General features: G+C 73.4%; 46 protein-coding genes (1 of these 46 running past the window's edge). 29 read left to right on the top strand and 17 right to left on the bottom strand.

Annotated elements, in window-relative coordinates; genetic code table 11:
* Positions 1-847: the 5' portion of a saccharopine dehydrogenase family protein gene (locus tag ACIPXM_RS14830; protein WP_401655550.1), read on the bottom strand. The gene continues 203 nt to the left of window position 1, outside the view; 847 of the gene's 1,050 nt are visible here — the first part of the coding sequence; it begins with the start codon at positions 845-847; its stop codon lies off the left edge, out of view.
* A gap of 244 nt (positions 848-1,091) precedes the next feature.
* Here ACIPXM_RS14830 and ACIPXM_RS14825 point away from each other — a divergent pair, with 244 nt between their 5' ends.
* Positions 1,092-2,120 carry a helix-turn-helix domain-containing protein gene (locus ACIPXM_RS14825; RefSeq protein ID WP_401655277.1) on the top strand — a complete coding sequence of 343 codons (1,029 nt, stop codon included), beginning with the start codon at positions 1,092-1,094 and terminating at the stop codon, positions 2,118-2,120.
* 11 nt (positions 2,121-2,131) lie between these two features.
* Here the strand turns inward: ACIPXM_RS14825 and ACIPXM_RS14820 are convergent, their stop codons facing one another.
* On the bottom strand, positions 2,132-2,497 hold the full coding sequence (locus ACIPXM_RS14820; protein WP_401655276.1) for a darcynin family protein: 366 nt from the start codon (positions 2,495-2,497) through the stop codon (positions 2,132-2,134).
* Positions 2,487-3,443, bottom strand: coding sequence for an NAD(P)H-binding protein (locus tag ACIPXM_RS14815; protein ID WP_401655275.1), 957 nt, complete (start codon positions 3,441-3,443; stop codon positions 2,487-2,489). Before ACIPXM_RS14815 ends, ACIPXM_RS14820 begins: the two co-directional genes overlap by 11 nt.
* A gap of 203 nt (positions 3,444-3,646) precedes the next feature.
* Between ACIPXM_RS14815 and ACIPXM_RS14810 the strand changes: the two genes are divergently transcribed.
* Both ACIPXM_RS14810 and ACIPXM_RS14805 read left to right on the top strand, forming a co-directional pair.
* Complete coding sequence (locus tag ACIPXM_RS14810; RefSeq protein ID WP_401655274.1) at positions 3,647-4,768, top strand: LysR family transcriptional regulator; 1,122 nt, start codon at positions 3,647-3,649, stop codon at positions 4,766-4,768.
* A gap of 320 nt (positions 4,769-5,088) precedes the next feature.
* On the top strand, positions 5,089-6,873 hold the full coding sequence (locus tag ACIPXM_RS14805) for an FAD-dependent oxidoreductase (RefSeq protein WP_401655273.1): 1,785 nt from the start codon (positions 5,089-5,091) through the stop codon (positions 6,871-6,873).
* A gap of 135 nt (positions 6,874-7,008) precedes the next feature.
* On the opposite strand, the gene ACIPXM_RS14800 is transcribed toward ACIPXM_RS14805, so the two are convergent.
* Together ACIPXM_RS14800 and ACIPXM_RS14795 are read right to left on the bottom strand one after the other, a co-directional pair.
* The gene (locus ACIPXM_RS14800) at positions 7,009-7,566 is read right to left on the bottom strand and encodes a GNAT family N-acetyltransferase (RefSeq protein ID WP_401655272.1); all 558 of its coding nucleotides are present in this window, start codon (positions 7,564-7,566) and stop codon (positions 7,009-7,011) included.
* Positions 7,567-7,615: 49 nt separating this feature from the next.
* On the bottom strand, positions 7,616-8,515 hold the full coding sequence (locus ACIPXM_RS14795) for an NAD(P)-dependent oxidoreductase (RefSeq protein WP_401655271.1): 900 nt from the start codon (positions 8,513-8,515) through the stop codon (positions 7,616-7,618).
* 154 nt (positions 8,516-8,669) lie between these two features.
* Here ACIPXM_RS14795 and ACIPXM_RS14790 point away from each other — a divergent pair, with 154 nt between their 5' ends.
* From ACIPXM_RS14790 to ACIPXM_RS14755, 8 genes are all read left to right on the top strand, one after another.
* The gene (locus ACIPXM_RS14790) at positions 8,670-9,056 is read left to right on the top strand and encodes a winged helix-turn-helix transcriptional regulator (RefSeq protein ID WP_401655270.1); all 387 of its coding nucleotides are present in this window, start codon (positions 8,670-8,672) and stop codon (positions 9,054-9,056) included.
* A gap of 232 nt (positions 9,057-9,288) precedes the next feature.
* Positions 9,289-9,843, top strand: a complete 555-nt coding sequence (locus tag ACIPXM_RS14785; RefSeq protein ID WP_401655269.1) for a hypothetical protein — start codon at positions 9,289-9,291, stop codon at positions 9,841-9,843.
* Between the two features lie 3 nt (positions 9,844-9,846).
* Entirely contained in the window at positions 9,847-14,652 is a 4,806-nt protein-coding gene (locus tag ACIPXM_RS14780) for a hypothetical protein (RefSeq protein ID WP_401655268.1), read from the top strand.
* Positions 14,653-14,892: 240 nt separating this feature from the next.
* On the top strand, positions 14,893-15,906 hold the full coding sequence (locus ACIPXM_RS14775) for a protein-glutamine glutaminase family protein (RefSeq protein WP_401655267.1): 1,014 nt from the start codon (positions 14,893-14,895) through the stop codon (positions 15,904-15,906).
* Between the two features lie 262 nt (positions 15,907-16,168).
* Positions 16,169-16,618: a hypothetical protein gene (locus tag ACIPXM_RS14770; RefSeq protein ID WP_401655266.1), complete on the top strand. Its 450-nt coding sequence runs from the start codon at positions 16,169-16,171 to the stop codon at positions 16,616-16,618.
* Positions 16,608-17,255, top strand: a complete 648-nt coding sequence (locus ACIPXM_RS14765) for a hypothetical protein (protein WP_401655265.1) — start codon at positions 16,608-16,610, stop codon at positions 17,253-17,255. The genes ACIPXM_RS14770 and ACIPXM_RS14765 overlap by 11 nt, the downstream gene beginning before the upstream one ends.
* Positions 17,256-17,257: 2 nt before the next feature.
* Positions 17,258-22,219 (top strand): putative T7SS-secreted protein, encoded by a 4,962-nt coding sequence (locus ACIPXM_RS14760; protein ID WP_401655264.1) that lies wholly within the window; start codon positions 17,258-17,260, stop codon positions 22,217-22,219.
* 154 nt (positions 22,220-22,373) lie between these two features.
* Positions 22,374-23,144 carry a hypothetical protein gene (locus ACIPXM_RS14755; protein ID WP_401655263.1) on the top strand — a complete coding sequence of 257 codons (771 nt, stop codon included), beginning with the start codon at positions 22,374-22,376 and terminating at the stop codon, positions 23,142-23,144.
* Between the two features lie 141 nt (positions 23,145-23,285).
* Here the strand turns inward: ACIPXM_RS14755 and ACIPXM_RS14750 are convergent, their stop codons facing one another.
* Positions 23,286-24,842, bottom strand: coding sequence for a hypothetical protein (locus ACIPXM_RS14750; protein ID WP_401655262.1), 1,557 nt, complete (start codon positions 24,840-24,842; stop codon positions 23,286-23,288).
* 274 nt (positions 24,843-25,116) lie between these two features.
* Complete coding sequence (locus ACIPXM_RS14745) at positions 25,117-25,653, bottom strand: DUF6193 family natural product biosynthesis protein (RefSeq protein WP_401655261.1); 537 nt, start codon at positions 25,651-25,653, stop codon at positions 25,117-25,119.
* A 537-nt stretch (positions 25,654-26,190) separates the two neighbouring features.
* On the opposite strand from ACIPXM_RS14745, the gene ACIPXM_RS14740 reads away from it, so the two are divergent.
* A complete protein-coding gene (locus ACIPXM_RS14740) occupies positions 26,191-28,065 on the top strand; it encodes a hypothetical protein (RefSeq protein ID WP_401655259.1) in 1,875 nt (624 codons plus the stop codon).
* A gap of 206 nt (positions 28,066-28,271) precedes the next feature.
* Positions 28,272-29,678, top strand: a complete 1,407-nt coding sequence (locus ACIPXM_RS14735; protein WP_401655258.1) for a mycothione reductase — start codon at positions 28,272-28,274, stop codon at positions 29,676-29,678.
* A 128-nt stretch (positions 29,679-29,806) separates the two neighbouring features.
* Here ACIPXM_RS14735 and ACIPXM_RS14730 read toward each other — a convergent pair whose 3' ends face one another.
* A complete protein-coding gene (locus ACIPXM_RS14730) occupies positions 29,807-31,705 on the bottom strand; it encodes an AMP-dependent synthetase/ligase (protein ID WP_401655257.1) in 1,899 nt (632 codons plus the stop codon).
* A 270-nt stretch (positions 31,706-31,975) separates the two neighbouring features.
* On the opposite strand from ACIPXM_RS14730, the gene ACIPXM_RS14725 reads away from it, so the two are divergent.
* Both ACIPXM_RS14725 and ACIPXM_RS14720 read left to right on the top strand, forming a co-directional pair.
* The gene (locus ACIPXM_RS14725) at positions 31,976-32,182 is read left to right on the top strand and encodes a cold-shock protein (protein ID WP_401655256.1); all 207 of its coding nucleotides are present in this window, start codon (positions 31,976-31,978) and stop codon (positions 32,180-32,182) included.
* Between the two features lie 210 nt (positions 32,183-32,392).
* Positions 32,393-34,321 carry a hypothetical protein gene (locus ACIPXM_RS14720; protein ID WP_401655254.1) on the top strand — a complete coding sequence of 643 codons (1,929 nt, stop codon included), beginning with the start codon at positions 32,393-32,395 and terminating at the stop codon, positions 34,319-34,321.
* Between the two features lie 46 nt (positions 34,322-34,367).
* Here the strand turns inward: ACIPXM_RS14720 and ACIPXM_RS14715 are convergent, their stop codons facing one another.
* The 5 genes from ACIPXM_RS14715 to ACIPXM_RS14695 form a co-directional block, all read right to left on the bottom strand.
* Positions 34,368-36,287, bottom strand: coding sequence for a methyltransferase (locus tag ACIPXM_RS14715; RefSeq protein WP_401655253.1), 1,920 nt, complete (start codon positions 36,285-36,287; stop codon positions 34,368-34,370).
* 181 nt (positions 36,288-36,468) lie between these two features.
* Entirely contained in the window at positions 36,469-37,635 is a 1,167-nt protein-coding gene (locus ACIPXM_RS14710) for a 4-hydroxybenzoate 3-monooxygenase (RefSeq protein ID WP_401655549.1), read from the bottom strand.
* Between the two features lie 266 nt (positions 37,636-37,901).
* Positions 37,902-38,315, bottom strand: a complete 414-nt coding sequence (locus ACIPXM_RS14705; protein ID WP_401655251.1) for a VOC family protein — start codon at positions 38,313-38,315, stop codon at positions 37,902-37,904.
* Between the two features lie 100 nt (positions 38,316-38,415).
* Positions 38,416-39,669, bottom strand: a complete 1,254-nt coding sequence (locus ACIPXM_RS14700; RefSeq protein ID WP_401655250.1) for an aromatic amino acid transaminase — start codon at positions 39,667-39,669, stop codon at positions 38,416-38,418.
* Positions 39,662-40,669 (bottom strand): DMT family transporter, encoded by a 1,008-nt coding sequence (locus tag ACIPXM_RS14695; RefSeq protein ID WP_401655249.1) that lies wholly within the window; start codon positions 40,667-40,669, stop codon positions 39,662-39,664. Before ACIPXM_RS14695 ends, ACIPXM_RS14700 begins: the two co-directional genes overlap by 8 nt.
* 283 nt (positions 40,670-40,952) lie before the next feature.
* Between ACIPXM_RS14695 and ACIPXM_RS14690 the strand changes: the two genes are divergently transcribed.
* The 4 genes from ACIPXM_RS14690 to ACIPXM_RS14675 all read left to right on the top strand — a co-directional run bounded on the left by ACIPXM_RS14690 (position 40,953) and on the right by ACIPXM_RS14675 (position 45,726).
* Positions 40,953-41,444, top strand: coding sequence for an Lrp/AsnC family transcriptional regulator (locus ACIPXM_RS14690; protein WP_401655248.1), 492 nt, complete (start codon positions 40,953-40,955; stop codon positions 41,442-41,444).
* Between the two features lie 182 nt (positions 41,445-41,626).
* Positions 41,627-43,069 (top strand): DNRLRE domain-containing protein, encoded by a 1,443-nt coding sequence (locus ACIPXM_RS14685; protein WP_401655247.1) that lies wholly within the window; start codon positions 41,627-41,629, stop codon positions 43,067-43,069.
* 108 nt (positions 43,070-43,177) lie between these two features.
* Positions 43,178-44,683: an MFS transporter gene (locus tag ACIPXM_RS14680; RefSeq protein ID WP_401655246.1), complete on the top strand. Its 1,506-nt coding sequence runs from the start codon at positions 43,178-43,180 to the stop codon at positions 44,681-44,683.
* 5 nt (positions 44,684-44,688) lie between these two features.
* Complete coding sequence (locus tag ACIPXM_RS14675) at positions 44,689-45,726, top strand: hypothetical protein (protein WP_401655245.1); 1,038 nt, start codon at positions 44,689-44,691, stop codon at positions 45,724-45,726.
* A 36-nt stretch (positions 45,727-45,762) separates the two neighbouring features.
* Here ACIPXM_RS14675 and ACIPXM_RS14670 read toward each other — a convergent pair whose 3' ends face one another.
* Both ACIPXM_RS14670 and ACIPXM_RS14665 read right to left on the bottom strand, forming a co-directional pair.
* Positions 45,763-46,119: a PRC-barrel domain-containing protein gene (locus ACIPXM_RS14670; protein WP_401655244.1), complete on the bottom strand. Its 357-nt coding sequence runs from the start codon at positions 46,117-46,119 to the stop codon at positions 45,763-45,765.
* Positions 46,120-46,171: 52 nt separating this feature from the next.
* A complete protein-coding gene (locus ACIPXM_RS14665; protein WP_401655243.1) occupies positions 46,172-46,396 on the bottom strand; it encodes a DUF6458 family protein in 225 nt (74 codons plus the stop codon).
* A gap of 403 nt (positions 46,397-46,799) precedes the next feature.
* On the opposite strand from ACIPXM_RS14665, the gene ACIPXM_RS14660 reads away from it, so the two are divergent.
* The 3 genes from ACIPXM_RS14660 (at position 46,800) to ACIPXM_RS14650 (ending at position 50,859) form a co-directional block, all read left to right on the top strand.
* Positions 46,800-47,987: an aromatic acid exporter family protein gene (locus tag ACIPXM_RS14660; protein ID WP_401655241.1), complete on the top strand. Its 1,188-nt coding sequence runs from the start codon at positions 46,800-46,802 to the stop codon at positions 47,985-47,987.
* A gap of 114 nt (positions 47,988-48,101) precedes the next feature.
* Complete coding sequence (locus ACIPXM_RS14655) at positions 48,102-49,595, top strand: MFS transporter (RefSeq protein WP_401655240.1); 1,494 nt, start codon at positions 48,102-48,104, stop codon at positions 49,593-49,595.
* A 277-nt stretch (positions 49,596-49,872) separates the two neighbouring features.
* On the top strand, positions 49,873-50,859 hold the full coding sequence (locus tag ACIPXM_RS14650) for a deaminase domain-containing protein (RefSeq protein ID WP_401655239.1): 987 nt from the start codon (positions 49,873-49,875) through the stop codon (positions 50,857-50,859).
* Positions 50,860-51,039: 180 nt separating this feature from the next.
* Here the strand turns inward: ACIPXM_RS14650 and ACIPXM_RS14645 are convergent, their stop codons facing one another.
* Entirely contained in the window at positions 51,040-51,663 is a 624-nt protein-coding gene (locus tag ACIPXM_RS14645) for a TetR/AcrR family transcriptional regulator C-terminal domain-containing protein (RefSeq protein ID WP_401655238.1), read from the bottom strand.
* Positions 51,664-51,725: 62 nt separating this feature from the next.
* Here ACIPXM_RS14645 and ACIPXM_RS14640 point away from each other — a divergent pair, with 62 nt between their 5' ends.
* Positions 51,726-53,276 (top strand): FAD-dependent monooxygenase, encoded by a 1,551-nt coding sequence (locus ACIPXM_RS14640; protein ID WP_401655237.1) that lies wholly within the window; start codon positions 51,726-51,728, stop codon positions 53,274-53,276.
* A 311-nt stretch (positions 53,277-53,587) separates the two neighbouring features.
* Here ACIPXM_RS14640 and ACIPXM_RS14635 read toward each other — a convergent pair whose 3' ends face one another.
* Positions 53,588-54,457, bottom strand: a complete 870-nt coding sequence (locus ACIPXM_RS14635) for an SDR family NAD(P)-dependent oxidoreductase (protein WP_401655236.1) — start codon at positions 54,455-54,457, stop codon at positions 53,588-53,590.
* Positions 54,458-54,606: 149 nt separating this feature from the next.
* On the opposite strand from ACIPXM_RS14635, the gene ACIPXM_RS14630 reads away from it, so the two are divergent.
* The 6 genes from ACIPXM_RS14630 to ACIPXM_RS14605 form a co-directional block, all read left to right on the top strand.
* Entirely contained in the window at positions 54,607-55,314 is a 708-nt protein-coding gene (locus ACIPXM_RS14630) for a TetR family transcriptional regulator (RefSeq protein ID WP_401655235.1), read from the top strand.
* 19 nt (positions 55,315-55,333) lie between these two features.
* Positions 55,334-55,600 (top strand): hypothetical protein, encoded by a 267-nt coding sequence (locus ACIPXM_RS14625; protein WP_401655234.1) that lies wholly within the window; start codon positions 55,334-55,336, stop codon positions 55,598-55,600.
* 146 nt (positions 55,601-55,746) lie between these two features.
* Positions 55,747-56,412: a hypothetical protein gene (locus ACIPXM_RS14620; RefSeq protein WP_401655233.1), complete on the top strand. Its 666-nt coding sequence runs from the start codon at positions 55,747-55,749 to the stop codon at positions 56,410-56,412.
* A 170-nt stretch (positions 56,413-56,582) separates the two neighbouring features.
* Positions 56,583-56,909: a helix-turn-helix domain-containing protein gene (locus ACIPXM_RS14615; RefSeq protein WP_401655232.1), complete on the top strand. Its 327-nt coding sequence runs from the start codon at positions 56,583-56,585 to the stop codon at positions 56,907-56,909.
* Between the two features lie 2 nt (positions 56,910-56,911).
* Positions 56,912-57,295: a hypothetical protein gene (locus ACIPXM_RS14610; protein ID WP_401655231.1), complete on the top strand. Its 384-nt coding sequence runs from the start codon at positions 56,912-56,914 to the stop codon at positions 57,293-57,295.
* Positions 57,292-57,671: hypothetical protein (locus tag ACIPXM_RS14605; RefSeq protein WP_401655230.1), on the top strand; the 380-nt coding region annotated here is incomplete at its 3' end. The genes ACIPXM_RS14610 and ACIPXM_RS14605, both read left to right, overlap by 4 nt.

Here is a 57,671-nt window from a genome sequence, read left to right as displayed (position 1 = left end):
GGGCCGTGGCACGGCGCTCCTCGCCGCCGGAGCGGACGACCACATCGACCACGAAGGTCTGGTCCGACCGGCCGTGGGTGGCATCGGTGCTCCCGGCGGCGGTCGGCGCGGGCGTGTCCGGAGAGACGACGTCACGGGCCGCCCCACTGGTCATGTACGTGGTCACATCGGGGATCGCCAGATGCTGCGGGACCGTCACCACGTCGGCCATCGTGAACTCCCCGATCACCGGCCTGCGCCCCAGCGGCTCCGGGAACGCCCACTCCAGGGTGGGCGCCGCGTCGGTACGGCGCTCCCACCGGCCGCCGCGGAAGCGCAGCCGGTGGTCGCCGCGCCGCTCGCGCGAGACCGCGCCGGAGAGCCGGGTGCCGGCGGTGGGGTGCCAGTGGCTGAGCCCGTACGCGATGTGGGCCTCGTCCGCCCCGGTCCAGTCGCTCATCGCCGCCGTGACCAGGAGATCGCCCAGGCCGCCGAAGAAGGCCATGGCCGGGACGACGAGTGCCCCCGCGTCCCGGGCCCGCTCCGCGAAGTGCGCGAAGGTGTCGAGGTTGGCCTCGATCTCGGCGGCCACGTCCAGGTAGGGGATCCCGGCGCGGAGCGCCGCCTCGATCAACGGACCGGTGGTCGCCGCGAACGGACCGGCGCAGTTGATCACCGCCGCCGTGCCCGCCAGCGCGCGGTCGAGCGAGTTCGGGTCGTCGACGGAGGCGGTACGGGCCGCCAGGCCGGTGGCACCGGCCAACTCGGCCAGCGCGCTCGCGTCGCGGCCGGACAGGACGGGCCGGAAGCCGCGCGCGACCAGCTCCGCGACCACGAACCGCCCGGTGTGCCCGTACGCCCCGAACACCGCCACCTCCACCGCGACCGGCGCCGCCGATTCCGCCGATTCCGCTGCTGTCGCTGTCGCTGTCGCTGTCGCCGTCGCCGTCGTCCGTCCCGGTCCCATCGACCCGTCCACCGCCATGAGAAACGCTCCCGTGCCCTCGTACGCCCACGTCAGGCGCCCTGTGCGGCCCGACACGGACCATCCTGGCCGGGAACGCCACCCCCGCACGAGAGTCGGAAACGACATGCGGCGTACAGTTTCGGACATGCCCTCTGCCGTGCCCTCTGCTGTGCCGTCCGTCGCGCCGTCCGTCGCGCTCGCCGTCACCGACGGCATGCTCCACTACGAGCTGTCGGTCGCCGTCGAGCTCTTCGGCTCGGACCTGACCCACCTCGTCGACCCCTGGTACGACTTCGCGCTCTGCGGACCGGGACCCGTCCGCGTCGGCCGGTTCCGGCTCGACCCCGACCACGGGCTCGACCACCTCGCCCGGGCCGACACCGTGATCGTGCCCGGCTGGGCCGACACCGACCGGGAACCGCCCGCCGAACTGGTGGAGGCGGTGCGCGCGGCCCACGCGGCGGGCGCCCGGGTGGCCTCGCTGTGCACCGGCGCGTTCGTCCTCGGCGCCGCTGGTCTGCTCGACGGGCGGCGGGCGACCACCCACTGGGCGCACACCCGGGAACTGGCCCGCCGCAATCCCGAGGCCACCGTGGACCCGGACGTCCTCTATGTCGACAACGGGGACGTCCTCACCTCGGCGGGCAAGGCCGCCGCCATGGACCTGTGCCTGCACCTCGTGCGGCTCGACCACGGCTCGGCCGTCGCCAACAAGATCGCCCGCCGCCTGGTGATCCCACCCCACCGGGACGGCGGCCAGGCCCAGTTCATCGCCACCCCGCTGCCCGCCCCGGGCGACCACCCCCTCGCCGCGCTCTTCCCCTGGGCGCTCCAGCGCCTCGACCGGCCGCTGAGCGTCGAGGACCTGGCCCGCCGGGCCGGGATGAGTTCACGCCATCTCGCCCGCCACTTCAAGCACCTCACCGGCACCACGCCGCTCCAGTGGCTGCACACCCAGCGCATCCGCCGCGCCCAGGAACTCCTGGAGACCACGGACGCGACGGTCGACACCATCGCAGAGGCGGCAGGCATGGGCACCGCCACCACCCTGCGCCGTCACTTCCACCGCTCGGTCGGCGTCCCGCCGGACACCTACCGGCGCACCTTCCGCCCGGAGAGCCGGGTGGAGAGCCGCGTGGAGAGTCGCGTCGAGAGCCGCGTGGAGACCGCTTAGGGACGCGGACGTCAGGTGGCGAGCGTCGCCACCGGGTCCACCCCGTACGTATGGGCGTAGCCGTTCTCCGTGCCCACCAGGAGGTCGACGACGGTGAAGTAGCGGTCCCAGAAGGGGGTTTCACGCAGCGCGTCGATCAACAGGCGGTAGGCCGCGTGGTCGTCGGCCTCCCAGACCCACACGTCGGTGACGCGCGCGGAGTAGAACTCCGTGTCGTAGAAGCGGGACCTGACCCCTCGGGTGCGGGCCTCGATCACCGGGACGATCTCGGTGGTGAAGGCGTGGATGCGTGCGGCCACGGTCATCGCCAGCCACTCGGGCGAGGTCTTGACCAGCATGAACGCGGTGACGGGCGGCTCGGTCGGGTCAGCGGACATCGGTGGCCTCCGGGGCGGGGTGCAGGACGGCGGGCGCGAGGGTCGTGGTGCACCACCGTGCGAAGGTCGTGCCCGGGACCGGGACGGATGACGGGACCGGGGCCGTGGGCGGCGGGCAATGGGTCGTCCCGGGCGCCACCGCGTCGAGCCCGTGGTCCTTGGCGTGCTTCATCTCGACCATGGCCGCCACGAACGCCGGGTCCAGGCCGTACCCGAGCAGTTCGGCCCGCAGCTCGTCGAGCGACTGGCGCCGGTAGCGCACCGGGCGGCCGCACCGCTCGGTCATGACCCGGGCCAGGTCCTCCGGCGACAGCTCCTCGGGGCCGACCACCGGCACGCTGCCGACCCCGCCCCAGGAGCGGTCCAGGAGCAGCCGGGCCGCCGTCGCGGCGATGTCGGCGACGGCCACCCGGGGTACCCGCAGGTCCGGGGCGGCCGTGTCGGTGAAGACGCCGTGCTCGCGGATTGCGTCGGCCTCGTCCAGGAGGTTCTCGTAGAAGGAGGGGCAGGCCAGGGCGCGGTAGGCGACCCCGGATCCGGCGATCAGGTCGTCCACGGCGAGCGTGGCCGTGACCAGACCGGCGCGCGCGGCGTACGGGGTGCCGCGGCCGAGCGCCGAGACGCCGACGACATGCCCGACGCCGTGCGCGGCGAACGCCCGTACGGCCGGCCGGGTGAAGCCGCGGTAGGCGGCGACCGGCGGCATCGAGCCGTCCGGCGGCACCAGCCAGAACACGGCGTCGGCCCCGGCGAACGCCCGGTCGACGGTCGCCGGGTCACCGTGCGAACCGGTGACCACCTCGACCCGTTCGCGTACGTCGTCCGGGAGCCGGTCCGGATCGCGGACGACGACGCGCAGCGACTCGCCGTGCGCGGGTGCCGCTTCGATGAGGAGGGGAAGCAGGGAGCGCCCGATGTTCCCGGTGGGCGCGGTGATGACGATCATGAAAACCTCGCGGTCCGTTCCACTCTGGTGTTCCGCTCTCGTCCGGTCCGATTCCGTCTGTTCCGGACGCCTCAGGTCCCGCCCGGTGCTGTCCGTGGCGGGCGATTGCGCACCTCCATCGTGCGAACCCCAACCCCTTTGCCACAATGGGAACTTCGGCAACTGATCCTTGCCCGGATCGGAATGACGCTGATGAGGAGCCCATGAACAGCCCCAGCCCCGGCCCGAGCCTCAGCCCCAACCCGAGCCTCAGCCCCAACCCGAGCCTCAGCCCCGCCCCGAACCCGGAACACCACGCCCGTCCCGACTCCGGTCTCGACGCCAACCTCGCCGTCGCCCTCGACGCCCTCCTCGCCGAACAGAGCGTCACCAAGGCAGCCGAGCGGCTGCGCACCTCACCGGCCGCGATGAGCCGTACCCTGGCGCGGCTGCGCCGGGTGCTCCAGGATCCGTTGCTGGTACGGGCCGGGCAGGCGATGGTCCCGACGCCCCGCGCCGAGGCGCTGCGTGACGAGGCCGCCGCGGTGGTGCGCGGGCTCGCGGCGCTGCTCACGCCGAGCGGCGGCACCGATCTCGCCGCGCTGCGGCGCACCTTCACCGTGCAGGCCACCGACCTGGTCGGCGCGGCGCTCGCGCCCGGGCTGCTCGGTCTCGCCCGGCGGCAGGCGCCGGGCGTCACCCTGCGGGTGCTGGGGGAGGAGTGGGAGGCGGGCCCGGCGCTGCGCGAGGGCCGGATCGATCTGGAGGTCGGGGCGGTCGACCACGTCGACCCGGAGACGCGGGTGGAGGAGCTGGTCACGCTACGGATGGCGGCCGCGGTCCGGTCCGGACACCCGCTCACCGAGGGGCCGTTGACCGCCGCCCGGCTCGCCGCCGCCGACCATGTGGCGGTCAGCCGCCGGGGCCGCTTCACCGGCCCGCTCGACGCCGCCCTCGCGGAGCGGGGGCTCAGCCGTCGCGTCGGCGCGGTCCTGCCGGGGCACCTGGCGGCCATGGCGCTCGCCGCGGTCGGCGACGTCGTCTGCCTGGTGCCCACCGCCCGGCCGGGCGAACCCGCCTCCCCGCTCGACGAGGCCGCGCGCGCCCTGGGCCTGCGCCTGCTCGACGTACCCGTGCCGCTGCCCCCGCTGACGATCGCGATGGCCTGGCATCCCCGGCACACCGCCGACGGGGCGCACCGGTGGCTGCGCGCGGCGGTACGGCGGGTGCTCCGCCCCGACGGGTCGGCCGACCCGGCCGGTCTGGGAGGGCCGGACGGACTGGGAGGGCCGGACGGACTGGGAGGGCCGGACGGTCCGGCCGGCGCCTCGGGGCGTCAGAGCTAGCGCGCGCCACCCGCGCCCCCTCCGCGTCACCCGCGCCCCCGCCCTCTCCGTACCGGCCACCCCGCCGCCCTCACGGAACCAGCCACTCCGACGGGCGCCATTCGCGCCCCCGGCCCTGCCCGGTCCGGGCGGCTCCGCCCGGCCGCCTCGCTGCCCGGTCGACCGCGCTCACCCCGCACGCCCACCACCGCGTCGCCGCCGTTCGGGGTCCGGATCACGCCATCCCCGTACGGTGCCCCGCACTCGCCTTCCAGGGGTCGGGGTCCACCCCTATGCTCCTGCGTCGGAGATCGGGTTACCGCCGGTAAAGGGGTTGAGGCATGGACCGTACGGGCAGCTCACGGCGCACCTTCGTGGCGGGCGCCGCCGCCGCGACCGGGGCGGCCGCGGTAGGGGCGGTCGGGCTCGCCGCCGCACCGGCCGAAGCGGCCGAACCGCGGCAGGCGCCGTCCGTGGCCGTGCTCGGCGGCGGGGTCGCGGGCCTCACCGCCGCGCATGAACTGGCCGAACGCGGCTTCCGCGTCACCGTCTACGAGCGCCGGGCGCTCGGCGGCAAGGCCCGCTCGATGGACGTGCCGGACAGCGCGCGCGGCGGCAGAAGAGCCCTCCCGGCCGAGCACGGCTTCCGCTTCATCCCGGGCATCTACCACAACCTCCCCGACACCATGCGGCGCATCCCGTTCCCCGGGAACCCCGACGGCGTCTGGGGCAATCTGGTCGCCCCCGCCGAGATGTCCTTCGCCCGCACCGGCCGCGAGGACCTGCGCATCCCGCTGCCGTGGCCGGGGCACCGCCCGGCCGAGCTCACCCTGGACGAGATCCGCGCCGCCCTCGCCGGGCTGCTCGACACCGCCCGCTCCATCCCGCTCCACGAGGCCGCGTACTTCGTCGACCGCTTCCTCGTCTTCCTGACCAGCTGCGACGAGCGGCGCAACGACACCTGGGAGCGGACGCCCTGGTGGGAGTTCCTGCGGGCCGCGCGGATGAGCTACGACTACCAGCGCATCCTCGCCGTCGGCCTGACCCGCAACATCGTCGCCACCAAGGCCGAGGAGGCCAGCACCCGCACGGTCGCCACCCTGCTTGAGGCGTTCGCCTTCAACGCCCTGGGCCGGGGCGCCGACGGGCCCCTTGACCGGATCCTCAACCTGCCCACCAACGAGGCGTGGATCGACCCCTGGGTCACCCATCTCGCCTCCCTCGGCGTCGAGTTCAAGGTGGGCTGGACCGTGCGCGAGGTGACGTACGACGCCGGGGCCGGGCGGATCGGCGCGGTCGCCGTCGAGGACCCGCAGGGCGTACGGCGTACCGTGACCGCCGACCACTACGTCTCCGCGATGCCGGTCGAGCACGCCCGGCGCACCTGGACGGCCGCCCTGCGCGCCGCGGACCCGCAACTGGCGCGCTGCGACGCGCTGGAGACCGACTGGATGACGGGCATCCAGTTCTACCTCACCGAACGCGCCCCGCTGCTCGCCGGACACGCCAACTGCATCGACTCGCCCTGGTCCCTGACGGCCATTCAGCAGGCCCGGCACTGGCCGGCCCGCGACTTCGCCGCCGACTACGGGGACGGCGCCGTCGTCGACTGCCTGTCGGTGGACATCTCGGAGTGGGACAGGCCCGGGATCCTGTACGGGAAGACCGCCAAGCAGTGCACCCGTACCGAGGTCGCCCGCGAGGTGTGGGCGCAGCTGAAGGCGGCGTTCAACGACACCGGGCGGACCGTCCTGAAGGACGGCGCGCTGCACTCCTGGTTCCTCGACCCGGGCGTCGACGGCCTCGGCACGCCGAACCCCACCAACGAGGACCAGCTCCTCGTCCACCCGGTCGGCACCTTCCACAACCGGCCGAAGGCCGCCACCAGGATCCCGAACTTCTTCCTCGCGGGCGACTACGTGGCCGTCGACATCGACCTCGCCACCATGGAGGGCGCCAACGCCTCCGCCCGGCAGGCCGTCAACGCCCTGCTCGACCGCACCGGTTCCACCGCCGCCCGCTGCACGGTCCAGCCGCTCTTCCGGCCGCCGGAGCTGGAGGGCCTCAAGCGCCACGACCGGCTGCGCTACCGCCTGGGCCTGCCCAACGCCCTCGACCTCGGCTGAGGTGCTGGGGAGGGCGGAGGCGGTGCTGCGCACCCGGTGGACGCTGCCCTGCCCCGCGAGAAACGCCCCGCACCGCCGGGACCAAGGTCCCTGATGGACGCTGTCCGGCCGGTTCCCGTCTCCGGGCGCGTGGGCTCAGCCGCAGGACCCGCCCGGCGTCGGTGCGTGAGCGGCCGCCCGGTACAGCACGCACCGGCGCAGTGGCCCTTCGGGCACGGTCGGGTCCTCGAAGTCGTCGGCCGGATCCCGGGTCATGCCGATCCGGCGCATCACCGCCTGGGAGCGGACGTTGTCGACGGTCGTCGACGCGACGACCTCCGAGAGGCCGAGGGTCTCGAAGCCGAACGCCAGGCAGGCCAGGGCTGCTTCGGTGGCATAACCGTGGCCCCACGCCGCACGCCTCAACCGCCACCCGATGTCCACCCCCGAGAACGGCATCCCCTCGTCCACCCGGTCCAGGCCGGCCCGGCCGAGGAACTCACCGGTCTCCCGCGCTTCGAGCGCCCACCACCCGAAGCCGCGCTCGTCGAACGCGGCCCGCATGAGTGCCACCGTGGCATCGCTCTGCTCCCGCGTGAGCAATTCTCCCAGGTGTTCCCGGACTTCGGGGTCGGCGTTCATCGCCGCCCACGGTTCGAGGTCGGACTCCTGCCAGCGGCGCAGCAGGAGACGGTCGGTACGCAGTTCTGACATGCCGGCCAGCCAACGCCCTCACCGGCGGAGTTGTCGATCGCATTTCCGCTCAGGGCCGCACCAGCAGGTCGATCACCCCCGTCAGGTCCTCGTCCGGGCTGCCGCCCTCGGTAAGGCGGCGTCGCATCAACGCGAAGTAGGGCGTGAGCAGTTCAGGGCTGACGCCCTGCCCCTCGGCGGTGCTCAGGAAGGTCGGCGTGCCAGCCACCTGCATGGCGAGGGGTGACACCGTGCCCCGGGTGTAGTCGCCGTCGCGCAGCTGTGCGGCGGTCTGGTGGACCGAAGGGGCCATCGCCGTCAGCCAGTCGGCGAGCAGCGGGGCGAACGCCGTGGGGTCGATGTCCTCCTGGCGGATCAGCGCGAAGGCGTGCGCCGCCCCGGCAAACATCCCGTACATCGCGCTCAGCAGGGCCACGTCGTGCAGCGCCGCGAAACCGGGGTCCGCTCCGACGTACGTCGTGCCGACCGGGACGGCCAGAACCGCTTGGTGCCGCTCGAACAGCGCGCGCGAGCCGCTGTAGAAGACGTAACCCCCGGCCTCCGGCACCCCGACCATGGGCGGGACCGCCATGATCCCGCCGTCCAGGTAGCGGGCACCGCGCTCGCGGGCCCATTCGGCCCGGGCCCGGGCCTCCGCAGGGGTGCTCGTGGTCAGGTTCACCAGGTCCTTGCCTGTGAGGTCGGCGTCGGCGAGTGCCTCGGCCACCGAGGCGTCGTCCAGGAGGCAGAGGACGACCAGGGAGTTCGCCGCGACCGCCGCCGCGGCGGAGTCCGCGACCCGCGCCCCCTCGGCGGTGAGCGCCGTGGCGCGGGCCGGAGTGCGGTTCCAGACGGTGAGCGGATGGCCGGCGGCGAGCCAGGCACGGGCAAGGGCGGTACCCATCGAGCCGAGGCCCAGGAGGCTGACGGAGGTCTTCTCGGGGGTGTGTCCCCCAGGGGTCGTTGTCATGTCGACCAGGCTCTCCGCAGGCTCCGTGATGATCAAGTACGCACTTCGGAGTAGGCGGTTACCCTGGGGTGAGTGAGCAGGTCAGCGGGGGTGCACGGGTGCACCCACCGGCCTGCGGGACGGCGGGCGGGACCGCCGGGAGGGAGCGGGGAACATGGCGACGGTCAACCGGCCCGGCACGCCGGACGGACACGTCTGCGGGATCGACACCGCGATGGAGGTGATCGGCGGGAAATGGAAGGTGCTGATCCTCTGGGCGCTCCACGAGCACCCGTGCCGCCGCTTCGGCGAGCTGCGCCGACTGCTGCCCGGCATCACCGAGAAGGTCCTCGCCTCGCACCTGCGCGAGATGGAGGCGGACGGCGTCGTCGACCGTGTCTCGTACGACGAGGTGCCGCCGCGCGTCGAGTACGCGCTGACGCCGGACGGCGCTCGCCTCAACGCCGCCCTCGCGCCGCTGGCCGCGTGGGGCCGGGAGCGCGCCGGGGCCCGTGACGCGGGGGCGGCGCCGGACGTGGCGGAAGCGGTGGGCGGCCGGTAGGCGGTGGCCGGTACGGCCCTGTGGCGGAGGCCATCGGTCCACGTCCCCGTGATCGACCGAGGCCGAAATCCCCCTGGAACAAGGGTGCTTGGGGACGTAACCTCGGGAGCCCCTGTCGTCCCACCGAACCCGTCGAAGCGGCCGAGCCGCGTCCGGATCCGGCAGGGGTGCGGACAGGGGGGCGGACAGGGGTACGGGCAGGGGCAGGGCGACACGGCGGTGCGGAGGTCTCGTGCGGATCACCCTTGAGGTCAGCGGCCCGGACGGCCGGGACACGGGTGCGGAAACCCTCGACCTGCGCGAGTGGCTGCGCGGTGAGCCCGCGCTCCGCGACCGGGTGGGCCGCGCTCCGACGCCGGTCCCCGAACCGGGTGCCATGGGCGGGCTCGGCGAACTCGTCGCGCTGCTCCTGGAACCCGGCGGCCTCACGGTGACCCTGGCGGCCGGTGTGGTGGCCTGGCTGCAGACCCGGCGCGGCAGCCAGACCGTGACCATCACCCGCCCCGACGGCACTCAGGTCGTCGTGACCTCGGACGGGGTACGGGGTCTCACCCCCGAGAGCAGCGGCGACGTCGCGGAGCGGGTCGCCCGGGCACTGGAGGCGGGCCCCGCACGGCCGGCTCCGGGACCGGCTCCGGCACCGGAACCGGGGCCTGTACCAGGACCGGCGCCTGCACCGGAGCTCCCCGGCGACCCGGGCGATGCCGGTCCCACCGACCCCACCGATCGCACAGGGCCCACCGATTCCGCCGGACCCGCGGCGCCGACCGCGCCGGACGGCCGCTGAACCATGGCCGGGGCGTGGGGGGATCTCGCCGGGGCCGACTGTCACGCCGTCGTCGTCGGCACCGGGCGGCAAGGGGGCGCGGACGGCTGCGGATCCGGGGCCGGGGCCGGTTCCGGGGCCGGACCCGCTGCGCGGCTCGCCGACCTGCCGAGCGCCGCCCGCTCCGCCCGCGAGCTCGCGCGGGTGCTGCGCGACCACTGCGGCATGGCCGGGCGGGTGACCGAGCTCATCGACCCCGAGGGACCGACACAGGTGCTCGCCGCCGTGCGGGCCGCGGTCGACCGGGCCCAGGGCGGCGCCGTCCTGTTCTGCTTCGTGGGGCACGGGCTGCTCGGCCCCGGCCGACAGCTGTATCTGGCCACCGCCGCCACGGCGACCGCCGACGACACCGTCACCGCCGTCCCGTACGCCGAGATCCGCCATCTGCTCGGTGACGCGGCGGCCCGCACCGTCGTCGTCCTCGACTGCTGCTTCTCCGGCCGGGCCCAGGCCGCCCGGAGCGAGATCCCGCGCGATCCGTACGCCTCCGCCCGCCCCGACGGCAGTTTCCTGCTCGCCTCCGCCACCCACTACGCGGCCTCGTTCGCCCCAGTCGGACAGGAACACACCCTCTTCTCGGGCGAGTTGATCCGCGTACTGACCGCGGGCGATCCGGGCGGGCCGCGCTGGCTCACCCTGCTCGACCTCTACCGGATCCTCGACCGGCGCTTCCAGGGCGGCCCCGCCCGCCCCTTCGCCGACGGCGTCGGCCGGGCCGCCGACCTCGTCGTCACCCGCAACCCCGGATACGCGGACCCCGCACCCGACGACCCCGCCCCACCGGACGACCCCGACGCACCCGCCGCGCCCGTCGACACCGGGCCCTGCCCGTACCCCGGAATGCGTCCCTTCCTGCCCGAGCAGCGCCATCTCTTCTTCGGACGGGAGGAGTTGACCCGCAGCCTGCTCGACCGGGTGTGGTCCGAGCGGGGGAGCGGGCCCGTCGTCCTGGTGGGCGCGTCCGGCGCGGGCAAGTCGTCGCTGCTGCGGGCCGGGCTCGTGGCGGGTCTCGAAGAGCGGGATACGGGGCGGGTGTTGCTGGTGCCGGGGCCGGGCGCGCGGCCCTTCCGTGCTCTGGTGGAGCAGTGGGCGGCGGCGGTCCACCGGCCGTTCGCCGAGGTCGAACGGGAGCTGGGCGCAGGCCGGTTCGACGGCGAAGGACGGCCGGACGTCCTCATCGTCGACCAACTGGAGGAGATCTTCACCGCCTGCACGGACACCGAGGAGCGCGAGCTGTTCGTCCGCGCGCTCGCGGGCGCCGACCCGGCCACCGGCCCCCGTATCGTGCTCGGCCTGCGCGCCGACTTCTACGGCCCGTGCCTGCGGGAGCCCCGCCTCGCCCGGATCGTACGGACCGGCCAGTTCACCGTGACGGCCATGACCGACGACGAACTGCGCACCGCGATCGAGCGCCCCGCCGCACACGCCGGGCTGCGCCTCGAAACGGGACTCGCCGAGCACATGCTGCGCGAACTGCGGCAGGAGACGGCGGGCGAGGGCGGCGCGGCGGCCCTGCCGTTCCTGGCGCACGTCCTCCAGCAGACCTGGACCCGGCGGCGCGGCACCCTGCTCACCTTCACCGGGTACGAGGCGTCCGGCGGCATCCGGCGCTCGGTGGCCCGGGTCGCCGACGCACTCCACGACGCCCTCGAACCCGCCGGGCGGGACCGCCTGCGCGCTCTTCTGCTGCGCATGGTGACGCTCGTCGACGCCGACGGAAGCGCGGCCCGCCGCCGACTACCCGTCCCCGCCCTGATTCCGCCCTCGGCCCAGGCCCAGGCCCAGGCCCCGACCCTGTCCCCGGACCTGCGCGCAGCCGCAACCCCCGCCCCGGACGCCGCCCCGTCCCCATCCCCGTCCCCGGCCCCGACCTCCCCCCACCTCACCGACCGTGACCTGCTCGAACTCCTCGTCGCCGCACGTCTCGTCGTGCTCGACCGGGGCGAGGCCCAGCTCTGCCACGACTCGCTCCTCCACGGCTGGCCACGGCTGCGTGACTGGATCCGGGAGGACCGGCTCCGCCTGCTGCTCCAACGCCGGGTCGGCGACGCCGCCGACACGTGGCACGAGGCGGGCCGCCCCGACAGCGGCCTCTATCGCGGTGACCAACTCGCCGCCGCCCGGGCCCTGCTGGCCGGTGAGGCCATCGGCGGCGGCGCGGGACTGCGTACCGTCGAGCAGGACTTCCTGCGGGCCAGCGGGCGGGCCGAGACCGCAGCACGCCGCGTCCGTACGGTCGTCACCGCCCTGGTCGCCGTGCTCGCGGTCCTCGCCGGGACCTTCGCCGTGGCCGCACGCTCCTCCCAACGGGACGCCGAGGCCCGGGAGACCGTCCTCATCGCCAACCGGCTGGCCGCCCAGGCCGACACGATGCGCCCGCACGACCCGCAGACCGCGCTGCGGCTCAGCCTCGCCGCGTACCGCACCGCGCAGACCGGCGAGACGCGCTCCAGCCTGTACGCCGCGTACACCACGCGGGCCCAGGTCGACCTGCCGGGCGACGTACGGCGCGCGGTCGTCGCCCTCGCGTACCGGGCCGACGGCAAGGTCCTGGCCACCAGCCAGGCCGGTGGCCGGATCCAGCTCTGGGACGTCACACGGCCGAACGTCCCCCGCTCCGGCGCGGTCCTGTCGGACGTGCGTGACTCCGCGCCGATCGCCTTCCACCCCCGCGACCCGCTGCTCGCCACCCTCACCCAGGGCGAACTCGCCCTCTGGAACACCGCCGACCCCGCGAAGCCGCGCCGCGTCGGACGGCTGACGCTGTCCCGTGGTGCCGCGCGGGCGCTCGCCTTCTCGCCCGACGGCCGCACGCTGGCCGGCGGCAGCGCGGACGGGCGGCTCCGGCTCTGGGACGTGTCCGACCCGACGGCCCCGCGCGAACTCGTCGACCGGCAGGTCGCCGCAACCGATCTCGTCGCGGTCTCCTTCAGCCACGACGGACGCTTCCTGGCGACCGGCAACGGCATCTCGGGCAGCGGTGATGGAGACAACGGCGGTGGAGGCGACGGCAGTTCGGCGGACCGCCCCGCCAGGGCCGCGTCCGCCCGTGGCGGCACCCCCGCGCAGGTGCGGATCTGGGACGTCCGTACCCTCACCGCGCCCGCCCTCCGGAGCACCGCCACCGCCACCTCCGTCATGGCGGTCGCCTTCCACCCCGCCCGCCCGCTGCTGGTCGCGACCGGCGGCGGGAACGCGATGGCCTGGTGGCGGGTCGGGGCCGACGGACGCCTCGACCGGATCAAGGGCTCGGACACGTTCGACGACACCTGGTCGTACGGCGACGGGCTGCCGTCGCTCAGCTTCCGCCCCGACGGCGAGCTGCTCGCCGCCGCCGACTCCAGCGCGAGCGGAGGCGGTGGCCGTACTCGCGCGGTCGGCGGCGGCGCGGATCCGGAACTCCTCGCCTCCACCGCCGAACGCGGCCTTGTGCCCGGCGGTGAACCGGTGCGGGCGGTGGCCTACAGCCCCGACGGCGGGTACCTCGCGGTGGGCGACGTCGGCGGGAACGTGCGGCTGTGGCCCGGCGAGGCACCCGCGCTCGGGCTGCCCGGCACCGTGGAGTCCCCGCCGCCCGGCACCCGCGCGGTCAGCCGCGACGGCCGGTACGTCGTCACCGGCGAGGACCGGCCCGACAGCGGCGCCACCGGCCGGGTGTCCCGGGTGTGGGACCTGAAGCCCGCCGACACCGGCAAGGGCACCGCGCCCCGGCTGCGGTTCACCGCCCCGGCCGGCTGGGAGGCGAAGGCGTTCCTGCCCGGCCGGGACCGGCCCCTGCTGCTCGGCCACCGGTGGCGGGGCGGCCAGGACCACGCCTTCCGGATGTGGGACCTCGGCGGCGCGGGACCCCCGGTCCCCGGCCCCGAGATACCGGTGCGGGGACAGGACGTGGAGACCGCCTTCTCCCCCGACGGCACGCTCCTCGCCGTCGCGGCCTCGCCCGGCGACCGCGCGGAGCTCTGGGACGTACGGGACCCCCGCAGGCCGCTGCGGCGCGGCACCGTCACGGCGGCGCCCGCCGCGCTGTCCGCCACGATGCTCTTCGTGGGCCCGCGCGTCCTGGCGACCACGGAGGCCCTCGACCCCGACGGCGCCCACGACGACCTGCGGCTCTGGGACCTGACCGATCCCGCGCGGCCGGTACGGCTCGACCGGCCGCTGCGGGACGCCGCGGCCGGATCGGCGGCCTACCTGCCCGCGAGCGGCAGCCTCATCACCGACCACGTCGGCGACCGGGCGGACGTCTGGGACCTCACCGACCCGCGCCGCCCCAGGATCGCCCGTACCCTCGCCGCCGCTCCCGGCGGCTACACCCCGGTCACCGACGGCCACGGCGGCACCCTTCTCGCCACCGCGCTCGCGGACGGCACCGTACGGCTCCTCGACCCGCGCACCGGGAAGCCGGTGCACACCATGCGCTTCGACCGCCGGATCACGAGCGTCGAGTCCCACGGAGGCGGCGCCGGGGAGCGGGCCCGGGTGCTCACCGCAAGCCCCTTGCGCATGTGGGACGTCGCTCAGGACGGCCGGTGGGTGACGCCCGCGGTGGTGACCCTGACGACGGCCAAGAGGGTGACCCTGCCCGCGAACAGCCCGTTCCTCCTGATGGAGCCGGACAGAGACAACGCCCGCGGCACGTCGTACACCTACCTCCTGGACCGCGACACCGACGCGGTCCACCGGCGGATGTGCGCGACCCACCCGCTCGCCGTGGACCCCGACCAATGGCGGTCGCTCTTCCCCGATCTGGCCCCCCGGCCCTCGTGCTGACGCCCGCCCGCTCCCTCCCCGGGACTGCCCCCCCCGCACTGCCCCCGGGTCTGCCCTTCCGGGCGGCGACGGCCGGTCCGGCCGCCCGTCAGGATGCCGGGCGGAACGCGAAGGCCACCGTCGTACGGCGGGTTCGGGGGAAGGGAGTGAGTGATGCGCCGTTCGGCTCGTGACTCCGCACAGACACAGGACGAGGCCCGTACGCGGGACCGCGCCGTCCCGGGACCCGTCGCGGGATCCATGACGGGACCCATCACGGGATCCGGGGCGGAGCCCACCGGTCTGCTTGCCTTGCAGCGGAGCGCGGGGAACGCCGCCGTCACCGCCGTGATCCAGCGCATGGAGGCGGCGGGCGACAAGCGCAAGCGGGAGAATTCCCCGGGCAGGGAGGGCGAGGAGAAGCGGCTTGCCGCGACGTCGTCGTCCAGCGAATCGGAGGAGTCCGCATCGGAGGAGTCCGCATCGTCGGATTCCGAATCGGAGGAGTCCGAGGCCGAGGAGTACTCCTCGGAGGAGGAACTCGTGGAGCCGTTCCCGCCGGAGAACGTGGGGTGGCTGCGGGAACAGCAGTCCAAAACGGTCAGGCTCCTTGAGAGGATGGACGAGCAGGGTGCCGACGAAAGCGTCGTCGAGCTCGCCGAGAGCAAGCACAGGATCCTCACCCTCCTGGTCGGTCTCGCCCCGATGCGGTCGGCGGAATCGCTGCGCGAGGCCATCCGGCTGGTCGGCGCGGAACCGGACGGCAAGGTCAAGACCTCCTATCTGGCCCGGCTCAAGGACCAGCTCGACTATCTCGCCGAGGCGTTCCCCGACGCGGGCCCGCCGACCACCGAGACCGTCGAGGCCCTGTGGCCGCGGCTCCAGCAGGCGTTCGCCAATGTGACCGGCGAGGTCGGCCAGGACGGCTGCGAGTACCGCGCGCACGCCATCTGCCTCGCCATCGCCGATGCCGACCCGACGCTCGCCAGCCACCACCTCGCCAAGCAGTGGGCCACCCCGCCCGGCGGACGGCTGCACGCGGAGCACCAGTGGAACCACCATGTGGCGGCCTCGGTCACCACCACCGACGGCGTCCTGGTCATCGACCCGATCTTCTCCCGTACGGGTCCCCTCACCCTGAGCCGATGGGCCGAGCTGGTGCAGGTGGACCCGGACGAGAGCGTGCACCAGGTGGGCTGGGGATTCCTCGGCAAGCCGAACGAGGACGGCAGCCCTGAGATGGGCAGCGCGCTGGAGTACGTGCCCCGCGACTGACCCCGCGACCTGCCCCGCATCCGGTCCCGCGACCGGCCCCGAGATCGACTCCGCCTCCGGCCCGCATCCGGCCCCGACTAATGCCCCCTCCGTCGGGTGCGGAACTGCCGTCCCGCTGTGCGCGTCCTGCCGTGTGTAGTAAACAAGCCACAGCAACAAGCCCCGAGCTGTAGCGGGTCGGCCCACGGCACGGCACGGCGCGGGCGCGCGTACATGTACGCGTACGGGAACGGGAGGGGCCGTGGGAGGACCGGGCACCGCGTTGGCCGAGCGCATCGCCGAACGCAGGCGGGGCGGGGACGACCCCCGCGAACTCGTCGGTGAGATGCGGCGTTCGGTGCTCCTCGTGCCGATCGCCGACGGCGGTCTGTGGTCCGTGCGGGCGGGCGGTGTCCGCTGGATCTGCGGGTTCACCGACCGGGCCGCGCTCGCCCGCTTCGCGCTCCGCCACGGGCCGGGCGACCACCCCTGGGACTTCGCGGCGCTGCTCGGCGCGCGGATCGTCGACGAGATCGTGCCGTCGCTGGGGGAGCCCGCCGGGCTCGCCGTCGACATCGCCACCGAGGACGGCTCGATGTTCTTCCCACCGGTCGTCGGCATCGTGCCGGACGAGGCCGCCGTGGACCGAGTGGAGGAGCACCCCGGGGGACCGACGAACCGACGAACCGATGAACCGGTGGACCGAGGGACGGAGCGCCCCGATGGGCGATGACGGCGCGGAACTCCATTTCGACAAAGCCTCCGTCGAGAAGTTCACCAAGGGCGTGGGCGCCACCATCGACGCGCTCGGTGATCTCGGCGGCTCCACCGGATCGGTGATGGGCAAGGGCTTCTCCGAACTCGCGATGACCGGGATGGAGGCCGGACACCACGGGCTCTCGGTGGACTTCGAGGACTTCTGCGAGCGCTGGGAATGGGGCGTGCGGGCTCTCGTACGGGACGCCAGCCAGCTCGCCAACCGGCTCGGGCTCGCCGCCGGCACCCAGTGGGAGCACGACCAGTACATCGAGGGCACGCTCAAGGTCGGCGCCAACTCCCTGATGGGCGGCAACCCGCACGCGAGCGAGGACGAGATCGCCCGGCAGGACTGGGGCGACATCTTCACCCCCGACGCCCTCGACCCGGACTGGAGCCCCCAGTCGTTCGAGAAGGCCGGTCAGGACATGGGCCAGACCTGGAAGGACACCGGCCGCACCCTGCTCACCGAGGGCAACGGCGGCCGCCAGTCGCGGATCCTCAACGAACTCCTGGGCGTCGACCAGGACACCTTCGACCGTGCCGTCGACGACACCTTCGGCCCGTCGCCGCAGGAGCGGGCGGCACGACAGGACCGCCCCGAGGGGAACTGATCGTGGGAATCGGCGACTTCATCAGCGACATCACGCCCGACGTCATCGAGGACGCGGTCGAGGACGGTGTCGAATGGGTCGGCAACCGGGTCGAGGACGTCGGCAACTGGACCGCCGACCGGCTGGAGGACGTCGGCTGGGAGTCCGGCGCGGACTGGGTGCGCGAGCAGTCCAGGTCGCTCGCCAACCGGATGGGCGCCGAGGTCGGCGAGATGGACCTCGGGCAGACCGAGGACAAGACGAAACTGATCTACGGCAGCGCGTCCAAGATCAACGCGACCGCCGACAAGCTCCGCGCCTTCGAGGCGGCCTTCGAGAGCGCGGGCACCGGCATCAAGGGCCTGGGCTCCACCGACCTGAAGGGCGCGACCGCCGAGGCCCTGCGGACGGCGGTCGCCACCCAGCCGCCCAAGTGGTTCGCCGCCTCCGACGCCACCGCCAAGGCGCTCGGCGCCCTGGAGTCCTTCGCCGACACCGTCACCTGGGCGCAGGACCAGGCACAGACCGCCATCGACAAGTGGAAGCAGGGCACCAAGGCGTCCGAGGGCGCAGCGGAGGCCCAGCGCAAGCGGGTCGACGACTACAACAAGGCCGTCGACCACTACAACGCCCAGCCGTCCGACAAGCGCGACCCGAAGACCCTGCCGCCGCGCCCGGCCGCGACCTTCGACGACCCCGGCAAGCAGCTGATGAAGGAGGCGCAGGACATCCTCGCCGAGGCCCGCAGGCAGCGGAACTCGGCGGCGGAGACCGCGCGTTCGGCAGTCCGCGCCGCCCGTGACATGGCGCCGAAGAAGCCCTCGTACGCCGAGCAGGTGCGCGACGGCGCCGAGGAATTCCAGCTCATGGGCGACCACTTCGGCGGCGGCATCATCAAGGGCACCGCGGGCATCCTGAACTTCGTCCGCTCGGTCAACCCGATGGACCCGTACAACCTCACCCACCCGGCCGAGTACGCGACCTCCCTCAACAGCCTCGCCGCCGGACTCGTGGTCGCCGCCAACGACCCTGTGGGCACCGCCACGACGATGGTCAAGGACTTCATGAAGGACCCGTCCGAGGGCGTCGGACGGCTGATCCCCGACCTCGCCCTGACCGTCGCCACCGGCGGTGGCGGCGGCGCCGTGAAGGGCGTCAGGCTCGCCGAGGAGGCGGCCGAGGCGGCCCGTCTGCGGCGGCTGCTCGACGACGCCCCCGACGGCACCCACCGCCGCCCGGACGGCGAGCGTCTCATCGACGACACCGACCCGGTGGACCTCGCCACCGGCCGGATGTTCCTGCCCCAGACCGATGTCGAGATCGCGGGCATCCTGCCGCTGCTGTTCACCCGGCGCACCGAGTCCGGCACCGCGACCGGCCGGTTCCTGGGCGCCGCCTGGTCGTCCACCGTCGACGAGCGGCTGACGGTCGACGCCGCCGGAGTCCTGCACATCACGGCGGACGGACTGCTCGTCCCCTATCCGCACCCCGCGCCGGGCGTGCCGACCGGGCCGGGGCGCGGCCGGATCCGCGCGCGGCTCGCCCGCGAGACCGACGGCGACTACACGATCACCGACCCGCTGACCGGCCTGGTGCGCCGCTTCACGGCCCCGGCCGGTGCCGGACCCGGACCGGCTGTCGGATCCGGTGCCGGACCCGGTACGGCGCCCGGTTCCGCAGCCGGACCCGGTACGACGTCCGGTACGGCCCCCGGCGGTGACGGCACCGCCTGGCTGACCACCGTCACCGAACCCAACGGGCACAGCGTCACCGTCGACCGCGCCGCCGACGGGCTCCCGCTGGCCCTCACCCACTCGGCGGGGCACCAGCTCACCCTCGGCACCGCCGACGGCCGGATCGCCACCCTTGCGCTCACCGGGGCGGGCCCGGGCGGCACGGACCTGCCGCTGATGGCGTACGGCTACCAGGACGGCGAACTCGCCACCGTCACCCGGCCGTCGGGCGCCGTCACCACCTTCCACTACGACGAGCGGCACCGGGTCGTCGACTGGATCGACTCCAACGGCTGCCGCTACGACTACGTGTACGACGACCACGACCGGGTGATCGCCGAGGGCGGCGCCGCGGGCCACATCCAGATCACCCTCGCCTACGGCGGCCCCGACCCCGCCACCGGCCACCGCACGACGGTCCTCACCACGGCGGACGGCCGCGTCACCCGGCATGTCGTCGGACCTGGCTGTCAGATCGTCGCCACCACCGACGCGCTCGGCCACACCACCCGCTTCCGCCACGACCCGGACGGCAACCTGCTGTCCCGCACCGACCCGCTCGGCGCCACCCACACCTTCCACCACGACCAGGACGGCCGGATGACCGCCGCCGTCCGCCCGGACGGCACCGAACTGCGCTTCGAGCGGGACGAGTCCGGATTCCCGGTGCAGGTCGTCGGCCCGGACGGCGGACGCACCCGGTACGCCCACGACGAGCGCGGCAACCGCACCGAGGTCACCGATCCCGCCGGGCGCACCACCCGGTCCCGCTACGACGAGGCGGGCCGGCTCACCTCCGTCACCGACGCCCTCGGCCGCACCACTTGGGTGGTCTGCGACGCGGCGGGGCGTACCGTCGCCGTGACCGACCCGCGCGGCGCGACGACCCGCACCGAGCGCGACGGACTCGGCCGCCCCGTCCGGGTCACCGAACCCACCGGATCCGTCACCGAGTTGGCGTGGACCCCCGACGGACAGCTCGCCCGGCGCACCGCCCCGGACGGCGCCGTCCAGTCCTGGACCTACGACGGCGAGGGCAACTGCCTGAGCCACACCGACGCTTCGGGCGCCGTCACCCGGTACACGTACACCGACTTCGACCTCCCGCTGACCACCACCCGGCCGGACGGCGCCCGGTACACCTTCGAGCACGACCGCGACCTCCGGCTCACCCGGGTGACCAACGCCCAAGGTCTGAGCTGGAGTTACTCGTACGACGCGGTCGGCAACATCGTCTCCGAGACCGACTTCGACGGCCGTACCCTGCACTACCGGGTGGACGCGGCGGGCCGGCTCGCCGAACGCGTCGACGCCCTCGGCGGCACCATCGCCTTCGCCCGCGACCCGCTAGGACAGGTGCTGAGCAAGAACGTCGACGGCCGGATCACCACGTACGCCCACGACCGCGCGGGCCGCCTCCTGGAAGCGGTCGGCCCGGACGGCGAACTCCGCTACCAGTACGACCGCTGCGGGCGGGTGCGCACGGAGCTCGTCGACGGCCGGCCGATCGTCTACGGCTACGACGAGCTCGGCCGCCGGGTCCGCCGCACCACCCCGACCGGCCACGTCACCACGTACCACTACGGCGACGACGGCCTGCCTGTCCGCCTCACCACCGGCGACCGGCAGGTCGAGTTCCACCACGACGCCGCGGGCCGCGAACTCGCCCGCGTCTTCGGCGACACCCTCACCATGACCTCCACCTGGGACGGCGCCGGACGGCTCGACACCCACCAGGTCACCGCGGGCCGCCGGACGGTCACCGGCCGCTCGTACCGCTACCGCGCCGACGGCCGCCTGACGGCGATCACCGAGCACGCCGGGCATGCCGACCACCGCGGGGATGCCGACCAGGCCGGAGGTGCCGGGCACGCAGGGCGCGCCGAGTCCGGCGCGCCGGGCGGCGCTCCCGCCCGCCGTCCCTCCTCCCGCTCCCGTACGTTCGACCTCGACCCGCTCGGCCGGATCACCGCCGTGCACGCCCCCGGCTGGACCGAGCGGTACACCTACGACGACAGCGGCAACCAGACCGACGCGCACTGGCCGGACCGGCACCCCGGCGGCGGGGCCACCGGGCGGCGCGAGTACACCGGGACCCGCGTCACCCGCGCCGGAGGCGTCCGCTTCGAGTACGACGCCCTCGGCCGGGTCACCCTGCGCCAGAAGGCCCGCCCGTCCCGCAAGCCCGACACCTGGCACTACCAGTGGGACACCGAGAACCGCCTCACCGCCGTCACCACCCCCGACGGCACCCGGTGGCGCTACCGCCACGACCCGCTCGGCCGCCGCACCGCCAAGGAGCGCCTCGCCGCCGACGGGCGGACCGTGGCCGAGGAGGTCCGCTTCACCTGGGACGGCCTCACCCTGTGCGAGCAGACCAGCCACCGGCCCGACGACCCGCACAGCGTCGCCCTCACCTGGGACCACCGGGACGTCGTGCCGCTCGCCCAGACGGAACGCGTCCTCACCGCCGACCAGTTCCAGCAGGAGATCGACCGGCGCTTCTTCGCCGTCGTCACCGACCTCACCGGCACCCCGACCGAACTCGTCGACGAGCACGGCACCGTGGCCTGGCACACCCGCAGGACGCTCTGGGGCAGCACCAGTTGGTCCCGCGACAGCGTCGCGTACACACCGCTGCGCTTCCCCGGCCAGTACGACGACCCCGAGACCGGTCTCCACCACAACCTGTTCCGCCACTACGACCCCGAGACCGGCCGCTACACCTCACCCGACCCGCTCGGCCTCGGACCCGCCCCGAACCCCGTCGGCTACGTCGACAACCCGTACGACGGCTGCGACCCGCTGGGTCTCGCGCCCAGGTACACCAAGGAGGAGCGCGAACGGCAGCGCTCCGTGAAGGCGGCGGACGGTGTCATCGACCGGGCCGACGGCGGCCGGTTCCGCAAACACCCCGACTACCACGGCGACACCATGCACGGCTTCACCGACGAACGGGTCCTGGAGATCCTCAAGAACCCCGACGCGGTCTACCAGTCGACCGGCGGCTCCGGGAACCTGATCTTCCGGCAGGGCGAGGACGTCGTCATCACCAAGGGCGCGGGTTCGGAGGCGGGCCAGGCGATCACGGCGTACGGGCCCTCCGGCGTCCTCGGCGATTCCGGAGCGACGGCGGTCGGCAACGGGGCCAAGGCCACCGACGCGGGCCGGCCGATCACCCACGACGACATCGTGCAGGGCAGGATTCCTGGTAAGAACGGCTTCATGCCACCGGCGGTGCAGATCAAATGACGAGCCGGGTCGTGGGACGGGCGGCCCGGCGATCAGCGGGGCCGGCGGTGGACCAACGGCAAGACGAGTGGCAGGACGAGCGGCAAGTCGAGTGGCGGAACGAGTGGCGGGACGAGTGGCGGGACGAGTGGCGGGACACGTGGCGAGGCACGACATGAGAGTGACCCTGGACGACGGCTGGACGGCGACCGTCACGGACGACCCGCTGCCGCTCGCCCCCCGCTTCACGGCCGCCCGCGCCGTGGACGTCGGCCCCTACACCGACCGGGCGGCCCGCGACCGCTTCCTCTCCGCCACCTTCGGCAGCGGGCACTTCCTGTGGGACACGCCCGACATCCTGCGCTTCGACCAGGAGACCCGGCGGCTCGTCGGCTTCGAGTTCCAGCTCCCGTACACCTCCTCGTACGCCGAGACCGCCGACCGGCTCCCGCCGTTGCCGCCGCTGCGCCCGGGCGGCCTCCGGGCCGACGAGGTGCGCGACGGCCGGCTGGAGATGTGCCCGGTGCTCTGCCGCGCGCCGGGGGACGCGGCGCTGATCTGCCTTCGCGACGCGGACGTCCTCGACGCGCCGCCGGACGCCCGGATCGGGATCGCCCCGGACGTGTCGCTGCTCCTGCGGGGCGGGGCGGTGGTCGGCTGGACCCTGACGGACCCGGCCCGCCATCTGACCCCCGACCTCGACCCCGCCGCCCCGGCTGAGCCCGCCGGGTCGACCAGGGCCTTGCTGACCGAGTCCCTCGACCTGGTCACCGGGCCGCTGCTCGACGCGGTCGTGGACGGCGATCCCGCCGCCCTCGCCAGGCTCAGGACGCTCGACGAGGCGCTGCGCGCGGACCGGGACGACCCGGCGCGGGCCGCGGCGCTGCTGGCCCTCGTCGGGGACCTGGCGGAGGACCACGGGGACTGGCGGGGCGAGGACGGGTAGCCGCGAGGACGGGCAGGGCGGAGACGGCAGGGCGGAGACGGCAGGGCGTACGGGCCCGGCGCCCGGGGCTCGGGACGTACCGAGCGCGGGACGTACGGGGCTCGGCGCGCGCCGCCCCGGGCCCCGTACGCACGGCGATCGTCAGAGCTCGGTGTTCGAGCTGTCGGTGTTCGTCGTCCCGTGCACCCGCAGGTCCCCGTTGATCGACACCAGCGCGTCGTTGGTGTGCATGATCCAGTCGACGTTCTTGTTGCGCACCGACAGGTGCCCGTTCGCGTTCACCTTCCCCAGGAACACCGACGCTCCGTCGACGTGCAGGTCGACGGCCATGTTCACCCGCTTCTCGAACTGCGTCGGCGCGTGCACGATGAGCCGCGGCGGACCGACCTGCGCCTCCAGGACGTTCTCGATGTTCAACCCGCCCTTGAGGGTGAGCCGTTCCTCGATCGTCGCCCGCCGCACGTCCAGGTCGTTGAGGTCCGCCTCACCGGCCGTGAGGGTGCCCCAGGTGCGGTCCCCGGCGCCCTGGAAGACGTTCACGCCGTTGGCCGGGAACTCGATCCATCCGTCGGCGGACGTCCGGCCCTGCACCCACTTGGTGTTGACGCCGGTGACGTCCGCCTTCTCGGCGCTGACCGTGCCCCAGTCCCCGCCGTGCTTGCGGACGTTGAGCCCGGCAGGCGAGAAGTCGACCGATCCGGAGTCGGCGGCCCGGCCGGTCACCGACTCGGTCCGTACGTCGTGCACGTCGGCGGTCAGGGCGGTGACCGTCCCGAGCTCGCGGGTCCCGCCGTCGGCCCGTCCGGCGTCGGTCCGGGTGCCTTCGGCCGTGAACGTGATCCGGCCCTTGGCAGCCTCCGCCTCGATCCACGGCGTGCGCGTCCCGCTGCCGAACTCGGGGATCAGCGCGTGGACGGTGGTGGTGAGGAAGGTCCCGTGCCGCGCCTGCCCGGCGACGTTCGTCCCGGCTATCAGGGTGTACGTGCTGCCGCGCCTCGGGAACCGGGCGAGGTCGGCGCCGGAGCCGGAGCCGGAGCCCGAGCCGGAGTTCGGCGGCGGCCACACATAGGACCGGTCGGTCACCGCGGGCCCCTTGTCCGCGGCGGCGACGAGGTCCGTCCGGCCGTCGGGGAACTGGATCCAGTAGTCGAGGTTGTCGGGCCCGTCCCAATGGAGCTCGACCTGCTGGCCCTCGCCGAGGAGGGTGCGCGCGGCGCGGAAGTCGCGCGGGGCCCTCGGGGTGCCCTTGGCCACGGCGAGCGTGGTGCGGCGGGTGTTGGTGCCGTCGTACTCCTCGATCTCCAGGAGGGTCAGTCCGGCCGCCGCCGCGACGCTCAGGTTCTCCAGTTTCAGGACGACCGACTTCTCCGGCCTGAGGGTGAACGAACTGTTCACCAAGGAGATCAGCTCGAAGGCGACCTTGGCCGCGTTCCAGCCGAAGCTCACCGCCCCGTTGGGCTTGTCGGCCTGGTTGAACTTGTGCACGACGTAGCTCGCCGCGACGTTCTCGGGGGAGGGGGTGAGATCGTTCGTGCCGTCGCCGACGGCCGGTCGCAGCGCGATGCTCTCCACGCTGACGGACTTGACGCCGGGGTTGGAGGCGATCACGTAGACCGCCCCGATGGACGGCGCCCCGGGCCGGGACGCCTGGAGGTCGGTGGGATTCACGACGAGTTCGTAGTGCAGCAAGGACGGCACGGTGGGGTTCTCCCTACCTCGGCGATGCTCACGATGCGGGCACACGGGCGGCGCTGGACGCTCGATGGGGCGGGGGCCGGAGGGCGAGGTCCGGGGCGCGGACCGCCGACGGACCCGCCGACCGTACGTCGCCCCGCCCCGCCCGACCCGACGTTCCCGGCGTCCTGACCCGATCCACCCCCCAGCCTGTCCGGAACCCCGAACAGAACGGCGCGAACCACCCAGAGAGCGCTTGCCCGCGCGCCCCGCGCACTCGTGCGTGCCGTCCGGGGCGCTACGCGGAGCCCGGCATGTCCAGGTCGTCCGCGGTGCCCGCGACCGCCGGTCCGCACCCGTGCGGGAGCCGGGCGACGACCATGGCGACCGAGTCCCGCGGGTTGTCGGCCTCTCCGATGTCCGCCGGTCCTTGAGGCGAGCGGGTCCTCCACCAGGTGACGCGGTACTTCCCGGCCACGGGAGTGACCACGGGCACGTCGTGGGTGTAGGGGAAACCGGTGCAGCGGCTGAACGTCAGCGACCTGTGACTGTGGAAGGGGAACAGGGCGCGAAGCCGTGGCTGGGCGTAGCAGGCCTCGATGAGGTCGTGGTCGACGTGCGGCGCCGTGGACCGGCGGTAGATCTCCCACTTGGCCTCGACCGCGGTGCCGCGTTCATGAGCCTCGGCGAGCGGCCCGTATCGGACGTACGGGCAGGCGGATCGCAGATCCGCCAAGCCGCCCCCGGACTGCCAGACCCCCATGGCCGTGGCAGCCTCGTTCACGGTGGTTGCCGAGCCCTTGGCCATCGCGACACCGCGTTCCCAGAAACTCACGAGGAAGCAGCGGTCCTGGATGCCCAGGTGAACGGTCGTCGTCCGGCGGCCTGTGTCCGCCCGTGCCTCCGATCGCCTTCCTCTCGGCGCTGCTTCGGGGAGCACGTCCCACCCGTATCCGGACAGGTGAAGGGCCCGCTGAAGGGCGCCCTGGAGGGTGCCGTCCCGGCCGAGTTCAGGATAGAGACCGTCCAGGTCCGGGACAGATCGAGACGTCACGCTTTGCCTTTCGGTCGCTGCCGCCGGTCGTGAACGGCTCTTGGCGGCTCCCTGCCGCCCGCTCCCCGCTGCCTGCTGTGCGGGACCGACGATGACCAGCAGCGTGGCTGTCGCGGATATTCCGGGCCGCCCCGCCGCCCTGACGGAGCGTGAGGCCCGCCAGGGCGGGCACACCTCCGGAGCAGTCAGAAATCGGCCTTGCGCCGTACAGGCGAGGACATCGATCCAATTGCCCCGATATGTCCCACCTGTGCGGCAGCCTGACCGGACGGCAGTGTCGCGGAACGGCACCGCCTCGGAAGGGGAAGGGACTCGACCATGTTCCACGCGACGACCTACGCGCTGCTTCCCGCGCTCGCCCTCGGCCTCCTCGGCGGACCACCCCCCGCGCACCGCGCGGCCACGTTCTACGACGGACAGGCCCGGCACACCAAAGCCCTCTTCAGCGTCAAGGCGACGAACAACGCGGCCGCGCAGGCGTTCACCACCACCCGCAGGAGCATCAGCCGCGTCAGCGTGTACGTGGCCAGCGGCGCCGCGACCGGCCGGATCACCGTGGAGATCCGCAGGAACAGAACCGACCCGGCGTCCGCCGTCGCCGCCCGCACGCTCTCGCTCGCCTCCCTCGGCGGCGCCGGCGAAGGCTGGCTGGAGTTCCCCGTGAACACCGCCGTCACCCCCGGCACCACCTACTACCTGCACCTCCAGGCCGGCACCACCGAGAACAAGCCGATCGCCTGGTACGGCACGACGTCCACCGTGCCCGGCTCGCTGACCAGCTGGAACTACGACAAGGCGTACTGGGGTGGCTGGCACCCCTACGGCACCCGGCTCGCCTTCCACGTCGAGCCCACCGGCACCGAACGGTGCGGCGAGACCGACCCCTGTTACGTGCCCACCGCCGCGCTCGCCGCCCGTACCTCGGGACTGCTCAGCAACCACACCGCCACCGAAGCCGTCGGACCGGCCTTCACCGTCGGCGCCTCCTACGTCGGCGACAGCAACGTGCTCCGGCTGCCCTCCGGCCGCTGGCGCTACCTGCCCACCGGCGCCCGCACCTCGGTCATCGTCCCCGCCGACGACGCCGGAGCCGTCGCGCAGGCCGCGGAGAACAGCCGCTGGCTCGCCACCGGCACGGTCCCCGGCGGCACCGCCGCCCAACGCGCCACCGCTCGCCGCGCCCTGCTCTCCATGCGCGCGCTGCTCCAGCCCAACGGCGCCTCCGCCGCCGCCTGGTCGCCCGCCTGGATGTACTCCTGGCCCCGCGACGGCGCCTTCGTCGCCGCGGCCTTCGCCGCCACCGGACACGACGCCGAGGCGTACCGCGTCCTCCAGTACGACGCTCGCACCCAGCGCTCCGACGGCACCTGGGAGGCCCGGACCAAGCTCGACGGCAGCGGCCCGCCCGACGCCTGCCCCTGGCAGCTCGACGCCAACGGCTGGGTTCCCTGGGCCACTTGGCAGTGGTACCGGGCCGCCCCCACCGGCGACCGGACCGCCCGGCTCACCGCCCTCTACCCCATGGTCCGCAAGGCCGCCGACCACGCCGCCGCCTCGCTCGGCGCCAACGGACTCCCGCCCGCCTCCCCCGACTACTGGGAGACGCCCACCGCCGCCACCACCATCGGCACCGCCGCCCCGCTCCTCGCCGGACTGAACGCCGCCGCCGACCTCGCCACCACCCTCGGCCACGACATCGACCGCACCCGGTGGACCACCGCCGCCCGCACCCTCTCGGCCGGGATCGCCCGCCACTTCGCCCCGCTCGGCTACCAGCGCACCATCGACGGCCGCCACGGCCGCGACAGCGCCGCCGCCTTCCTGGCCCCGCCCTTCAACCAGGCACCCGCCGACCTCCCGGCCGCCCTCACCGCCACCCAGCAGGCCCTGCGGCAGCCCAACGGCGGCCTCGCCCCCGGCGACGACCCCGGATCCCACTGGGGCAGCTACGCCTGGACCGCCAGCACCAGCTTCTTCGCCGTCGCCTGGGCCCACCTCGGCGAACCCGCCCGCGCGGACGGCGTCCTCGACTGGGTGCTCGCCCAGCGCAACACCCTCGGCGAACTCCCCGAGACGGTCAATGGGGCCGGCCGCCCCGCGGCCGTCGCCCCGCTCGGCTGGACCGGCTCCCTGGTGATCATGGCCCTCGCCGCCCGCCAGGGCGACCCCCTGCCCACCCCGCCGCTCCGCTAGACGCCGTCCGGTGTCCCGCGCGAGGGCCCGTACGGTGCCGCCGACACCGTCCCAGGTGCCGTGACCCACGCCCCGGTTTCCGGTGCGTGCGGCCCACCCGCCATCCTGGGGTGACCGGCGCGGACCGCGCCGGCCGCGCCGCCGCCCCCGCGCGCCCGCGTCCCGCACGCGCGCCGCGGACACCGCGACCCGATAGGGAGCCCCTCGTGGAACAGCACTACGATCTCGTCGTCATCGGCTCGGGATCCGGCAACTCGATCGTCGACGAACGGTTCGCCGACTGGAATGTGGCCTTCGTCGAGAAGGGCATCGGCCCGCTCGACAGCTACGGCGGCACCTGCCTGAACGTCGGCTGCATCCCGACGAAGATGTTCGTCCACACCGCCGACACCGCCCGCGCCCCCGAGCACGGCGCCCGCCTCGGCGTCGACCTCGAACTGCGCGGAGTGGACTGGCCGGCCGTCCGCGACCGGGTCTTCGGCCGCATCGACGCCATCGCGTCCGGCGGCGAGCGCTGGCGGGCGAGCGGCAGCGACAACGTCACCCTGGTCCGCGGCACCGCCCGCTTCACCGGCGAGCGCAGGCTGACCGTGGCGACCGCAGAAGGACCGGTCATGCTCACCGCCGACCGGTTCGTCGTCGCGGCGGGCAGCCGCCCCGTCGTCCCCGACGTCCCCGGTCTCGACGACACGCTCGGCTTCCACACCAGTGACACCGTCATGCGCCTGGAGCGGCTGCCGCGCCGGATGACGATCCTCGGCTCCGGTTTCGTCGCCACCGAACTCGCCCACGTCTTCTCCTCCCTGGGTGTCGCCGTCACCCTGATCGCCCGCGGCGACCTGCTGCTGCGCCACGAGGACATCGACGTCGCGCGCCGCTTCACCGAACTCGCCCAGGAGCAGTGGGACGTCCGGCTGCACCGCAAGCTGCTGCGCGCCGAGCGCACCGCGGACGGCGCGATCCGGCTCGACCTGGAGGGGCCCGACGGGGCCGAGCAGGTCGAGAGCGACGAACTCCTGGTGGCGGTCGGCCGCCGCCCCAACGCCGACCTGGTGGACGCCGCGGCGGGCGGCCTCGCCCTGCACGCCGACGGCCGGATCGTCGTCGACGAGCACCAGGCCACCACCGTGCCCGGCGTCTGGGCGCTCGGCGACATCTCCTCGCCCTGGCAGCTCAAGCACGTCGCCAACCACGAGGCCCGCACCGTCCAGCACAACCTGCTGCACCCCGACGCCCCGCGCTCCTCCGACCACCGCTACGTCCCGCACGCGGTGTTCTCCGAGCCGCGGATCGCGTCCGTGGGCCTCACCGAGCAGGAGGCGCGGGCCGCCGGACGCGCGTACGTGACCGCCACCCGCGACTACGGCGGCATCGCCTACGGCTGGGCCATGGAGGACACCACCGGCTTCGCGAAGCTCCTCGCCGACCCCGCCACCGGCGAACTCCTCGGCGCGCACATCATCGGCCCCGAGGCCCCGACCGTGATCCAGCCGCTGATCCAGGCCATGTCCTTCGGCCTGGACGCCCGCGCGATGGCCACCGGCCAGTACTGGATCCACCCGGCGATGCCCGAGATCGTCGAGAACGCGCTGCTCGGGCTTCCGCTCGACTGATCCGGATCCAATACTTCCCGGATCCCGTATCCAATGTCCGGGATCCAACATCCAACATCCCGGATCCAACATCCCGGATCCAACATCCCGGATCCGATATCCAAGATCCGGGATATTGGATCCGGAGGTCACGCCTCCCGTGCCCCCTCGTACATCGCGGCGACGAGATCGGCGTACGCACCCTCCACCACCGGTCGCTTGACCTTCAGGCTGGGGGTGAGTTCGCCGTGCTCGACGTCGAGATCGCGGGGCAGCACGGCGAACTTCTTCACCGTCTGCCAGCGTTGCAGGTCGGCGTTGACGCGCCGCACATAGCCGTCGACGAGCTCGTGGACCGCTGGGGACGCCACGATCTCGGCGTAGGTGCTCGCCCCGCCGGGCCCGGTGAGGCCCGCTCCGGCGGCCCAGCCCCTGATCGCGGCCTCGTCGAGGGCGATCAGGGCGGTGCAGTAGTTGCGGCCGTCGCCGATGACCAGGACGTTGCTGACGTACGGGCAGAGCGCCTTGAAGCGGCCCTCGATCTCGGTGGGCGCGATGTACTTGCCGCCGGAGGTCTTGAACAGGTCCTTCTTGCGGTCGGTGATCCGGACGTACCCGTGCTCGTCCACCTCGCCGATGTCCCCGGTGCGGAACCAGCCGTCGTCGTCGAGCGCCTCGCGGGTCGCGTCGGGCAGGTTGTGGTAGCCGCGCATGACCCCGGGGCCGCGCAGCAGGATCTCGCCGTCCTCGGCGATCCGGACCTCGGTGCCGGGCAGCGGCTTGCCGACCGTGCCGACCCGGCAGTCGTCGATCGGGTTGACCGTGCAGGCAGCGCTGGTCTCGGTGAGGCCGTACCCCTCCAGGACCTTCACCCCGGCCCCGGCGAAGAAGTACCCGATGTCCGGGGCGAGGGCCGCCGCGCCCGACGCGCTGCCCCGCAGGGCGCCGCCGAAGGCCGCGCGGATCTTGCCGTAGACCAGCCGGTCGGCGACGGCGTGCCGCACCGCGAGGGACAGCGGCACCGAGCGGCGGCCCGTGGCCACCACCCGCTCCTGCCCGGTCCTGGCGTGGTCGCGGGCCACCCGCGCCGCCCACTGGAAGATCTTGTACCTGGCCCCGCCCTCGGCGCGTGCCCGCGCCGCGACGCCGTTGTAGACCTTCTCGAAGACCCGGGGCGCGGAGGCCATGATGGTGGGCCGGACGACGGGCAGATTGCTGACGATCCGGTCGATGCGGCCGTCCACCGCCATGACATGGCCCGACTGCACCTGCCCCGCGACGAGCGCCTTGCCGAAGACATGGGCCAGCGGCAGCCAGACGAACTGCACGTCGTCGGGGAGCACGAGCCCGGTCGCCTCCTGCGCGGCCGCCTGGTACGACCAGCAGTCGTGCACCAGACGCACGCCCTTCGGGCGACCGGTGGTGCCTGAGGTGTAGATCAGGGTGGCCAGCTGCTCGGGTTCGATGGCCCGCACGGTGGCCTCGACGGCGTCCGGGTCGCGCGCCAGCCGCTCGGCCCCGCGCCGTTCGAGCTCGGCGAGCGTCAGTACGTCGAGCCCGTCGACCGCCCCGCCGTCGGAGCTCTCGTCGCCCGCCGGGTCGAACAGGATCGCGTGCCCGAGCCGGGGCAGCTCGCTCTTGTGCGCGGTGACCTTCGCCAGCTGCTCGGCGTTCTCGACGAAGATCGCCCGGCTGTCGGAGTCGGCCAGGATGTACGCCGTCTCGTCGGCGTTGGTGCTCGGATAGATCGCCGTCGCCGCCGCGCCCGCGCACATCACACCCAGATCGGCCAGGATCCACTCCACCCGGGTCGACGACGCGATGGCCACCCGCTCCTCGGACCCGAGCCCCAGATCGAGCAGCCCGGCCGCGATCGCCTTCACCCGCCGCGCGGTCTCGGCCCAGGTCAGCGACCGCCACTCCTCGGCCCCGGCGACCGGAACGGGGTAGCGGTACGCCTCCCGCTCCGGGGTGGCCGCGACCCGGTCGAGGAAGAGATGCGCGATGGAGTGCGGGCGACTGTCGAGCAGGTGCTGCGCGGTGCTCATGGCGACCTCCGGGCCCGGGTGCGACTCATCGGTAACGTACGGGGAAGGTCGAGGTTAAGCGTCAAACCCCTTGCGGGGTAAGGGAGTCGACGGAAGCGGAAGAGTCGCCCTGACATCGCGGTCGTATGTGTGTTCGTCACCGTGTCCGATGAGCGGGGTGTCGATTCACTCGAACGAGCCGTATAGCGGGCGTTTTGTGGTGGGTGGTGAGGGGATGTTGATCGCGGTGCTGAGGTGAGTTGCCTCGGACGCGACAGAAAGGTTCGGGCCATGCCTCAGCAAGGAACGGTGAAGTGGTTCAACGCGGAGAAGGGATTCGGGTTCATCGCCGTCGACGGCGGAGGCCCTGACGTCTTCGTCCATTACAGCTCGATCGTCACCAGCGGATACCGGGCCCTGGACGAGAACCAGCGGGTCGAGTTCGAGGTCACCCAGGGCGACCGCGGCCCCCAGGCGGAGGACGTCCGCCCGCTCTGACCGCCTCCCCCTGGGGCCACCCAGCTGAGAGCACCCAGGCCCGGGTCCACAGCCGCCGACCCGGGCCTGCGGGCCGGGAGGAACGTGACGTCCGCCGCGCGGGCTCGTTTTCCCGGTATGCAGTCCCCTCAGCGCAACGGCCCTCTCGACCGCACGGCCTCCATACCCGCCCCGCGACCGCCCTCCCGGGAAGCGGCCGAGGCCGCGCTCGTGGAGCATTACCCCGACCTGGTACGGCTCGCGCACCTGATCCTGCCCCCGGAACTCGGGCGCCACCGACGGGTGCTCGCCGCGCACGCTCTCGTGCAGCGCGGACTCGGCCGGGCCGACGGCGGTACGGACCGCTCGCCCGGCGCGTCGATCCCCGGGGCCCGATCCGCCGACGGCACCGCGAAGGACGCCGCCGCGGACACCGCGGCCACCGCGCACCACTGGCTGCGCGCCCGTCTCGTGCGCGACGCGCTCCGGCCGCCCATGCGGGTGTCGAAAGGCGTGGCGCTGCCCCGGATGCTGGGGCTGCGGGTGTTTCCCCGGGCCGGTGGCACCGATGAGCTCGCCCTCGACCGGGCACTGGCCGCCGCCACGCCCGAGGCCAGAGCCGCGCTCGCCCTGACCGCCCTGGAAGGGCTCGCCCCCCAAGCCGTCGTCGCACTGCTCCACGGGGCGGGCGTCACCGACCCGGCGCGGGCCGTGGCCCTGGCCGAAAGGCTGCGGGCGGACGGCGGTCCCGGGGTGGGGGAGCTGCTGCTGAGGCCGGAGTTCGATCCCTGCACCGTCCACCTGCGGCCGACCGACCTGCTGCGCCGACGCCGCAGGACCCGCCTCGCGGCGGTCGCGGCGGCCGCCGTCCTGCTGGTGGGGACCGGAGCCGTGGCCGGGGCGCTGGCCGGTTCGTCGACGTCGGCCGCCCCCGACACGGCGGCGGCCGTCCTGTCCGCCGCCGCGCTCACCCCCGTACAGGCACCGGCCGGGCAATGGGCCGACACCTCGCACGTCGACTTCTCCGTCTGGCCCGCCCGTGGCGACCGGGCCGGCGACCAGGCCCTGCTCCGGCGGGCGTCGACCGCGTGGGCGCACGACGCCCGGGACGGCGGAGGGCGGGACGGCGGCGGGCGGCCCCAACTGCTCTACGCGGGCACGGTGGACGGCACGGCGGTCGTCCTGCTCCATACGGGCCACACCCTCGTCCGCTACACCGAGCCCGCCGCGTCCGCGTCCGGGGCGGGCGGCAGCCCGGCCATGGCGCGGACCACGGCCGACGAGGGGAACGTGGTGACGGCCGCCGCCGTCGTCCTCACCCACACCGGCGACCGGACCCGCTACCTCCTCGCCCCCTGGATCGCCCAGGCCGCCACCCGCGACCTGCGCGCGCCCGCGTCGGCCGCGCGGCCCCTGCGGATCGCCGCCGACGGCACCACCGAACCGGTCACCCGCTCCGGGCCGCAGGGCCCGGGACCGGCCGCCGCCACGGCCCCCTGCACCGGGGCCACCGTCCTCCAACTCCGCTCCTCCTCAAAGATCGTGGAGGACCACGCCTTCCTCCTCGCCGACCTGGGCGGCCTCGTCCCGGCCCATCTCAGCTGGACACCCCTGCCCGTGCCGGGCGACCGCGCGCGGCAGCCGCGCGAGGCCGCCGGGCCGCTCGGGCTCGCGGCCTGGGCGCACTCCGCGTGCTCCCTCGCGGGCCTGCGCGACAGCGGGGTCCGCTCCGTCAACCGCTGGGAGTTCGCCGAACAGCCGCTGCCCGGACAGGCCGGGCGCGCCTTGTGGGTGTGCGCCCGCGCCGACGCCTGGGAAGGCGCGGGGCGGGTGGCCGTCACCCTTGAGGTACCTGGCAGGGTCCTGCCCGTGACGACCGTGCGGGACACGGCCGCCTGCGGGCGGTTCGGCCAGGACATCCTGGCCGGGACGTACTGGTCGGCGCCCGGCGGCCCGCGCTACTTCCTCGCGGCGGGCAGTCGGCGGGTGGTGGGCGTCACGGTCACCGGAGCGGTACGCGCGGGCGCGCGCGGGCGGGTGTTCGCCGCACCCGCCGGCCCTCCTGGTACGTCGACGGCGCCGCTCCGCCTCACCGGCACCCTCCCGGACGGCTCGACACTCCCGGGCTGGACGACGCCCGTGGTGGAGGGCGGCGGCTGACCGTACGTACGGGGCGGCGGGCCCGGCCGCCGCCCCGCGCGGCGGGTCAGGCCCGGCGGGCGTGCAGGGCGTGGCCGCCCAACCCGAGCGGACTGTGGCCGATGAGCACCAGGCCGCGGTCGTCGAGCAGCCGGGCGTAATGCTCGGCGGTGCGTTCCCGGCCGCCTGTGTTGCACATCATGTGGAGGTCCCAAGCGGTCGCGAGGGACGGGCTGTTGTCGGGCGGCAGCAGCCGCTCGACGATCAGCAGGTCCGCGTCCGGCGACATCGCGCGGGCGCAGTGCCCCAGGATGTCCCGGCAGCGGTCGTCGTCCCAGTCGTGCAGGACCCGGGAGAGCAGATACACATCGCCGCCGTCCGGCACGTCGGCGAAGTCACCGGCCCGGAAGTCGCAGCGCCCGGCGACCTCGGCGTCGGCATGGGCCAGCCGGGCACGGGCGGCGGCGAGCACCTGCGGGCGCTCCAGGAGGACGCCGCGCAACGCCGGGTGCGCGGTCAGGACATGGGCGAGCAACTGCCCCGTACCACCGGCGATGTCGACGACCGTGCGGGCACGTCCGCCGCCGTGGCCGGAAGCGTGCGCGGCGGCGGTGAGGACCGGATGCGCGGGCAGCGCGTCGAACAGGGCCGCACTGGAGACCATGGACGCATCGAAGACCGCGGCGAGTTCGGCGTCGCGGGCGAAATGGTCGAAGTGGTTCTCGCCGTACAGGTGCTCGAAGCCCGGCTGTCCGCTGCGTACCGTGTGGGCGAGGTGCGCGAACGACTGGTAGAAGGGTCCGCCGTACATCAGCGCCAGCGGGCGCATGGAGCGCGGTGCGTCGGCCCGCAGCAGCGCGCCGAGGTCGGTGACGCGGAACCCGGTCGGGGTCGCACGCACCACGCCGATCATCGCGAGATAGCGCAGCAGGGTCGCCAGGCTCTGCGGATCGGCGCCGACGGCACCGGCCAGCTCCGGCACGCCCGGAGGGAGCGCCGAGGGGGCGGCGGCGGGGGCCGGGTCCGGCGTCTGCGGGGCCGGAACCTGTGGGTCCGGCGTCTGGTGTGCTGCCCGGTCCATGGCCTCGGGCAGCCGCAGCTCGACACAGGCGGCGAGTGCCTGCGTGGTCCAGGCCCCGGTGAGCAGCCACAGCAGGCTCTCCGCCGCCCGGTGCCCGGCCGCACCGGTCGCCCCATCCGCCCCGTCGCCCGCGTGGCTGGCCTCGTCCGGCAGCGGGTGACCGAGGTGCTCGGCCAGGACGTCACGGTGGTCGCCGCCCGCGTACAGCTCGACGCGCCGGTAGGGCGTCTTCGTGGAGTCAGGGGCGGTGAAGTAGAAGACCGTGCCGTCCTCGTGCGGGTTGTAGCCGCCGCCGTCGGGCACGGCGCCGTATCGCGCGAAGCACCCGAGCAGACCGCGCAGCACCAGCGGATCGGGGTGGGTCACGTCGAAGGCGATGTGCGCCTCGTGGTCGTGGCGCCGTTCGGCGGCGGCGACCGCGGACAGCGGTGAGCCCGGGGGCACGGTGAGCGCGAACACCTCGACGACCCGGCGCTCGCCGTCGGCGCCGGTCACGCCGGGACGGAGGATGCGTACATCGAGGTTCCCGGCGGCGAGTCGATGGCGTACGGCGAGCCGGTCGCGCACCACGACGCTGGGCTGCGTCGGCACGTCGTCCGGCAGTCCGCACCCGGCGAGCTGCTCGCGCAGCGCGCGCTCGTCGGGCGGGAAGACGAGGACGGCGGTGTGCGCGAACCTGCACCGATCGGTGAGGGCCCGCAGTTCGGGACCGTCGAGGCCGGGCAGGACCTGGGCGAGCAGGGTGGGCGTGTCGTGTTCCCGGACGAATCCGGCCGCCGCTTCGAGGCGCGAGCGGTCGTCGGGGGCGGTGGCCACCGCCGTCAGGGTGGCGGTGGCCGAGCCGGGTGTTCGGGATGTCAGGGATGTTCGGGCCAGGGTGAGGGAGGGGGGTTGGTCGTGGTGCATTACCTGTCCGTGGGCATGAGGAGGGAGCCCGTGCGGGCGTGATGGGGCTGCGCAGGGGCGTGGGGGAAGGGGAGTTGAGGGGGAGACCCCGGGAAGCGGGGCAGGGGGGCGCGGCCGGGCCCGGTCCGGGGCGGTGCGGGCCGGGGGTGCGGTGGCCCGGGGTGAGGTGGCCCGGGGGTGGTCAGACGCCGACGTAGTTCTCGGCGAACCAGTCCTGCTGCGCGGCCGAGGTGCGCAGCGCGGCGATCCGCGCACGGCGCATGCCCTGCTGGAACGCCGGGTCGCCGTCGGCGTCGGGGTCCTCGTGCAGGAGCCGGATCATCCAGTGGGAGAACTCCTGCGCCCGCCAGATGTGTTCCAGGCATCGCTCCGAGTACTGGTCGAGCCCTTCGGGGTCGCCGTGCACGAGACGATCGGTGAGGGCCCGGGCGAGCGTCGCGGCCTCCAGGACGGCCAGGTTGGCGCCCTTCGCCGCGGACGGGCTGAGGAGCGCCGCCGCGTCGCCGACCAGGAACAGCGAGCCGTGGCGCAGGGGTTCGAGGACGTCGGACTCGAAGTCGACGACGGTGCGCTGGAGTACGGCTCCGCGCCGCAGGGGACCGAACTCGTCGGCGCGCATACGGAGTTCGAGTTCGGCCCAGATCCGGTCGTCGTCCCAGGCGTCGGGGCGGGTGCCGCGCGGGCACTGGAGGTAGTAGCGGGTGATGTCGGCGGAGCGGGCCATGTGTCCGGCGAAGCCGCGCGGGTGGAGGGCGTAGCCGACGGCGTCCAGGCTCGGTGGGGCCTGGGCCAGCAGGCCGAGCCAGGAGACGCCGTGGTCCCGGTGGTGGCGGCGCACCGCATGGGCCGGGAGCGAGCGGCGGCCGGCTCCGTGCCGTCCGTCGCAGGCGGCGACGAACCGGGCCCGCCACCTCCCTGGTCGCCCGTCGGATCTCCGTACGGTCACCGAGGGCGTCGGACCGTCCGCGTCGGTGACGGCCACGGCCTCGGTGTCGCACTCGATCCGGCCGCCCGCGTCGAAGAATTGGGCGAGCAGGTCGTCGACGAGTTCGGCTTGCGGATACACGGTGTGCGGCTCACCGGAGCCGAGTTGACGGTAGTCGAGCCGGAACCTGCCTTCCTCGGTGCGGAATTCGCAGACGCCGTGCTCCCGGCCGTACCGGCGCAGCCCCTCGTCGAGACCGTTGTGCGCGAGGATCCGCACGGTCCCGGGGGCGAGGAAGCCCGCTCGGTGCCGTTGCCGCAGGTCCGCACGGCCGGCCCGCTCCAGGACGACGCAGTCGATCCCGGCGCGGAGCAGCAGGTTCCCCAGCACCAGCCCGGCCGGACCCGCCCCGAGGATCACCACGTCCGCGAAGTCCGCTGTGCGCAAGGCATATTGACTCTCTGTCACAGCGGTGGATCTTAAGCACGCCCGAGAACCTTGATCGTCAACCCTCACCCGAATGCACTACAGAATGCGAAAAGGATTCTTCTCTCGTCGGGAAACGATCAGTTCATCGACCGGTCCTGGCGCTTTCCGACACCGCCGACCGGTGCCGGGGACGCCGGGCCGGAGCGCGAAGGTGCGCGGGCGGCGGTGGGCCGCCCGCGTGCCTTCGCCGCCGGGCCGGATCAGCCCTGCTCGGTGATGTTGACCATCCAGGTGATGCCGAACCGGTCCGTCACCATGCCGAACACATCGCCCCACATCTGCTTCTCCAGGGGCACGGCGACAGTTCCGGCCTGGGCCAGCTTCTCCCAGTAGCCGCGCAGCTCGGCGGCGTCGTCGCCGCTCAGGCTCACCGAGAAGTTGCTCCCGGCCCGGTGCTCCATGCCGGGCGGGTTGTCGGAGCCCATCAGCGTGTAGCCGCTCGGGGTCTCCAGCATCGCGTGCATCAGCTTGTCCGCGTAGCCGGGCGGAGTCTCGGAGCCGAACTCGCCGTACGTGCTGACGTTCAGCGTGCCGCCGAGGACGCTCTTGTAGAACTCCATGGCCTGTCGTGCGTCGCCGTCGAAGCTGATGTACGGGTTGAGGCGGGATGCCAAGGGGTGCTCCCTTCGGGTTGTCGGGCCGGTACGGGGCGCAGCCTAGGGGAGATAGGGGTGATATCTGATGATCCGAGGGGTTCTGTCCCTCGTCCGGACGTCAGGCGACGCCCACCGTGCTGCTCGGCACCCGCAGCGCGTCGGCGATGCCCCGCGCGAGGAACGGGATCCGGTGCGCCGGGACGCCCGCGAGGTTGATCCGGCCCGCCGTGGTGCCGTAGATGCCGAACCTGCGGCGCATCCGCAGCATGGCGTCCGGCGCCAGCGGCAGCATCGAGAACATGCCCTTCTGCAGCGCGAGCGCGCTCCCCAGCCGCTCGTGGCCGAGCCCGCCGAGCCGGGCGGAGAGATCGGCCCGGTGGGACGCGATGCGCAGCCGCATCACGTCGAGCTCGGCGCGCCAGGCCGCCCGCAGGACGTCGTCACCGAGCACGGTGGCGACGACGGCGGCACCGTGGTCCGGGGGCATCGAGTACAGCGCGCGGGCGGCGTTCTGCAGCGCGGTCTCGGCGTTCCGCAGCGTCCGAGCCGAGCCGCCGACGACGATGGCGCAGCCGGTGCGGTCGCTGTAGAGGCCGAAGTTCTTGGAGCAGCTGACCGCGATCAGCACCTCGGGCAGCCGCTCGGCCAGCATCCTGGTGGGCCACAGGTCGGCGTCGAGCCCGTCACCGAGGCCGTGGTAGGCGAGGTCGACGAACGGGACCCAGCCGTTGGCCTCCGCGAGCGAGGCCAGCTCCCGCCAGATCTCGGGGGAGGGGTCGGCCCCGGTGGGGTTGTGGCAGCACCCCTGCAGCAGCACGACATCGCCGGGCCCGGCCTCGCGCAGTCCGTCGAGCAGGGCCGTGGCGTCGGCGGGCGCGGCCGGGTCGAGCCAGCGGAAGGGGCGGACCGTGAGGCCCGCGCCTTCCAGGATCGGCCGGTGATTGACGTACGCGGGGTCGCTGACCCACACGGTCGTGCCGGGGCGCGTCTGCCGTACGAGCTCGGCGAGCAGGCGCAGCGCGCCCGTACCGGCGACGGTCTGCACGGCGACGGCCGCGGGCGCGGGCGTAGACCCGGCCCCGGCCCCGGCCCCGGCCGGGTGTGCGGTCGGGGCGCCGTCGCCGAGGACGGTGGTGAGCATGGCGCGGTTGAAGGCGGTGTTGCCCGAGAGACCCCGGTACTCCTTGGAGGCGGAACGTTCCGCCAGGCGTATCTCGGCCTGCCTGACCGCCGCCATCACCGGGGTCGTCCCGGTGTCGTCGCGGTAGACACCGAGGACCAGGTCGAGGCGTTCGGGGCGGGGGTCGGCGGCGTACTCGGCGGTGAGGTCCCACAGGGGGTCGACGGGCGGGGCGGGCAGCAGCTCAAACATCGGTGGCGACCTCGGGTCGGGACGGACGGGCGGCGTCGGGCCGGGCGGAATCCGGGAGGGTGGCGCGTGCGGAGTCGGGTCGGGCGGAGTCGGGCCGGGCGGAGTCCGGCACGGCGGACGGGGTTCGAAGGGCCCGGCCGGAGGCGGGGCGCGGCGCGCGGTTGGCCAGCACCACCCCGAGGGTGATGAGCGGCACGCCGATCACGACGGGCAGGGTCGGCGACTCGTCGAGCAGCGGTACGGCGAGCAGCACCACGGCCACCGGGCTGAGACTGCCCACCACGGCGCTGCGCTCCGGCCCGAGGCGACGGATCGCGAACGCGTAGAGCAGGCCCGCGCACAGCCCGACGCCCAGACCCTGCACGACGAGGAAGAGCACGATGTCCGAACCCGCCGCGCGGGCGAGCCCGGTGGGCAGCACCCCGGTCAGCGCGAGCAGCGCGACGACCGCGAACGAGGGCAGGCAGAGCAGCCCGATGGAGCCGACGGGGTCGAGCTCCACCTCCCGCAGGCCCACCGTGTAGAACGCCCACAGGCCGCTCGCGACCAGCAGCGTCCCCGTACCGAGCAGCACGTCCCCGTCGAGGGCCGCGGTGTGCCGCCACACCAGGGCCGCGACACCGCCCACGATGAGGGCGAGGCCGACCGCCTGGGTGCCGCGCGGGACGCGCCTGCCGCCCGCGACCATGAGGGCGGAGACGAACAGCGGGACCATGCCGGGCACGATCGCACCGACGAACGCGGCCGACGTGAGGGAGCCGCCGTACATGGCGGCGAGGAAGAACGGCACCCCGGCGCCGCAGACGATCTTCGCGGCGGGCCCGGGCCGCACCCGCGCCAGTCGGCGCCTGCGCCGCCACAGGGCGGGCGCGAGGACCACCAGGGGGACGCCGAAGCGCAGCAGCGCGGCGTCGGCGGGGAGGAGGGTGGAGCCGCTGAGCGCGCGGGCGCTGAGCGCGAAGGCGGCCCAGATGGTGACGGTGAGGGCGAGCGCGCCCATGCCCACGGCGTGCGGGGAGAGACCCCACCGCGAGGCGCGGGCGGCGGGCGCCCACCCGTCCCCGGTCCCCGTCCCTGTATCGGTGTTCGTATCCGTACGCGTACCGGTCGTCGGTGTCGCGGGCACGGTGCGTCCTCCCCCTCGAAGCCCTGCGGGACGGACGGACATGAGGCTCCGGCCCGGAGGGCAACGCTAGGGCTCACGCCGGGGCAGACGATTGCCACTTCTGCCCTCCCGGCATAGCGTGAGGGCAGAATCTGCCAAGATGAGCCGGAGAGAGCCCATGGACGCCGTGGATTTCCAGATCGTCCACGAGTTGCAGGCGGACGGCCGCCTGTCGAACCAGGACCTCGCCGACCGGATCAGGCTCTCCCCGTCGCCCTGTCTGCGCCGGGTGCGCCGCCTGGAGGAGTCGGGTCTGATCGGCGGCTACACGGCCACCGTCGACCAGGTCGCCTTCGGTCTGCCGATCACCGTCTTCGTCAGGATCCGCCTGGAGCGGCACACGGCCGAGGCGGTCAACGTCTTCGAGGAGCACGTCGGTCTCATCGACCACATCCAGGACTGCTACCTCATGGCCGGCAGCAGCGACTACCTGCTCAGGGTCGTCATCGAGAGCCTTGAGGCGTACGAGGTCTTCGTCCGCACCCGTATCCACGCGATCCCCGGCATCGCGTCGATCGAGTCCAGCTTCGCGTTCGGCAGCGTGAAGCAGTCGAGGGTCTATCCGCGCCCGGGCGCTCCGGCACGGACCCGGGGGACGCGGGCGCGCTGAGCCCGGACCGGGGGGACGCGGAAGGGCTGAGCGGGACCGGACCGGCCACGGGGCGCCGGGCCGTGGAGGCCCGTCCTCCGCGGTTCATCCAACCGCCATCGTGTCAACTCCCTGGCAATACCAGGCATCCTCGCGCACGCTCTACCTTCCGATCGCCTCGTCCTGCGACCGAAAGGTTTGTCATGCCCAGTCGGAAGGTCACCTTGGTGGCCCTCGTCGGCGCCCTCGCCACCGGTACCTTGGCCGCGACCGCCCTGACCGGCCTCGCGCCCACCGCCGCCGCGGTCGGCACCACGTTCACGGCGACCGCGGACACGTACGTCGACAGCCAGAACACCGCCACCAACTACGGTGCCTCGCAGCAGATCGGCGTGGACAACAGTCCCGTCAAGCAGATGATGCTGCGCTTCGACGTCTCCGGCCTCACGGCGCCGGTGACCGGAGCCAAGCTCCGGATCCACGTCGACGACGTGTCCGGCGCGGAGGCATCCAACGGCGGCACGTTCCGCGCGATGTCGAACACCGCGTGGTCCGAGACGGCCGTCACCTACGCCAACCGGCCCGCCATCGACGGCGCCACGCTCGGCAGCCTCGGCTCCGTCGCCCGCAACACCTGGTACGAGGTCGACGTGTCCTCGTACGTGAAGGGCAACGGCACTTTCTCCATCGGCGTCACGTCCAGCAGCACCAACGGCGCCGACTACGATTCGCGCGAAACCGGCTCCACCGCACCGCAGTTGGTGATCGAGACGAGTGGCACCCCCACTCCGACCACCGCGCCGCCCACCACCCCGCCCACGACTCCGCCGACGACGCCGCCGACCACCCCGCCGCCGAGCGGCGACCCGGTGCTCGTCGGCGCGGGCGACATCGCCTCATCCGGTTCCGGGGACACCGCGACCGCGAACCTGCTGGACGGCATCCCCGGCACGGTCTTCACCATCGGCGACAACGCCTACCCCAACGGCAGCGCCTCGGACTTCTCCACGTACTACGAGCCGACCTGGGGCCGCCACAAGGCGCGTACCAAGCCGGCGCCGGGCAACCACGAGTACCTCACCTCGGGCGCGTCCGCGTACTACAACTACTTCGGCGCCAACGCGGGCCCCTCGGGCAAGGGTTACTACTCCTACGACCTCGGCAACTGGCACGTGGTCTCGCTGAACTCCGAGACGTCGATGACGGTCGGCTCCGCCCAGGAGACCTGGCTGCGCGCCGACCTCGCGGCGAGCAACAAGCCCTGCACCCTGGCCTACTGGCACAAGCCGCGCTGGACGTCCAGCTCCAGCCACGCGCCTGAGCCCAAGACCGGGCCGCTGGTGCAGGCGCTGTACGACAACAACGCCGAGGTCATCCTGACCGGCCACAACCACCAGTACGAGCGCTTCGCCCCGCAGAACCCCAGCGGGCAGCTCGACACCTCGCGCGGCCTGCGGGAGTTCGTCGCCGGCATGGGCGGCGCGGACCTCTACGGCTTCGGCACCATCCAGCCCAACAGCGAGGCCCGCAACAACAACACCTTCGGCGTCCTGAAGCTCACCCTGCACGCGAACAGCTACGACTGGCAGTTCGTGCCGCAGGCGGGCAAGACGTACAACGACAGCGGTACGGGCACCTGCCACTGACCCTGTCCGTCCGGCCCGGACCCCGCTCGCGCCGCCGCACCGGTCCTCCGGCGGCGGTGCGGGCGGGGTCCCCGGCGGCCCACCCCCGCACCCGGAGGTCGTCACCCCGTGTATCTCTCCACGATCGGCCGCACCGAACGGCCCCCCGCTTCCCCCGACTCACCGGCCGCTTCCCCCGGCTCCGACGGCTCCAGCGGCTCGACCGGTGGCGGCCGACGCGTCCGCCGGCGGCTGGTCGGCGGCAACGTCCTCGCCCTCGGCACGGTCAGCCTGATCACCGACGTGTCCGCCGAGATGGCCACCGCCGTCCTGCCGCTGTACCTGGTCCTCGGGCTGCAGCTCAGCCCCCTCGCGTACGGCGCGCTCGACGGCCTCAACACCGGGGCCACGGCCCTGCTCAGGATCGTCGGCGGCTACGTGGCCGACCGGATGGGCCGCCGGAAGGCGGTGGCCGGGTTCGGGTACGGCCTGTCGGCCCTCGCCAAGCTCGGCCTGCTTGCGGCGGGCGGTTCGATGACGGCCCTCGGCCTCGTCCTGACCGCCGACCGGGCGGGCAAGGGGCTGCGCACCGCGCCCCGGGACGCCCTCATCACCCTCTCCGTCCCCGAACACGCGCTGGGCCGCGCCTTCGGGGTGCACCGCGCGATGGACAGCATCGGTGCGTTCGCGGGACCGCTCGTGGCGCTCGGCGTCCTCACGGCCGCCGCCCAGTCCTTCGAGGCCGTCTTCTTCACGAGCTTCTGCGTGGCCGCCCTGGGCGTGCTCGTGCTGTTCCTGTTCGTCCGCGACCGCACGGATGCGGAGAGCGGCCGGGTGCAGAAGCCTCCGGCGTCGCCCCGACCTGCTTCACCCCGAGCCGCCGCCTCGCCCCGGGCCGCCGTCTCGCCGCGGGCCGTGGGCGGGCTGCTGCGCGAGGCGCCGGTACGCCGTCTCGTGTGCGGCGCCGGCCTTCTCGGACTCGCCACCGTCGGCGACGGGTTCGTCTACCTGCTCCTGCAACGGCGCGAGTCGCTGTCCATCGGCTGGTTCCCGCTCCTGGCCGTCGGGACGAGCCTGTCCTACCTCCTCCTCGCGGCCCCGATCGGCGCGCTCGCCGACCGGATCGGCCGACTGCCGGTGATGCTGGGCGGGTACGGAGTCCTCGCCGTCGTCTACCTGTTGCTCCACGGCCCCCTGGCGGGCCCGGCGCTGCTCGTCACGGTGCTCTTCCTGTACGGGCTGTTCTACGCGTCCACCGAGGGCGTCCTGATGGCCCTCGCGGGCCCCGTCCTGCCGGAGCGGCTGCGCACCACGGGCATCGCCCTGGTGCAGAGCGGTCAGGCCCTCGCGTACCTCGGCTCGTCCCTGCTCTTCGGTCTCGTCTGGCAGGCGTGGGGGCCGGAGGCCGCGAGCCGTGGCGCGGCGGTGGCGGTGGTCGTGGTCGGCACGGCCACGGCGCTGCTGCTCGGCCCGCTGACGCGGTGCGCCGGGCGGACGCAGGGTGCCCCGCCCACCGCGCCAGGTCCGGCGTCCCCCGAGTCCCCCGAGTCCCTGGAATCTCCTGGATCTCCGGAGTCCGAGCCGTCCCCGTCCACCCCGCCGTCCTCGGACGAAAGGTCCGCTTCCTCCTCATGAAGGCCATGAACACCATGAAGGCCATGAACGCCCCCACCCAGCGGACGAAGATCCTCATCACGGTCCTCGCCGCCGCGCTGCTGGCGACGCTGGCGGCCGTCACGGTGATGAGAGCCCGGCAGGGGGCGGAGGCGGCGCCCGCGGCGGGGCCGGTCGCCGGGGGTCCCGCTCCGGCGGGTGCCACGGCCACGTCCGGCGCCCCGGGGGACCGACTGCGGGTGCTGAGCAACGGGCTGCTGTCGACGGTGCCGCTGGCCGACCCGTCGGGGCCGCGCACCGTGACCGAGGCGCGCTGCGACCGCGCGTACACGGCGGGCGGCACCACCGCCTGCCTGACACCCGCGGCGGCCCTCAGCGGCCCGAGGCTCCTCGTGCTCGACGAGAAGCAGCAGACCCGGCGCACCGTCCCGCTGACCGGCCTGCCCAACCGTGCCCGGGTCTCGGCGGACGGCCGCATGGTCGCCTGGACGCTGTTCGTGGGCGGCGACTCGTACGCCGGGGGAGCGTTCTCGACCCGCACCGGCATTCTGGACACGCGCACCGGCCAACTCATCGCCTCTCTTGAGGAGTTCGCGGTGTTCCGGGACGGGCGCCGCTACCGGGCGGCGGACATCAACGTCTGGGGCGTGACCTTCGCCGACGACAACCACTTCTACGCGACCGTCTCCAGCGCCGGTACCCGCTCCCTCGTGCAGGGCGACATCGCGGCCCGTACGCTGCGCACCCTCGCGGACAACGTCGAGTGCCCCTCGCTGTCGCCCGACGGCAAGCGCGTCGCGTTCAAGCAGGCCGTCGACGCCGACCCGGCCAAGGGCTGGCGGCTGACCGTCCTCGACCTGGCCACCCTGCGCCGTACGCCGCTGGCCGAGACCCGCGATGTCGACGACCAGGCGGCCTGGATCGACGACCGGACCGTCGCGTACGGCCTGCAGCGCCCCGACGGCACCAACGACGTGTGGGCGACCCCCGCCGACGGCACGGGTCGCCCACACGTCCTGGTCCCCGGCGCCAACTCCCCCTCGGTGCTTCCGGCTTCGGGCTGAGCGGGTGGGAGTGGGGAGTCCCTGGCTGACAGGCGATCAGAACCAGGCGCCGAAGCGGTAGTACGCGACGAGGTCCTCGCGGTACTGCCGGTCGGCGAGGTGCTTGTCGGAGTGGAACTCCGGTGCCTCCTTGACCTGTTCCTTGGACAGGCCCAGGTGCACGGTCCGCTCCTCGAGGTCCACCCGGGTGACCGCGCTCGCCGGGATCAGCACCTCCTTGCCGAAGATCCAGACGCCGGTGTCCACGACGAGATAGGCGTCGTCGACCTCGTCGGAGTGCCGGTCCACCTTCCCGATGTGGCCGTCGGCCGCCTCGACCCGCCATCCGATGAGGTCGGTGCCCGCCAGGTGCCCGGACTCGGTCGTGTAGGTCCACATGGTGTGCTCGGTCATCGCTGTCGCTCCTTCGCTCGCTCGTGTCCTTCGCCGGGTGGGGCAATGCTCGTCAGAGCCGGTCACGCCGGTCGTCCTCGACGACCGTGGGCGCCGCGGGCGGGACGAGCAGGCGACGGCGCCGCAGGACGCTGGTGTAGACGGCGATCCCGATGATGCCGACCGCCATCAGGATGAGTCCGACCAAGTCCAGGTCGACCCCTTCGAGCTCCCAGTCGGTGGCGAAGGTGAGAATCGCGCCGACGGCGATCAGAATGATGCACAGTCCCAGACCCATGGTTGCTCCCTCCCTTGTGGTTGGACTCCGTCCGCTTACCCGGGGTCCCGGGAAGTACGCGGCCCCGGTTCTCGCGGCCTCGCCACGTGGCCGCCCCGCCCACCCGAGCAGAAGCACCAGGAGCGAACCGCCTCCTGGTGCGCCTTGGCGTCCCTTGGCTGCCCTTGGCGTCCCCGATCCGGGCCGATGCATGGGCCGCCCGGGCGTACCCGCGCATGGGCGGGGGGTCGTGCGGGCAGGCGGTCGCCCCGAGGGGACGTACGAGGACGGTGCGCGGGACGGCGCGGACGGCGACGGCCGGCAGCGGGCGGCGAACGAGGTACGAGGGACGAGGTGAGAGGTGGCGGCGCGCGGCGGAGCGAGGATCGGCGGGGGTGGTGCGGGTGGCCGGGGTGGCGGGCTGTTGGCGCGGCTGCGCCGCGACCCCTTCGCCGTACAGACCGTACGGTCCACGGCGGCGGCCACCCTCAGCTATGTCGTCGCCCTGCGGCTCAGCAGCGAACCGGTTCCCCTGACCGCGCCCCTGACCGCCCTCCTCGTCGTCCAGGTGACGCTCTACTCCACGCTCACCACCAGCCTGCGCCGGGTGAACTCGGTTGTCGTCGGTGTGCTCATCGCCATCGCGTTCAGCGTCGTCGTCGGCCTCTCCTGGTGGAGCCTGGCGCTCGTCATCCTCGCGTCGCTGCTCGTCGGCCGACTGGTCCGGGTCGAGGAGTTCGTACCCGAGGTCGCGATCAGCGCCATGCTCGTCCTCGGCGTGACGCAGGTGTCCGACACGGCCTGGGACCGGGTCCTGGAGACGCTGATCGGGGCGGTCGTCGGCATGGTGTTCAACCTGGTCCTCGCGCCGCCGGTGTGGGTGGACACCGCCGGGGACTCGATCGGCGACCTGGCCCGCCGGATGCGGCTGTTGCTGCTTGACGTGGCGGACGAGTTCACCGGGGCGCCGCCCGTGGCGGAGGCAGCGGCCCGGCTGCACGAGGCCAGGCGGCTCGACAACGACGTCGCGGACGTCGACGGGGCGCTGCGGACCGCCGAGGACAGTTTGCGGTTCAATCCGCGGGTCAAGGAGGGGCTGCTCCACCGGGTGGTGCTGCGGACCGGTCTCGACACCCTGGAGATCTGTGCCGTCGTCCTGCGGGTGCTCGCCCGCACCCTCACCGACCTGGCCAAGCACCGGGCCGGGCAGCGGCTGCTGCCGGGGCGGACCGCGCTCGCCGTCCGGGAGACCGCCCAGTACACCGCGGACGCCCTGGTGAGTTTCGCCGTCCTGGTCACCGCGCGGGGCAGCGCGGACGCCGAGGCGGCGGAGGCCCGGCTGGCGGGCGAACTGCGGGCGGCGCGGGCCTGCCGCGACACCGCCGCCGACCGGCTGCTCGCGCTCGCCCTCGCCGAACCCGGCCGCTGGCAGCTGTACGGCGCGCTGCTCGCCGAGCTCGACCGGATCCTCGACGAGCTCGACCCGGAGCACCGGGGGCGGCGGCTGATGGAGGAGCTGGACCGGCAGGTGCGCGAGCGCCACGACCGGCGCCGCCGTCTGACCCTGCGGGACCGCTGGAGCGCGCCGCGGCCCACCCGTGCCCAGGGGTGAGCCACGGATGAGCCGACGCACGAGCCGAGGCATGCGCCGACGCATGAGCTGTGCGCGGGCAGACGGATGACCGGCCGCGAGCGGGGTACCCGCAGTGCCGGAGAGAGGAGAGCCATGAGCGCCACATCTTCTTCCCCAGGGGCCGGTGCCGGTACGGGCACGGTCACCACGGCCGTACCGGCCCGGCTCGACCGGCTCCCCTGGTCCCGCTGGCACTGGATGATCGTCATCGGCCTCGGCACGGTCTGGATCCTGGACGGTCTCGAGGTCACCATCGTCGGCAACATCGCGGGCCGGCTCGCGGAGGACGGCAGCGGGCTCGACATCACGGCGGCGCAGGTGACGGGCGTCGCCGCCGCGCTGTACGTGGCGGGCGCCTGCTCCGGGGCCCTGTTCTTCGGCTGGCTGACCGACCGCTACGGCCGCAAGAAGCTCTTCATGGTCACCCTGGCCGTCTATCTGGGCGCGACGGCGATGACGGCGCTGTCCTTCGAGTCGTGGTGGTTCTTCCTCTTCCGCTTCCTCACCGGCTTCGGCATCGGCGGCGAGTACGCGGCCATCAACTCGGCGATCGACGAGCTGATCCCGTCCCTCTACCGGGGGCGGGTCGATCTCATCATCAACGGCAGCTACTGGCTCGGCGCCATCGGCGGCGCCCTGCTGTCGATCGTCATGCTCGACACCGACATCTTCCCGGAGGACCTCGGCTGGCGGCTCAGCTTCGCCCTGGGCGTCGTCCTCGGGCTGGTGATCCTGCTGGTGCGCAGGCATGTGCCGGAGAGCCCACGCTGGCAGTTCATCCACGGCCAGGGCGAGGCCGCGGAGGAGCTGGTCGGCTCCGTGGAGCGGGAGATCGAGGCGGAGAAGGGTGCCGAACTCCCGCCGCCCGCCCGTGAGATCACCATCCACCAGCGCAAGAGCATCGGCTTCGGCACCATCGCGAAGACGGTCTTCGCCCGCTACCCGCGCCGGGCCGTCCTCGGGCTCGCCCTGTTCATCGGGCAGGCGTTCCTCTACAACGCGATCACCTTCGGCTTCGGCACCATCCTCATCACCTTCTTCGACGTCCCCACCGGCAGCACCGGCTACTACTTCGCGGTGATCGCGGCGGGCAACTTCCTCGGCCCGCTGCTCCTCGGCCGGCTCTTCGACACCGTCGGACGCCGCATCATGATCACCAGCACCTATCTGCTGTCCGGCCTGCTGCTCTTCGGCACGGCCTGGCTCTTCGGCCGCGGCTCGCTGACGGCGACCACGCTCACGGTCTGCTGGTGCGTGGTGCTGTTCTTCGCCTCGACAGGCGCCTCCAGCGCCTATCTGACCGTCTCCGAGATCTTCCCCATGGAGACCCGCGCGATGGCGATCGCCTTCTTCTACGCCCTGGGCACGGCGGCCGGAGGCATCACAGGACCGCTGGTCTTCGCCGACCTCACCGCCTCGGGGGTGGTCGGGGACACGGTGCTGGCCTTCCAGATCGGCGCGGCGCTGATGTGCGCGGCGGGCATCGTGGCGGCGTTCTTCGCGGTGAAGGCGGAGCGCCGCTCGCTGGAGGACATCGCCGAACCGCTGTCGGCGGTCCGGGAGGGCGAGGCGCCAGAGCGGGGGTGAGCGGGCCGACCAGGGGTGAGCGGGGGCGCGCGTCGGCGCCGTCCAGCCGTGGCGTACGGACCGGACGGCGCCGACGTGCGGACGAAGAGGCCGGTGCGTGGACGAAGAGGCCGGTGTGTGGACGAAGGGGCCGGTGTGTGACGGGGGGTTGACGGGTCCCGGGGGCGGGAAACCACCAGGGGGCCGCCCGCGAGGTGCTCCTGTCCCGCATGTGGCGGACACGGGTCCGCGGGCAGGCGACCGGTACGTTCTGAGAAGGAGTGGGGGAGCTCAGCACATGACCACGGCCGCGTTCACGAACAAGGCGATCCTGACCTATTCGATCGCCTTCATCGGACATCCGGATCTCGTCGGGAAGTTGAACGGCGCCTCGCACGCGGATCCGCGCGGAGGCAACTACTACAAGGACATCCCCGAACCGGGGGACTGGACCGGCACGCTGAGGGGCCGTCAGCACACCAAGGACGCCGAACGCCAGGTGGTGAACCTGCTCGCCGACAGGATCTACACCCACCTGGGCTGCACCGACAACGCCGACTACGCGGCCCGCATCCGCGCGGTCCGCAACGGCACGATCGAGCTGTACTCCGACATGGGCCCGTGTCACTCCTGCCGCTCGGTCATCGCGGACTTCCGCAAGGACTTCCCGGCCCTCACGGTCACGGTCCGCTACGGCAACGTCCTGCGCGGCGGCGGATCGGCGGCGCTGATCGCGGCGGGTGACGGCCTGTTCGGGAGCTATGGTATCGGCGACGCCGTACAGGGCGCGAACGGAGCGTGGGCCAAGACCTACCAGGGCAGCCCGCTGGCCGCGGTCACCGGCACCTTCGACGTCAAGTTCGCCGGGGGAGCGGACGGCAGGCGTTTCACCGGCACCGCGTCCGCCATCGACCGGCAGCCGCACTCCTCGTTCCTGTACCCGGCGCCGAAGACGGCGGCCGTGCCGCTCGACGTGACGACGGCGGTCCTGGACGCGATCGCCCGCCAGCTCGGCGAGCGGCTGCTGCCGACGGAGGTGATGCGCCCGAAGGCGTTCAGGCAGTGGATCGAGGGGGTCGAGCGGGGGACCGTCAGCCTGGTCTGCGAGCGCGGCCCGGTCAGGGACGGCCGGGTGGCGATCGCGGAGTTCCTCAAGGACTTCCCCAAGGTCACCGTCGAGGTGCACTATCCGGGAGCCGCCGCCCAGACCGACGGCGCCGGCTACACCGACGCCGTCGACCAGGGCGACGGGACCTGGCTGAAGACCTTCCGCCCCGCCGCGTAGACCGATGGCCCGGGTGCGCCGCCCGGGGCGGGCTCCGACGCCGCCGCGTGCCGCCCCTCGGGTGCGGCCCGGTCCCGGGGCGCACCCGAGGGACGGCACCGGCCCGCGTGGGCCGGTGGCCGGACCGGCCGCTGCTCGCCGTCCCCGGGGCGCGCGATCAGCCGCTCACCGGCGACCGGCTCAACCGCCCCCGAGAATCCGGGTGACGCCGTATTCGAACCGCTCGCCGAAGGATTCCGGGCCGAGGTGGTCGAGCGCCTGGTGCAGGGCCGGGTGGGAGCCCGCCGAGACCGCCGCCGCGAGTCGGCCGTCGAGCGGCTGCTCCGCCGCGGCCTGTTCCTCCTGGGTGAGCCCGAGGGTGAAGTAACTCAGCGTCCAGGCCGTCCAGGCGGCCTCGCGCTCCCCGAAGCCGCCGTCCAGCAGCGCCCCGACCAGGGCCTCCGCGAACCGCAGGGTGTGCGGCTCGGCCACGTTCGTGCCGACCACGAGGGTGGCGCCGTCGCGGTGCGCGAGGAGGGCGGCGCGGTAGCGGCGGACCAGTTCGCGCACCCGCTCCCGCCAGTGCTCCGGCAGGCCGTCGTACGCGACGCCGCCGATCACGGCGTCCGCCATCAGCTCCAGCATCGATGCCTTGGTCTTCACGTGCCACAGCACCGTGTTCATACGTACCCCGAGGCGATCGGCGACGGCCCGGGTCGACAGGGCGTCGAGCCCCTTCTCGTCCAGGAGTTCCAGCGCGGCGCGGATCACCGTACCGGGGTCCAGGCGGGTGCCGCGGTCCTCGCCCGCTTGATTCTTGGTCATTGACCTAGTCTACTGGGGGCTCACTGTCTTGGTCAGTGACCAAGACTCTTGAGGGAGGCGCCATGGATCAGCACGTCGTCATCGCCGGGGCCGGACCGGTCGGACTCTGGCTCGCCGCGGAACTGCTCAGGGGCGGCGTCGCCGCCACCGTCGTCGAACAGCGCCCCGGCATCGACCAGCGCTCGAAGGCACTCACCGTGCACCCCCGCACCCTCGAGGTGCTGGCCTCGCGCGGCGTCCACCACGCCTTCGTCGCCGAGGGGCTGCGCATCCCGGGCGGCCACTTCGCGATGCTCGACGACCGCCTCGACTTCCGTGACCTGGACACCCCGTTCCCCTTCACCCTCGCCCTGCCGCAGGCCCGTACCGAAGCACTGCTCGAAGCCGAGGCCACCCGCCTCGGCGCGCGGATCGTGCGCGGACACCGGGTCACCGGATTCACCGGGCACCCGGACGGCGTGACCGTGCGCGTCGCTGGACCTGACGGGCCGTACCAGATCCAGGCCGCCTACCTGGTCGGCTGCGACGGCGCCCGCAGCACCGTCCGTACGGCCGCCGGCATCGACTTCCCCGGTACACCCTCCACCGTGCTCGGCTGGCTCGGCGACGTCACCCTCGACGACCCGCCACGGCCGGGCTTCAGCGCCTTCGGCCCCGACGGCGGGCTGCTCGCGGCGCCGATGCCCGACGGCCGCTACCGGATCGTCGGAGTCAGCCCCGACAGCGTCACCACCGAATGGCCCGGCGAGCTCACCCTCGACGAACTGCGCGCCAAGGTCCTGGCCATCACCGGCCGCGACTTCGGCATGCGCGACCCGGTGTGGCTCTCCCGCTTCGGCAACGCCACCCGCCTCGCCGCCCGGTACCGCAGCGGGCGGGTCCTCCTCGCGGGCGACGCCGCCCACCAGCACTTCCCCGCGGGCGGCGTCGGCATGAACGTCGGCATCCAGGACGCCCACAACCTCGGCTGGAAGCTCGCCGCCGTCCTGACCGGCCGCGCCGCCGACGGCCTCCTCGACACCTACCACCACGAACGCCACCCGGTCGGTGCCCAACTCGCCGAGCACAGCCGCGCCCAGACCGGCCTGATGGCCACCTTCACCCCCGAGAAACTGGCCCTGCGCTCCCTCCTCAGCTCCATGGTCGCCGAGCAGCCGGCCTTCAACCGGGCCCTCGCCGAACGCCTCTCCGCACTCGCCGTCAGCTACCCGCCGACCGAACCGGACGCCCACCCCCTCACCGGAACCCGCGCCCCCGACCTCGCCTTCACCGACCCCGAGTCCGGCTCCGACCCCGAGTCCGGCTCCGGCTCCGAGTCCGGCTCCGGCTCCGGGTCCGAATCCGACTCGGGCAGTGGCCTGTTCGGTCTGCTGCGCGCCGACGCCCACCTCCTGCTCGCCCTGACGCCCGACTTCCCGACGTCCGCCGTCCAGAGGCCCGGCCTCACCGTCCGCACCGCCACCCTCCACCGGCCCCCGGCGCCCTGGGCGCCGGTGCGCGCCGCACTGATCCGACCCGACGGGCACGTCGCCTGGGCGACGAACAGGGCGGACGGCGCCGAAGGAGCCGCGGCCGTGCACCGGGCGCTGGCCGGGGCCGCGAGCGGCCTGTGAACGGACCGGCGCCGCACTCCTCGCCACCCGCACCCTCCGGCCGATGACCTCGTGGAGCAGGCCAAGTCCGACATGGCGGGAACGCGGCGCGGCAGAAACGCAGATCGAGGTGGTCATCGCCGACGACCAGCCCTGGGTACGGACCGGCTTCAGCCTGATCCTGGGCGCGCGGCGCGGCATCACCGTGGTCGGCGGGGCGGCCGACGGCGTGGCCCGCGTCGAACCGGCCCGGCGGCTGCGACCCCACGTGGTGCTCGCAGACATCCACATGCCGCCTTGCGTTCCCGCTTGTGCGTTCGGCGGCCGGTCGCTCAGGCGGCGGCGGGCAGGTCGACCGGGTAGGCGGCGCCGCTGTCGGCGGAGGCGGAGACCGCCTGCCAGGCGTTCGCCTCGGCGATCTGGCCGTGGGAGTGGTCGAGGGCCATCCGGACCGCTGCGGCACCGAGCACGAGATGGCTGGGGACGGTGCCGGAGTGCGCGACGCGTACGAGGATCTCGGCGGCGCGGTCGGGGTCGCCGGGGGCCACCATGCCGCCGCGGAGCAGGTCGCTCATCGCGCCGACGGTCGGGCGGTAGTCCTGCGGCACGTCCTCGATCCGCATCGACGAGCCCGCCCAGTCGGTGGCGAAGCCGCCCGGCTCGACGACGAGCCAGCGGATGCCGAGCGGCGCGGTCTCGGCCGCGAGAACCCGGGTGAACCCGTCGACGGCGAACTTGGCGGCCTGGTAGGAGCCGAGTCCGGGGGTGTGCCCGACGCGTCCGCCGATCGAGGAGAACTGGATCACCAGGCCGGAGCCCTGCTTCTTGAGCAGCGGCAGCGCGGCGCGGGAGACGTTGTAGACGCCCCAGAAGTTGGTGTCGAACTGACGGCGGAAGTCGGCGTCGTCCGTGATCTCGACGGGCGACAGGTTGGCGTAACCGGCGTTGTTGACGACCACGCTGATCCCGCCGTACGTCTCGACGCCGGCGGCGAGCGCCGCCTCGGCCGCCGCGGGATCGGTCACGTCCAGGGCGACGGGGAGGACCCGGTCGCCGTAGGTGGCGGCGAGCTCGGCGAGCTGCTCGGGCTTGCGGGCGCTGGCCACGACGTTGTCCCCGGCCTCAAGGGCGGCGACGGCCAGCGAGCGGCCGAAGCCGCGCGAGGAGCCGGTGATGAACCAGGTGCGGGCTTGTGTGCTCATGCCGTCCATGCAACACCTTCCGAGGATGTACCGCAACGGTGTTGCGGTAAGAATCAAAAAGTCGAGTGTTAGCGAAACGGCATAAGCTTGAAGCGATCGAGTCTCCTCCTTAACGCATCGAGGTTGCGATAGGCTTGTATGCTTGCCACGTGACTGATCTGGGATTCGAACGCGCCCGTACGCCCGAGGCCAAGCGCGCCCGGCAGGAGAAGATCCTGGCGGCGGCGGCCCGGCTGGCGACCGCCGGCAGCGTGCGCGAGGTGACCGCGAGCGCCATCGCCGACGAGGTCGGCATGCACAAGTCCGCGATGCTGCGTTACTTCGAGACCCGCGAGGACATCTTCCTGCGGCTCGCGGGCGACGCCTGGACCGAGTGGTCGACGGTGGTACGCGCCGAACTCGACGCCCTCACCACTCGCCCCGGCCCGCCCATCCGCCCGGACCGGGACCGCCCGTCGCACGAGGTCGCCGCCGTCCTCGCCCACTCGCTCGTCTCCCGGCCGCTCTTCTGCGACCTGCTCGCGCACACCCCGCTGAACCTGGAGCGCAACGTCTCCATGGAGCGGGTCAAGGAGTTCAAGACCGTCGCCCTCGCCGAGGTGGCCGCGATCGGCTCCGCCCTCTGCACCGTCACCCCGCTGCTCCTCGACGAGGCCCGCGCCGTCGTCGCCACCGCCACCTCGATGGCCGCCGCGATGTGGCAGATGGCCGCCCCCGGCACCCACCTGCGCGCCTTCTACGAGTCCGAACCCGCACTCGCCCACGCCGTCGTCGACGTCGAACCCCAGCTCACCGACATCCTCGGCGCCCTCATCACCGGCTACGCGGCCCGCCAGACCCGCCCCGAGCCCAACTGACCCTCCGGCTCGCGTCGACGTGCGAGGCTGGGGTCGCTCGGAAGGTGATCTTGCGAACGGTGTACGGGTCTCCCCGAGGGCGGACGACGGGGCGTTCGCGCCCCCGGGTGTCGAGCCGGCCCTCGAGGCGTTCGGCCACCGCGATCCGGCGAGCGGGTGGCAGGCCGAGAAGCATCCGCGCTTCCTCGCCGACGTCACCGGCGACGGCACCCCCGACATCATCGGCTTCGGCGGACCGGGCATGTACGTGGCCCGCAACCTCTACCGCCGCTTCCGTACCCGCTGACGGGGGGCGAGCGGGACGTCCTGGGTGGCGGCCTCCCTGATGGCGAGGTGTCGGCCGCCCCGGGGTCTTCACGCTCCGCTCCTTCGTGGGTACGCTCCGTGCGTCATGGGCGCCAGGTGGAGCCCGGACCAGAGGGGGGATGCTCCGTGATCGAGCAGGCGTACGTTCAGGCCGACGACAAGCCCACGCCGACACTCAAGGACATCAGGGACCGGATCTCGAAGGCGGTCGACGCGACGAAGGACGACGAAGGCATCGACCGCCTCAAGTGCTGGCTGCAGATGCCGGTCGATGCCTCGTTCAAGAAGATGATCGACTCCAAATGCCAGGATCGCGCCACGCGGGTCGGCGGTCTGCTGAGCCCCGGGAAGAGCGGGCTGTTCACCCCCGCCGACCTGGGGTCGGTGCTCGTTCCCGCGACCGCGTGGGCCGGTATCGACGATGCCCTGAAGGCCGAGCGCGCCGTGTACGTCAATGGTCCGGCCGGTCACGTGGGCGGGGGCCAGAGCAACTTCAAGGTCGGCTTCCACGTGATCGTCTTCCTGGCCGTCGGGAAGGACACCGACGACCGCGTCTACTATCTGGGCCTCGACCCGGACACCAGCGCCACGACGGAGTCCCGGAAGGCGTGGGAGGCGCTGGTCGCGGGGAAGCCCGAGACGAAGCCGGAGGAATTCACCGCGGTGAAGAGCCTGGGGGTCATCAAGTCGATGATCCTCGGCGACGCCGGGACCGGCTTCGGCCCGCTGGTCCGCAAGTACTACGTCGACACGACCGTCAAGTTCCCCAGGATCACCCGCATCCCCGTCTGAGCCTGACCACGGGGGTGAGCGGTACTCGGTCAAGCTGATCCGCGTTGCCGGGTGCGCCGATGCCCGTCGCCGAACTCCGGCGACGGGCATTCCGTGTGACGGATCCTCACCTCGGTCTTGTTGCCAGGTCACGGCCATACTAGAGTTTTTGTATGGCCAAAGGTCCGCGTATGACGCTCCAGACGCAGCTGGTGCTGCGCACCCTCCTGGAAACTCCCCTTGAAGCCCGCTACGGCCTCGAACTCTCCGACGCCGCGGGCCTGCCCACCGGCACCATCCACCCGATCCTCGCCCGCCTGGAGAACGCCGGCTGGCTCGAGTCCTTCTGGGAGGACCGGGACCAGATCGAGAAGACCGATCCGCCGCGCCCCCGCCGTCGCTACTACCGCTTCTCGCCCGGCGGCGCCGAGTCGGCCCGACTCGCTCTCGCCCAGGCGTACAACGGCGGTGCCACCTCCGCGCGGCTCCGGCCCGCCACCGGCGGACTGGGGGCGTAGGCGTGTTCAACCATCACGGCAGGTTCGACCTCGGGTGGGTGCACCCCGAAGCCCAGGGCGCCGACCAGGCCGCCGAGTTCATCGCCGAGGAACGGAGCGGCACCCCCTCGGGGTACATCGAGGTGCCGAAGCCCATCCGCTTCTGGGAGACCCGGGTCGTAGCGGTGTCGTCCCCTCGTGCTCGGCTCCGTACCTTCGGCCTCGCCGCACGGTTGCTGCCCGCCCACGATCGTGAGCGCTGGGCGGAGGAGTGGGCGGGGGAGTGGCACGAGGTGAGGGAGCGTCCGCTGCTGACGCGGCTGGCCTTCCTGGCCCGACTCCTCGTCCGTACCGGACCCGCGCTGGCCTGGGTCCTGCGTATGCAGAAGCGCAAGGAGGTCGCATGAGCGGCGTTTTAGGAGTCCTTTCCGTAGCCGCTTTGACCGCCATGGTGGTCCGGTCCAGCAGCGCGCTTGTCGCGACCGCGGTGCAGTGGAGCCAGCGCAAGGACGATGCTCCGTGGGTACGCCCGAACCACCGGGCTGTCCGGCTCGTTGCCCGCCTGACGGGAGCGCGCACCCGCGAGCGGTACGCCGAGGAGTGGGCGGCGGAGTGGCACGACCTGCCGCAGCGACCTCGGCGGATCCGCGCGATGTACCTCCTGCGGATCTCCGCCCGCGCCATCCCGCTAGGCAGTGTCTTCAAAAGATCACCAGTGGTGGATCATGGTGTCGTGATTCGTCGTCATGAACTGTCGGATGCCGAGTGGGAGTTCGTTCGGCC

It is taken from the genome of Streptomyces sp. NPDC090025 (genome assembly GCF_044748125.1).
In the GTDB taxonomy this organism is placed as follows: domain Bacteria; phylum Actinomycetota; class Actinomycetes; order Streptomycetales; family Streptomycetaceae; genus Streptomyces.
Note: the sequence above shows the minus strand (reverse complement) of the source record. Positions and strands in the feature narration are given on the sequence as shown.

Bases quoted from the DNA above. Each gene is read 5' to 3' on its own strand.
- ACIPXM_RS14825 (WP_401655277.1), top strand. From the start codon at position 1,092: ATGCCCTCTGCCGTGCCCTCTGCTGTGCCGTCCGTCGCGCCGTCCGTC.
- ACIPXM_RS14820 (WP_401655276.1), bottom strand. From the start codon at position 2,497: ATGTCCGCTGACCCGACCGAGCCGCCCGTCACCGCGTTCATGCTGGTC.
- ACIPXM_RS14815 (WP_401655275.1), bottom strand. From the start codon at position 3,443: ATGATCGTCATCACCGCGCCCACCGGGAACATCGGGCGCTCCCTGCTT.
- ACIPXM_RS14810 (WP_401655274.1), top strand. From the start codon at position 3,647: ATGAACAGCCCCAGCCCCGGCCCGAGCCTCAGCCCCAACCCGAGCCTC.
- ACIPXM_RS14805 (WP_401655273.1), top strand. From the start codon at position 5,089: ATGGACCGTACGGGCAGCTCACGGCGCACCTTCGTGGCGGGCGCCGCC.
- ACIPXM_RS14800 (WP_401655272.1), bottom strand. From the start codon at position 7,566: ATGTCAGAACTGCGTACCGACCGTCTCCTGCTGCGCCGCTGGCAGGAG.
- ACIPXM_RS14795 (WP_401655271.1), bottom strand. From the start codon at position 8,515: ATGACAACGACCCCTGGGGGACACACCCCCGAGAAGACCTCCGTCAGC.
- ACIPXM_RS14790 (WP_401655270.1), top strand. From the start codon at position 8,670: ATGGCGACGGTCAACCGGCCCGGCACGCCGGACGGACACGTCTGCGGG.
- ACIPXM_RS14780 (WP_401655268.1), top strand. From the start codon at position 9,847: ATGGCCGGGGCGTGGGGGGATCTCGCCGGGGCCGACTGTCACGCCGTC.
- ACIPXM_RS14775 (WP_401655267.1), top strand. From the start codon at position 14,893: ATGACGGGACCCATCACGGGATCCGGGGCGGAGCCCACCGGTCTGCTT.
- ACIPXM_RS14765 (WP_401655265.1), top strand. From the start codon at position 16,608: ATGGGCGATGACGGCGCGGAACTCCATTTCGACAAAGCCTCCGTCGAG.
- ACIPXM_RS14755 (WP_401655263.1), top strand. From the start codon at position 22,374: ATGAGAGTGACCCTGGACGACGGCTGGACGGCGACCGTCACGGACGAC.
- ACIPXM_RS14740 (WP_401655259.1), top strand. From the start codon at position 26,191: ATGTTCCACGCGACGACCTACGCGCTGCTTCCCGCGCTCGCCCTCGGC.
- ACIPXM_RS14730 (WP_401655257.1), bottom strand. From the start codon at position 31,705: ATGAGCACCGCGCAGCACCTGCTCGACAGTCGCCCGCACTCCATCGCG.
- ACIPXM_RS14725 (WP_401655256.1), top strand. From the start codon at position 31,976: ATGCCTCAGCAAGGAACGGTGAAGTGGTTCAACGCGGAGAAGGGATTC.
- ACIPXM_RS14715 (WP_401655253.1), bottom strand. From the start codon at position 36,287: ATGCACCACGACCAACCCCCCTCCCTCACCCTGGCCCGAACATCCCTG.
- ACIPXM_RS14700 (WP_401655250.1), bottom strand. From the start codon at position 39,669: ATGTTTGAGCTGCTGCCCGCCCCGCCCGTCGACCCCCTGTGGGACCTC.
- ACIPXM_RS14695 (WP_401655249.1), bottom strand. From the start codon at position 40,669: ATGGGCGCGCTCGCCCTCACCGTCACCATCTGGGCCGCCTTCGCGCTC.
- ACIPXM_RS14690 (WP_401655248.1), top strand. From the start codon at position 40,953: ATGGACGCCGTGGATTTCCAGATCGTCCACGAGTTGCAGGCGGACGGC.
- ACIPXM_RS14685 (WP_401655247.1), top strand. From the start codon at position 41,627: ATGCCCAGTCGGAAGGTCACCTTGGTGGCCCTCGTCGGCGCCCTCGCC.
- ACIPXM_RS14675 (WP_401655245.1), top strand. From the start codon at position 44,689: ATGAACACCATGAAGGCCATGAACGCCCCCACCCAGCGGACGAAGATC.
- ACIPXM_RS14670 (WP_401655244.1), bottom strand. From the start codon at position 46,119: ATGACCGAGCACACCATGTGGACCTACACGACCGAGTCCGGGCACCTG.
- ACIPXM_RS14665 (WP_401655243.1), bottom strand. From the start codon at position 46,396: ATGGGTCTGGGACTGTGCATCATTCTGATCGCCGTCGGCGCGATTCTC.
- ACIPXM_RS14655 (WP_401655240.1), top strand. From the start codon at position 48,102: ATGAGCGCCACATCTTCTTCCCCAGGGGCCGGTGCCGGTACGGGCACG.
- ACIPXM_RS14650 (WP_401655239.1), top strand. From the start codon at position 49,873: ATGACCACGGCCGCGTTCACGAACAAGGCGATCCTGACCTATTCGATC.
- ACIPXM_RS14645 (WP_401655238.1), bottom strand. From the start codon at position 51,663: ATGACCAAGAATCAAGCGGGCGAGGACCGCGGCACCCGCCTGGACCCC.
- ACIPXM_RS14640 (WP_401655237.1), top strand. From the start codon at position 51,726: ATGGATCAGCACGTCGTCATCGCCGGGGCCGGACCGGTCGGACTCTGG.
- ACIPXM_RS14635 (WP_401655236.1), bottom strand. From the start codon at position 54,457: ATGAGCACACAAGCCCGCACCTGGTTCATCACCGGCTCCTCGCGCGGC.
- ACIPXM_RS14615 (WP_401655232.1), top strand. From the start codon at position 56,583: ATGACGCTCCAGACGCAGCTGGTGCTGCGCACCCTCCTGGAAACTCCC.